This is a genomic window from Streptomyces sp. WI03-4A (genome assembly GCF_033792105.1).
Taxonomy (GTDB): domain Bacteria; phylum Actinomycetota; class Actinomycetes; order Streptomycetales; family Streptomycetaceae; genus Streptomyces; species Streptomyces collinus_A.
The window spans coordinates 1-57,100 of sequence record NZ_JARAUO010000005.1 but is presented as its reverse complement, the minus strand read 5'-3'; the positions used below and the strand labels follow the sequence as shown (position 1 = coordinate 57,100).

Sequence of the window (57,100 nt, the reverse complement as noted above, 5' to 3'; positions counted from 1 at the left end):
CGGAGGGTGGTGTCGAGGGTGACGTTCTGCGGCAGGTGGCCGATCTCGCCGGTCACCTTGACGGTGCCGTCGGCGGGCGTGAGTTCGCCCGCGATCAGCTTCAACAGGGTCGACTTCCCGGATCCGTTGACGCCGACGAGTCCCGTACGGCCGGGGCCGAAGGCGATGTCGAGGCCGTCGAGGACGGGGGTGCCGTCGGGCCAGGCGAAGGAGAGGGAGGTGCAGGTGAGGGATGATGACATACAGGCCTCGCGGTTGCTGGGTGCGGTCTGGCGAACGCGTGTCGAGACACCGCGAGGCGGAACCGAAGGGCCTGGGGCACGGGAGGGGCCGGGAGGGCCGGAGCGGCCATGAAAAAAGGGCCTGTGCCGAAGGACTGCTCGGACGCCGAGGTCGAACGCCACGCACACCTCACCGGTGTGAACGCGGTGTCTCAGGACCTCAGACGAGCAACGTCCTTCTCCAATCGGCGACAACAGGACCTCGTACAAGGTACGAGCGTCGCCGTGAGGGTGTCAACGCGATTGAGGGCGGGGCCGGGCGGGTCCGGCCGTACAGTCGGATTCCCGCCGGTGCCCGCCCTCCCGGGCTGGTTGGGTCGCCCCATGACGCTCACGTACCCGCTGCACGACCTCGCCCTGTCCTTCCGTGCCCTGCATGTGCCGGGCCGCCCCCTCGTCCTGCCCAACGCCTGGGACCCGGTGAGCGCGGCCGTCGTCGTGGAGGCGGGCGCCCCCGCCGTCGCGACCACCAGCGCCGGGCTCGCGTGGGCGCTCGGCGCCGCGGACGGCGACCGGCTCGACCGGGACCGCGCGCTCGCGGCCGTGGCCCGGATCGCCGAGGCCGTACGAGGGGTGGCGGTCAGCGCGGACATCGAGGGCGGCTACGCCGAGGACGCCGCCGGGGTCGCCGACACCGTGCGCGCGGCGGTCGTCGCGGGCGCGGTCGGCGTCAACATCGAGGACGGCCGCCACGGCGGGGGCGGGGAACCGCTGCGGCCGGTCGCCGAACAGGCGGAGCGGATCGCGGCCGCCCGCGCCGCCGCCGGCTCCGCGCGCGTGCCGCTGTTCGTCAACGCCCGGATCGACACGTTCCTGCGCGACGCCGGGGGAGTGGAGCCCACCCTGGAACGGGCCGCCGCCTACCTGGCCGCGGGCGCCGACGGGATCTTCGTCCCCGGGGCCGTCGACCCGGGGACGGTCAAGGCGCTCGTCGCGGGCATCGACGCACCGGTCAACGTGCTGGTGGGCCCCGGCGCGCCGGCGGTCGCCGAGTTCGCCGCGCTGGGCGTCGCCCGGATCAGCGGCGGGTCGAGCATCGCCGAGGCCGCGCACGCCCTGGTCCGCCGCGCCGCGCGGGAGCTGCTGCGGGAGGGGACCTACGGGGCGCTGGCCGGCGGGTTCGCCTACGGCGAGCTGAACGCGCTGCTCACGCGCGCGTAGTGCCGCGCGGGCGCCGCGGGCACACGGTCGGCCGGCGTGTCAGCAGGCGTCCCGCATCAGTTCGGCCAGGTCGTGGTCGAGGTCCAGCTGGAGGTGTTCGAGTCCGACGGGCACGAGGTTGCCGGTCGCCTCCAGGAAGCGGCGTATCTCGCCGGAGCGCACGTGCACGATCGCGGTGCCCTCGGGCGCGTGGAACTCCAGCACGGTGCGGTCGTAACCGTACGGCCGCACGCGCACGTCTCCGTAGCCCTCGGGGCCCCGCAGTCCGTCCGTGAGCAGCTCGCGGGAGAAGGTCCAGCAGACCTCGACGCCCTCCAGGGTGGCCGGGGCCGGGAAGGTCATGCGCACGGCGAACGGGTCGCGCCGGTCGTAGGACAGCGTCGCGGGAATGGTCGGCATGCGCGGGGCGGCGGCGACGAGGCGTGCCTCTACGGACTGCTCGATGGTGGACAACGCCTTGCTCCCTCGTGACGGCTGGACGTGTTCTCCGGGTGTGAGACCTGGCACTGGAAGAGACGACGGATTCGGCCGATCCGTGCACAGGGGGAACGAGTGACCTCGGTCACCGCGTTTCATGCACGCCGGGCACGGCTCGCGTGGGCACGCGCCCGGAGGTGCTCTGGACGGCGGGTGGCCGGTGGACTAGCTTCGCCCGCCATGAGGCGCTTGGGGAGCACGCGACGCGGGGGACGTTCGGGCCGGCTGGTGGCGGCGGGGGTGGCGTGCGCGGCGGCGCTGGCCGCGGTGGCCGTACCGGCCGCCGAGGCGGGACCGCTCGGGCACCGGGGCGTGCACTGGGAGGCCAAGGACAGCGGCACCCCTCAGGTGCGCTTCCGTGGCCTGTCCGCCGTGGACCGCGACACCGCCTGGCTGGCCGGCACCCAGGGCACCGTGCTGCGCACCACCGACGGCGGCACGAGCTGGCGGAACGTCTCTCCGCCCGGTGCGGGCGGCCTCCAGTTCCGGGACGTCGAGGCGTTCGACGCGCGGCACGCGGTGGTGCTGGCCATCGGCGAGGGCGAGGACTCCCGCGTCTACCGGACCGACGACGGCGGCGCCACCTGGACCGAGTCCTTCCGCAACACCGACCCGAGGGCCTTCTACGACTGCATGGCCTTCTTCGACCACCGGCACGGTCTGGCCATGAGCGACCCGGTGGACGGCAGGTTCCGCATCCTGTCCACCCGGGACGGCGGCCGCTCCTGGCGGGTGCTGCCCGCCGACGGCATGCCCGCCGCCCTCGACGGCGAGGCCGGCTTCGCGGCGAGCGGCCAGTGCCTGGTCACCTCCGGGCCGAAGGACGTGTGGCTGGCGACCGGCGGCGGCGCGCACGCGCGCGTGCTGCACTCCGCCGACCGCGGCCTGAACTGGACGGCCGCCGAGACCCCCGTCCCGGCGGGCGATCCGGCCAAGGGCGTCTTCGCGCTGGCCTTCCGCGACCGCACCCACGGCCTCGCGGTCGGCGGCGACTACCGCCCGGACCAGCCCTCGCCGCGGGCGGCCGCGGTCACCGCCGACGGCGGCCGCACCTGGCGCCCGGCCGCGACCCCGCCGCCCGCCTACCGCTCCGGCGCCGCCTGGCTCCCGTACAGCCGCGGCGCCGCGCTCGCCGTGGGGCCCGGCGGCACCGACCTGACCACCGACGGCGGCCGCACCTGGCGGACCGTCGACACCGGCTCGTACGACACCGTCGACTGCACCCCGGACCTGAGCTGCTGGGCGTCCGGCGAGCAAGGGCGGGTGGCCCGGCTGGAACGCTGACGTAACGGCGCGCGACCCGGGTACTCGTCCCCTGCCGCGGAGGATTCCGGTCATGACGGACTCCTGCCGCGAGGAGACGAGAGGAGCGATCATGCCAGCCGGTTCCAGCCCGAAGCGCGAACGCCAGTACGAGCACATCAAGAAGAGCGCACAGGACCGGGGCGAGAGCACCGGTCGCGCCGAGGAGATCGCCGCGCGGACCGTGAACAAGGAACGCGCCCGCGCGGGCGAGTCCAAGACCGCCAGCCGCAGCTCCACCGAGGACATGTCGTCCGGCAAGCGCGGCGGCCAGCGGTCCGGCAACCGGACCGGGCCCCAGGGCCCGACCCGCGACCAGCTCTACAACGAGGCCAAGCAGCGCGGCATCGAAGGCCGGTCGCACATGAACAAGGACGAGTTGCGGCGCGCGCTGGACTCGAAGAAGAGCTGACGGCGTCCCGGGGGCGGCCGGCGCCCCCGGGGGGTCAGCCCAGCGTCTGCCGGTGGGGTGCCAGCTCGGGGGCCGTCTTCGTGGCGATGAACTCCGTGACGCGGTACGCGCACACCCCGGCGACGACGAACGGGTCGCCCGCCACGACCTCCTCGATACGGGCGCGGTCCTCCGCGACGGCCAGGATCACGCCGCCCTCACGGGGGTTCTTGCGTCCGGAGGCCAGGAAGAAGCCCTTGTCGTACTGCTGGTCGAGCCAGGCGGAGTGCGCCGGCAGGACGGCGTCCACGGCGTCGAGCGGTGCGGTGTAGGACAGCTCCAGTACGAACATGATCGCGACCCTACCCCGGGGCCCGGCCGGGCGTCGGCGGACCGTACAGTCTTGGCCATCATGACGACCGTAGGCGTACCCGAGGGCTGGCCCGCCACCGAGGAGGAGGCGCGGGCCGTACAGGACGAACTGCGCGGACGGGTGGTGCTCGACGAGCCGGGCCCGCCGCCGGGGACGGGCACGGTCACGGGGGTCGACGTCGCCTACGACGACGACCTCGACCTCGTCGCCGCGGCGGCCGTGGTGCTGGACGCCGCCACGTGTGAGGTCGTCGCCGAGACGACGGCCGTCGGCCGGATCTCCTTCCCCTACGTGCCCGGGCTGCTCGCCTTCCGTGAGATCCCGACCGTGCGCGCCGCCCTGGACGCGCTGGAGCGTCCGCCGGGACTGGTCGTGTGCGACGGCTACGGCCTCGCCCACCCGCGCCGCTTCGGCCTCGCCAGCCACCTCGGCGTCCTCACCGGCCTGCCCACCATGGGCGTCGCCAAGAACCCCTTCACCTTCACCCACACCGACCCCGGGCCCACGCGGGGCTCCTCCGCCGCCCTCCTGGCCGGCACCGAGGAGGTCGGCCGCGCCCTGCGCACCCGGGACGGCGTCAAACCGGTCTACGTCTCCGTCGGCCACCGCGTCAGCCTGGACAACGCCCTGGCCCACACCCTCGCCCTGACCCCCGCCTACCGCCTCCCGGAGACCACACGCAGGGCGGACGCCCTGTGCCGACGGGCCCTGAAGGAGGCGACCCGGGTCCGGAACCCGCTCGCCGGGCGGGCGGCGGCCGACCCGGCCCGAGACTGGGGCCGCACCGTGTACGAGGGCCGGCGCGACCCGGTGGCCTGGGCCGGGCGGGTGCTCGCCGCGGCGGCCGGGCCGGGGCCCAGGCCGCCGGAGATCGAGGCCGCCCTGGAACTGGCCGCCGACCCCCTGAGGTGGAGCCGGGGCCGTGAGGTCTTCGGACTCGTCCGCCGCGGCACGCCGCTGCCCGACGAGCGCGCCCCCGAGACGCGGCTTCTGCTGTTCCGCCTCGCGGAACTCGTCGCCGAGGTCGCCCACAACGCGGCGGGCCCCGCACCCTTCTTCGACCACCACGCAGGCTGGGCCATCGGTCCCCTCGCCCACCGCCTCGCGCTCCTCACCGACGACGGCCCCACCCGCGACCGGATCGCGAACGCCGTGGGGGAGTGGCCGCCGCCCGCCTGAGTACCCGGTCTGAGTATCCCTACGGATGTGTGACCCCTGGGGTGGTCGGCATGGTGGGCCGCATGACGACACACCGTGCTGCCAAGCCGCTCGCCGACCCGGACAGGCCCGTCGAGCGGGCCGTGAACGCCGCGCTCCTGCCGGCCGTCCTCGCGGGGTTCGGCTGGATATGCGGGATGATCTACACCCTGGTGCGGTGGCCCCTGTAGAACGGCTGTCGACGCGGTCAGCGGATCGCCGCCACCCGGAAGGTGATGCCCGCCGCGCGCAGCCGCTCGGTGAGCGCGTCGCCCATGGCGACGGCCGTGGTGACCTGGCCCGCGGTCGGCGGCAGCGCGTCGAGGGCCAGGGCGAGGGCCGCCTCGGCGAACATCTTCGCCGTCTCGTCGTAGCCCGGGTCGCCGCCCGCGACCTCGGTGAAGACGCGCCGCCCGCCGCCCTCGCCGACGAAGCGCACCCGGAACCAGCTCTCCGCCCGCTTCTTCGCGTCGGGCCCGTCGCCGGGCCTGAGCCGGCCGGACAGCCAGCGCCGCACCGGCGGCAGTTGCGCGGCCACCGCGACCGCGCCCACGGCGGCGGCGCCCCCCGCGGCGACCGGCAGGTGCCGGACCGCCGCGTAGTGCCGGTAGCGGAAGTCGGGGCCGTACCGCTCCAGGGCCGTCGCGGAGCGGCGCACGATCTGCGGGTCGATGGTCGGCAGCGGCAGCGCCCAGGCGCCGACCTCCGGGGCGAACCGCGGCGCGCCCGCGGGCGCCGTCACCCGGCGCTCCAGCAGGCGCGGCTCGTGCCGGTGGCGTTCGCGGGCCGCCGCCACGAGCTGCCGGCCGCGCGCGAACTGGTTCAGCGCCGAGGCGAGCGTGCCCCCGGAGAAGGCCGCGTCGGCGGTCACGAACCCGTCCACGGTCAGCGGCACGCCCTCCGGCAGCTGCCGGACCGTGAAGTACACGCCCAGGTCGTGCGGCACGGAGTCGAAGCCGCAGGCGTGCACCAGGCGGGCGCCGGTCTCCCGCGCGCGTGCGTCGTGCCGGACGTACATCCGGTCCACGAACTCCGGCTCACCGGTCAGGTCGAGGTAGTCCGCCCCCGAGTCCGCACAGGCGGCGACGAGTTCCTCGCCGTAGCTGACGTAGGGCCCCACGGTCGTGGCCACCACGCGCGCGTGCTCGGCGAGCCGGCGCAGGGAGGCCGGGTCGCCGACCTCGGCCCGCAGCACCCCGATGCCGGAGCCGCCGGGCAGCCGCTCGCGCAGCCGCCGCAGCTTCATCTCGTCCCGGCCCGCGAGCGCCCAGCGCAGGCCCTCGGGGGCGTGGGCGGCGAGGTACTCCGCCGTGAGCGCGCCGACGAAGCCGGTGGCCCCGAAGAGCACGATGTCGTAGGGACGGTCCGTCCGATTCAGCCTGCTCATGACACCCCTTCGCCCGCAGCCCGCGCCGCTGTCGGTGGCTGAGGCTAGCGTGAGAAGTCCGGACCCGCGGACGCGGCCTCGGCGGTACCGGCCGGGCACTTGGCTAAGCGCTTGCTCGTTCAGGTCTTGTGCCGGGTGGAACGTGTTCTTAGCATCACTGGTGTTACAGCATCGGTGTCACACGCGCTTGGGGGCAGGACGGTATGACGACGGCAGGGACGCCGGCGACGCCGGGACAGGGTCCGCTCTCCGGCGTGCGCGTGGTGGAGCTGGCCGGCATCGGGCCCGGCCCGTTCGCCGCCATGCTCCTCGCCGACCTCGGCGCCGACGTGGTCCGGGTGGACCGCCCGGGCGGCCCGGGCCTCGGCATCGACCCCGCGTACGACGTGACCAACCGCAACAAGCGCTCGGTGATCGTCGACCTCAAGGCGCCCGACGGCCCCGCGCGCGTGCTGGACCTGGCCGCCCGTGCCGACGTCCTCGTCGAGGGCTACCGGCCCGGGGTGGCCGAGCGGCTCGGCGTCGGCCCCGCGGCCTGCCACGCCCGCAACCCCCGTCTGGTCTACGGCCGGATGACCGGCTGGGGCCAGGACGGCCCCCTCGCCGACCGCGCCGGGCACGACGTGGCCTACATCGCCCTCACCGGCACCCTCGGCATGATCGGCCGCCCCGGCGAGCCCCCGGCCGTCCCCGCCAACCTGCTCGGCGACTACGCCGGCGGCGCCCTCTACCTCGCCGTCGGCGTCCTCGCCGCCCTGCACCACGCGCGCGCCACCGGCACCGGCCAGGTCGTCGACGCGGCCATCGTGGACGGCACGGCGCACCTGTCGGCGATGATCCACGGCATGCTCGCCGCCGGCGGCTGGCAGGACCGGCGCGGCGCCAACCTGCTGGACGGCGGCTGCCCCTACTACGGCACCTACGAGACCGCCGACGGCGGCCACATGGCGGTCGGCGCCCTGGAGACCAGGTTCTACGAGGAGTTCCTGCGCCTGCTCGGCCTGGACGACCTGGCCCCGGCCCGCGGGGACCTGGCCCGCTGGGACGACCTGCGCGAGCAGGTCGCCGCCCGGTTCAAGTCCCGCACCCGCGAGGAGTGGACGGCCGTCTTCGAGGGCTCCGACGCCTGCGTGGCGCCCGTCCTCTCGCTGCGCGAGGCCCCGCACCACCCGCACCTGGCCGCCCGCGGCACCTTCACCGACCACGCCGGGATCACCCAGCCGGCGCCCGCCCCCCGTTTCTCCGCCACCCCGACCCGCGTCCGCAGCGGCCCGGCCCTGCCCGGCGCCGGCGCGGACACGGTGGCACGGGACTGGGGGATACCCGACCTCGCACCCGACCTCGCCCCCGGCGAGCCGGCCGCCGAGGGCGCCTGACCCGGCCCCCGGCCACCCGGCTCCCGACGATCCGGCCCGGCCTGCCGGCGCCGGACCCGCGGAGCCCCGGCCCCGGCCACCCGGCCCCCGACGACCCCCAGCCCTCCCTCAGCCCTCGGCGGCCGAACCCGCTCGGCCCACCCTCCCGAAAGGCACACCAGTGAGCACCGAAGCGTACGTGTACGACGCGATCCGCACCCCGCGCGGCCGCGGCAAGGCGAACGGCGCCCTGCACGGCACCAAGCCCATCGACCTGGTCGTCGGCCTCATCCACGAGATCCGCGACCGCTTCCCGGGCCTCGACCCGGCCGCGATCGACGACATCGTGCTGGGCGTCGTCGGCCCGGTCGGCGACCAGGGCTCCGACATCGCCCGGATCGCCGCGATCGCCGCCGGCCTGCCCGACACCGTCGCCGGCGTCCAGGAGAACCGCTTCTGTGCCTCCGGCCTGGAAGCCGTCAACATGGCCGCCATGAAGGTCCGCTCGGGCTGGGAGGACCTGGTGCTGGCCGGCGGCGTGGAGTCCATGTCGCGCGTACCCATGGCCTCCGACGGCGGCGCCTGGTTCAACGACCCGATGACCAACCTGTCGGTCAACTTCGTCCCGCAGGGCATCGGCGCCGACCTCATCGCCACCATCGAGGGCTTCACCCGCCGGGACGTCGACGAGTACGCGGCCCTGTCCCAGGAGCGCGCCGCCACCGCCTGGAAGGAGGGCCGCTTCGAGCGCTCGGTCGTCCCCGTGAAGGACCGCAGCGGCCTGGTCGTCCTGGACCACGACGAGCACATGCGCCCGGGCACCACCGCCGACTCCCTCGCCAAGCTCAAGCCGTCCTTCGCGGACATCGGCGAGCTGGGCGGCTTCGACGCCGTCGCGCTGCAGAAGTACCACTGGGTGGAGAAGATCGACCACGTCCACCACGCGGGCAACTCCTCCGGCATCGTCGACGGCGCCTCGCTCGTCGCGATCGGCTCCAAGGAGGTCGGTGAGCGCCACGGCCTCACCCCGCGCGCGCGGATCGTCTCCGCCGCCGTCTCCGGCTCCGAGCCGACCATCATGCTCACCGGCCCCGCCCCCGCCGCCCGCAAGGCCCTCGCCAAGGCCGGCCTGACCATCGACGACATCGACCTGGTCGAGATCAACGAGGCGTTCGCCGCGGTCGTGCTGCGCTTCGCCAAGGACATGGGCCTGTCCCTGGACAAGGTCAACGTCAACGGCGGCGCCATCGCGCTCGGCCACCCGCTCGGCGCGACCGGCGCGATGATCCTCGGCTCGCTCATCGACGAGCTGGAGCGCCAGGACAAGCGCTACGGCCTCGCCACCCTCTGCGTCGGCGGCGGCATGGGCATCGCCACCGTCGTCGAGCGCATCTGACCTCCCAGCGGACCCAAGAGACTTCAACGGAGACGACTGTCATGACCGAGAGCACCACCATCCGCTGGGAACAGGACGACACCGGGGTCGTCACCCTCGTCCTGGACGACCCGAACCAGTCCGCGAACACCATGAACCAGGCGTTCCGCGACTCCCTCGCCGCGATCACCGACCGGCTGGAGGCCGAGAAGGACTCGATCCGCGGCATCGTCTTCACCTCGGCGAAGAAGACCTTCTTCGCGGGCGGCGACCTGCGCGACCTGATCCGCGTCACACCCGAGACCGCCCAGGACCTGTTCGACGGCGGCCTCGCCATCAAGCGGAACCTGCGCCGCATCGAGACCCTCGGCAAGCCCGTCGTCGCCGCGATCAACGGCGCGGCCCTCGGCGGCGGCTTCGAACTGGCCCTCGCCTGCCACCACCGCGTCGCCCTCGACACCTCCGGCACGAAGATCGGCTGCCCCGAGGTCACCCTCGGCCTGCTCCCCGGCGGCGGCGGGGTCGTCCGCACGGTACGCCTGCTGGGCATCGCCGACGCCCTGCTCAAGGTGCTCCTCCAGGGCCAGCAGTACAACGCCCGCCGCGCCCAGGAGAACGGCCTCGTCCACGAGGTCGCCGGCACCCCGGAGGAACTGCTCGCCAAGGCCCGCGCCTTCATCGACGCCAACCCCGAGTCCCAGCAGCCCTGGGACAGGCCCGGCTACCGGATCCCGGGCGGCACCCCGGCCAACCCCAAGTTCGCCGCCAACCTGCCCGCCTTCCCGGCCACCCTGCGCAAGCAGACGGGCGGCGCGCCCTACCCGGCGCCGCGCAACATCCTGGCCGCCGCCGTCGAGGGCTCCCAGGTCGACTTCGAGACCGCCCAGGTCATCGAGGCCCGCTACTTCGTGGAGCTGGCCGCCGGGCAGACCTCGAAGAACATGATCCAGGCGTTCTTCTTCGACCTCCAGGCCGTCAACTCCGGCGCCAACCGCCCCCAGGGCGTCGAGCCCCGCCGGGTCCGCAAGGTCGCCGTCCTCGGCGCCGGCATGATGGGCGCCGGCATCGCCTACTCGTGCGCCCGCGCGGGCATCGAGGTCGTCCTCAAGGACGTCTCCCTGGAGGCGGCCCTCAAGGGCAAGGGCTACTCCGAGAAGCTGTGCGCGAAGGCCGTCTCCCGGGGCCGCACCAGCCAGGAGAAGGCCGACGCGCTCCTCGCCCGGATCACCCCGAGCGCCGACGCCGCCGACCTCGCGGGCTGCGACGCGGTGATCGAGGCCGTCTTCGAGGACACCGCGCTCAAGCACAAGGTGTTCCAGGAGATCGAGTCGGTCGTCGCGCCCGACGCGCTGCTGTGCTCCAACACCTCCACGCTGCCCATCACCGCGCTCGCCGAGGGCGTGGAGCGCCAGGCCGACTTCATCGGGCTGCACTTCTTCTCGCCCGTCGACAAGATGCCGCTGGTCGAGATCATCAAGGGCGAGCGGACCGGTGACGAGGCCCTCGCCCGGGCCTTCGACCTGGTCCGGCAGATCAACAAGACCCCGATCGTCGTCAACGACTCGCGCGGCTTCTTCACCTCCCGGGTGATCGGCCACTTCATCAACGAGGGCGTCGCCATGGTCGGCGAGGGCATCGAGCCCGCCTCGGTCGAGCAGGCCGCCGCCCAGGCCGGCTACCCGGCCAAGGTCCTCTCCCTGATGGACGAGCTGACCCTCACCCTCCCGCGCAAGATCCGCAACGAGTCGAGGCGGGCCGTGGAGGAGGCGGGCGGCACCTGGACCGCGCACCCGGCGGAGGCGGTCATCGACCGCCTGGTCGACGAGTTCGGCCGCACCGGCCGCAGCGGAGGCGCCGGCTTCTACGACTACGCGGAGGACGGCAGGCGCGGCGACCTGTGGCCCGGCCTGCGCGAGCACTTCACCAGGCCCGGGCACCGGATCCCGTTCCGCGACATGCAGGAGCGGATGCTCTTCGCCGAGGCGCTCGACACCGTACGCCTGCTGGAGGAGGGCGTGCTGACCTCCGTCGCCGACGCCAACATCGGCTCGATCCTCGGCATCGGCTTCCCCGGCTGGACCGGCGGCGTGCTCCAGTACATCAACGGCTACGAGGGCGGGGCCGCCGGCTTCGTCGCCCGCGCCCGCGAACTGGCCGAGACCTACGGCGACCGGTTCACGCCGCCCGCGCTGCTCGTCGAGAAGGCGGAGAAGGGGGAGCCGTTCGGCGACTCAGTCCGTCCGTGACCCGGTGAGCCACTCGCCCAGCTCTTCCCGCAGCGACCGCTGGAACGTGGTGAGCAGCGCCTGCACCACCAGCGGGTGCATGTGCGCCGACAGGGACTTCACGTCCCGGGTGTCACGCTCGGCCACCTCGCCGCGGAAGAGCTGGGACAGCTCGCGCGCCGCGGCGCGCGAGTGCTCGATGAGCACCTTGCGCGCCGCGAGGATGCTCTCCTGCGACAGCGGCACGTCGAGGAGCCGGACCCCGAGGCGGAGCAGCCCGGCGTCCACCCGGAACGTGCCGTCGTCCGCCGGTTCCACCGCGTTCATCGCCGCGAGGCGTTCCACGTCCTCCTCGCCCAGCGGCCGTCCGGCCCGCCGGTCGAGCTCCCCGCGGGACACCGTCTCGACGGCCTCCGGCGCCCAGGACGCGACCACCGCCCGGTGGATCGCCAGGTCGTCCGGGCTGAGGCCGGCCGGCAGCTGCCGCAGGTAGCGCTCGATCGCGGCCAGGGTCATGCCCTGCCGCCGCAGCTCCTCGATGAGGGCCAGCCGGGCCACGTGCCCCGGCCCGTAGTGGCCCACCCGGCGCGGCCCGATCACCGGCGGCTCGAGCAGGCCCTTGCTGCCGTAGAAGCGGACGGTGCGGACCGTGACGCCCGTCCGCGCGGCCAGCTCGTCGATCGTGAGGGTGGGCTCCCCGGCATCGGTCGTCATGTGCAGCAGTATCGCTGTCTCACCACTGCTGTGACACCCGGAGTGAAGCGTGTGCGGCGTGTGCGGGTCGTGTGAGAAGCGACGCTCTGTGACTCCGATTACCGCGTGACCTGGGAATTGTCTGGGAAGGTGCTGCCTTGGTCTGTGCCGCGCACACCAGAGGTGGTGCGGGCCGAGCCCTGCACGACCCCCGGGCCCACGAGGTCCGGGCGCACCAGGAAGTGGAACCACCCGTGAGCAACAAAGCCGTGGAATCGGCACAGGCCGCCGCTCATCCCCGGGCGGCCGGGACCCCCGCGGACGCGGGCGACGCCGGCTACAGCAAGGACCTCAAGGCCCGCCACGTCAACATGATCGCCATCGGCGGCGCCATCGGTACCGGACTCCTCCTGGGCGCCGGCGGCCGGCTGCACAACGCCGGCCCCGCCCTCGCCCTGGCGTACCTCGTCTGCGGCGTCTTCGCCTTCTTCGTGGTCCGCGCCCTCGGCGAGCTGGTCCTGTACCGCCCGTCCTCCGGGTCCTTCGTGTCCTACGCCCGAGAGTTCCTGGGCGAGAAGGGCGCCTACGTCGCCGGCTGGATGTACTTCCTGAACTGGTCGACCACCGGCATCGCCGACATCACCGCGATCGCGCTCTACACGCACTACTGGAGCATGTTCACCTCCATCCCGCAGTGGGTGCTGGCACTGATCGCCCTCGCGGTGGTGCTCACGGTGAACCTGATCTCGGTGAAGATCTTCGGCGAGATGGAGTTCTGGTTCGCGATCATCAAGGTCGCGACCATCGTCGGCTTCATGCTGATCAGCATTTTCCTGCTCGCCACCCAGCACAAGGTCGGCGGCCACACCCCCGGCATGAGCGTCATCACCGACCACGGCGGCGTCTTCCCGCACGGCGTGATGCCGGTCGTCCTGGTCATGCAGGGCGTGATCTTCGCCTACGCCGCCCTGGAGCTCGTCGGCGTGGCCGCCGGCGAGACCGCAGAGCCGGAGAAGGTCGTCCCGCGCGCGGTGAACTCGATCATGTGGCGGGTGGGCCTGTTCTACGTCGGCTCGGTCGTGCTGCTCGCGCTGCTGCTGCCCGGTTCGGTCTACTCCGCCGACCAGAGCCCGTTCGTGACGGTGCTGTCCAAGATCGGCGTCCCGGCGGCCGGTGACGTGATGAACCTGGTCGTGCTGACCGCCGCGATGTCCTCGCTGAACTCCGGCCTGTACTCCACCGGCCGCATCCTGCGCTCCATGGCCATGGCCGGTTCCGCGCCGAAGTTCACCGCCCGCATGAACCGCAGCCAGGTCCCCTACGGCGGCATCCTGCTGACCTGCGCGGTCTGCGTGCTCGGCGTCGGCCTGAACTACCTCGTGCCCAGCCAGGCCTTCGAGATCGTGCTGAACGTCGCCTCCCTCGGCATCATCAGCACCTGGGTGATCATCATGCTCTGCCACATGCTGTTCGTCCGCCGCGCCCGCGCGGGCCTGGTGACCCGGCCCGACTTCCGGCTGAAGTTCAGCCCGGTCACGGAGATCGCCACGATCGTGTTCCTGCTGGTCTGCCTCGGCATGATGTGGAACGACCCGGAGGTCGGCCGCAAGACCCTGCTCCTCATCCCGGTGCTCGCCGTCATGCTGGTCGCCGGCTGGTTCGCGGTACGCCGCCGCGTCTCCCAGAACGCCGACCAGGAACTGTCCCGGATGTCCCCGGACCCGAAGTAACCCCCCGGCGGCTGCCCGCCGCCGCGACCCGCCGCCACTGTCAGTGGCACCGCCTACGGTGGCGTCATGCCAGAGATCACGGAGATCGTGTACCTCCGGGGTGACGCCACCGCCCCGTTCGCCGAGGGGCCCAAGGTCATCGCCCATGTCTGCAACGACATCGGCGGCTGGGGCAAGGGCTTCGTCCTCGCGCTCTCCCGGCGCTGGCCGGAGCCCGAGGCCGCCTACCGCGCCTGGCACCGCGGCCGCGCGGGGAACGACTTCGGGCTGGGCGCCGTCCAGCTCGTCGAGGTCGGCCCGCGCCTGTGGGTCGCGAACATGATCGGCCAGCGCGGCGTCCGGACCGGCAGCAAGGGCGTCCCGGTCCGGTACGAGGCGATCGACGCCGCCCTCGGCCGGCTCGCCGGTGAAGCGGCGGAACGGGGCGCGTCCGTGCACATGCCCCGCATAGGCTGCGGTCTGGCGGGCGGCAGATGGTCCCGCGTCGAGCCGCTCGTCAGGGAGCGGCTGGTGGCGCGCGGTGTCGCGGTGACGGTCTACGACCACGGGGAGGGCGCGGGATGACCGCACGGGCAGGGGCCCACGACGTACTGGTGCTGGGCGGAGCAGGGGTCGACACCATCGTGTACGTCCCCGAGCTGCCGCTCCCGTACGCCGACAGCTACATGATCGACTCTGGGATCCGCGCCCGCGCGGGCCAGACCGGCGACTTCGTCTCGGTGGGCCTGGCCGCACTCGGCCTGCGCACCCACCACCTCGACCTGATCGGCGACGACCCGGAGGGCGACCTCGTCCGCGCCCTGCACCGGGAGCGGGGCGTCGGCCTGACCGCCCTGCCGCAGCCCGCGGGGACCAAGCGCGCGGTCAACCTCGTCGGCCCGGACGGCCGCCGGCTGTCCCTGTACGACACCAGCCGCTCCCACCCCGGCGACCGCTTCCCTGAGGAGCTGCTGCGCGGCCTGGCCCGGGCCGGCCGGCACGTGCACGTCACCATCACGCAGCCCTGCGCCGAGGCCCTGCCCGTGCTGGCCGGGACGGGCGTGCCTCTCTCGACCGACCTGCACGACTGGGACGGCGAGAACCCGTACCACGAGCCGTTCGCCCTCGCCGCGGACGTCGTCTTCCTGTCCGCCGCCGCGCTGCCCGACCCCGAGCGGACCATGCGCCGCATCGTCGAGCGCGGCCGGGCCGAGGTGGTCGTCGCCACCGCGGGCGCCGAGGGCGCCCACCTGCTGGCGGACGGCGAGCTGACCCGGATACCGGCCGTGCCGCCGCCCGCGCCGGTGGTCGACTCCAACGGCGCGGGCGACGCCTTCGCCGCCGCGTTCCTCTACGGCCGCCTCACCGGTGAGCCGCCCGCGCGGTGCGCCCGGTTCGGCGCGGTCGCCGGGGCGTACGCCTGCACCGTCCCGGCCACCCGGGCGGAGGCGGTGGGCCGGGACGAGCTGCTGGCGGGGGCGGCCCGGTCGGCGGTGTGAGCCGCCCGGGCGTCAGCGGCCGTGCACGTCGTCGGTCGCCGCGATCCGCTTCCACGACCGCGGCTGCGCCACCGCCGCGCCCGCCTTCGCGAGCGCGGCGGCGCGAGCCGCCGAGGCGGCCGGCCTGACCGGCTGGAACAGCCAGGTGTCGAACAGCGCGGTCAGCCTCTTGCCGGACACCCGCTCGGCGTACCTGCGGAAGTCGGCCACCGAGGCGTTGCCGTACGCGTGGTCGCGGGGCCAGCCCTTCAGAATGGCGAAGAACGCCCTGTCGCCGACCTTGTTGCGCAGGGCCTGGATGGCGAGCGCGCCCCGGTCGTAGACGGCGATGTCGAACTGGCCGTCCGGGCCCGGGTCGCCGGGCCGTACGGTCCAGAACGCGTCGCCGGCCGGGTGCGAGTCGTACACGTAGTCGGCGAGTTCCTGGGTGGTGCCCTCGCCCTCGTGCTCGGACCACAGCCACTGCGCGTACCTGGCGAAGCCCTCGTTGATCCAGATGTCCTTCCAGCGCTTGAGCGACACGTCGTCGCCGTACCACTGGTGGGCCAACTCGTGCACGACCACCGAGGTGTTGGAGCCGTTCGCGAACTGCTTCGGGCTGTAGTAGACGCGGGTCTGGGTCTCCAGCGCGTACCCGGTGGTGGTGTTCGGCACGTAACCGCCCGCGGAGGCGAACGGGTACGGCCCGAAGTAGCCGCTCAGCCAGTCGACGATCTCCCCGGTGCGCTCGACGCTCGCCCGCGCGGCCCCGTCGTTGTCGCCGAGGTCCTTGCTGTAGGCGTTGATCACCGGCACCCCGCCCTCGGAGGTGCCGGTGGTGATGTCGAACCTGCCCAGCGCGAGGGTGGCCAGATAGGTCGCCTGCGGCTTGTTCTGCCGCCAGGTGTAGCGGGTCCAGCCGAGCTTGGAGACGGTGGACTGCAGGGTGCCGTTGGAGATCGCCTGGGTGCCGTCCGGCACGGCCACCGACACGTCGTAGGTGGCCTTGTCGCTGGGGTGGTCGTTGCTCGGGAACCACCACCAGGCGGACTCGGGCTCGTCGGCGGCCACCGCGCCGTCCGGGGTGCGGTGCCAGGCCGTGAAGCCGTAGGCGCTCTTCGTCGACGGCACCCCGCTGTAGCGGACGACGACGGTGGCCGTGGTCCCCTCGGCCAGCGGCGTCTTCGGGGTGACGACCAGTTCGTGCTGCTGGGAGTGGGTGAACGCGGCCCTGACGCCGTTGACCCGGACCTCGCTCACGTCCAGCAGGAAGTCCAGGTCGAAGCTGGACAGGTCCTGCGTGGTCCGCGCCTGGATCGTCGCCGTGCCCTCCAGCTCGTCCGTCCTCGGCTGGTAGCGCAGCCGCAGGTCGTAGTGCGAGACGTCGTAGCCGCCGTTGCCGTAGTACGGGTAGTAGGGGTCGCCGATGCCCGGCGCGCCGGGGGAGGGGGTCGCGGCCGATGCCGGGATCGCCAGCAGCAGGGAGGCCGCCGCGAGTGCGCCCGGCGCGATGATTCTGCGGTGCACGTCAGCTCCAAGTCGTCAGGACAGGCAGTCTGTTCGGAGTCTGTTCGGAGCCTATTGAGTCGCTGTGGCCCCCGGCCTGTCCATGACCACCGCCGTCACACGATCGCCATTCAGCCGTCACGAGCAACGCGGGTGCCGTAAAGCCCTCTTCTGTACGGGAGTTGACCGGAGTACCGTCCGCGCATGCCGATACGCACGCCGATACGCACGCGCTTCACGATCTGGAGAGCGTTCGCGACCGCGGCCGTCACCGCCCTGCTGGCCGCCTTCCTCACCCCCGTCGCCGCACAGGCCGCGCCACCCCGTGAGAGCCGGCCCGTCTACTCCTACGCGCACGCCGTCCGCGAGTCGGTCTGGGTGGGCACCGGACTCGACGAGGACGGCGACGGCCACGAGGACCGCGTCGCCGCCGACATCGTCCGGCCCTCCGAACCGGCCCGCGAGTACCGCAAGGTACCGGTGATCATGGACGCCAGCCCGTACTACGCCTGCTGCGGGCGCGGCAACGAGAGCCAGGTCAAGACGTACGACACGCACGGTCACGTCGTCGGAATGCCGCTCTACTACGACAATTTCTTCGTACCCCGCGGCTACGCCTTCGTCGGTGTCGACCTCGCCGGCACCGACCGGTCCGACGGCTGCGTGGACGTGGGCGGCCGGTCCGACGTCCTCTCCGCCAAGGCCGTCGTCGACTGGCTGAACGGGCGCGCCAGGGCGTACACCACCCGGACCGGCACGAGGACCGTCAAGGCCACCTGGACCAACGGCCGGACCGGCATGATCGGCAAGAGCTGGGACGGCACCGTCGCCAACGGCGTCGCGGCCACCGGCGTCCGGGGCCTGAAGACCGTCGTCCCGGTCAGCGCCATCTCCTCCTGGTACGACTACTACTTCGCGCAAGGCGCCCCGCTGTACGACGGCGGCCCCGACGAACTGGCCGGCTACGTCGAGAGCGACACCGCCCGGGCGCACTGCGGGGCCGTGCGGAAGCGGCTCGCCGACGGCAGCCCGCGCAGCGGCGACTGGACCCCGCTGTGGACCGGGCGGAACTACGTCCCGGACGCCGCCAAGGTGCGGGCCAGCGTGTTCCTCGTGCACGGCATGCAGGACCTGAACGTGCGGACCAAGCACTTCGGGCAGTGGTGGGACGCCCTCGCGAAGCACGGCGTGAAGCGCAAGATCTGGCTCTCCCAGACCGGCCACGTCGACCCCTTCGACTACCGGCGCGGCGCCTGGGTCGACACCCTGCACCGCTGGTTCGACCACGAACTCCTCGGCTACGACAACGGCATCGACCGCGAGCCGATGGCCGACGTCGAACGCCACCCCGACCAGTGGGTCACCACCGGGGTCTGGCCGCCGCACGGCACCCGGGCCACCACCCTCCACCCGGCCCCCGGCACCACTCCCGGCGTCGGCAACCTGGGCCTCGGCCGGGCCACCGGCACCGAGACCCTCACCGACGACCCCGAGCTGAGCGAGACCGACTGGGCCGCCCGTCTCACCACGTCCACGCCCGAGAAGGCCGGCTTCGTCACCCCGCCCCTCACCCGCGCCCTGCGCCTGTCCGGCTCCTCGCGGGTGACCCTGACCGTCACCCCGACCACCTCCTCGGCCCACCTGTCCGCCGTGCTGGTGGACGTCGGCCCGGACACCGTCCGCGACTACGCCGACGGCGGCGAGGGCATCACCACGCTCACCGACCGCACCTGCTGGGGACGGAGCACGGCAGGGGACAGCGCCTGCTACAAGGAGACCCGGGCGAAGACGGTCCACGTCGACTACACCGTGTTCAGCCGCGGCTGGGCCGACCTCGGCCACCACGCCTCGCTGAGCAAGGGCGTCCCGCTCACCCCGGGCCGGGCCTACACCATGACCCTCGACCTCGCGGCCACCGACCACGTGGTCCCCGAGGGCCACCGGCTCGCGCTGATCGTCGCCGGCACGGACAAGGACCTGATCGACCCGCCGGCCACCCGCCCGACCCTCACCCTGGACCTCTCCCGCACGACGGCCCGCCTCCCGCTGGTCGGCGGAGCCCCGGCGTTCACGTCGGCGGTCCCGGGCGCCACCTCGGCCGCTCCCGCCCCGCGGCCGCTGGACGGCGTACGCGCGACGCCCTCCGGCCGCCGTCTTCCGGCGAGCTGAGTTCCGGAGCCTGCCGGGCGGGCGGCCCTCACCGGGCCGTCCGCCCCGCACGGGACCACTCGCTCAACCCCCGGCGGGCCCGGGGCGGCTCACCGTGTCGCCAGGGCCGCCGCCTCCCGGGCGCAGCCCCAGGCCACCGTGACTCCGGCGCCGCCGTGGCCGTAGTTGTGCACCAGGGTCCGGCCGTCCGGCAGGGGCCCGCGTTCCAGGCGTACCGCGTCGCGGGCGGGTCTGAGGCCGACCCGGTGTGCCAGGATCCGCGCCCCGGCGATCTCCGGCCGGACCGCCGCGCACCGCTCGACGATCGCGGCGGCGGTCGCCGGGTCCGGCTCCGGGGACCAGGCGTCCTCCTCCGCCGTACCGCCGAGGACCAGTCCGGCCGGCTGCGGGAAGAAGTAGGTCGAGGCGTCCGAGGCGTGGTCGACGGACGTGAACCAGGTCGTGATCCCCGGGTTCTCCACCAGGACCAGCTGCCCGCGCACCGGACGCACCGCCGGGTCCGGCACCAGTGAACGGGCCCCCAGACCGGTGCAGTTGACCACCGCACCGGCCGGGACGGCGGTCAGGTCCGTGACCTCCCGCTCCCGCACCGTGCCGCCCGCCTCGGCCAACCGCCCCCGCAGCCACGCCAGATGCGCCGGCATGTCGATCAATGGCAGCCGCGCCGCGAGCCCGTCGGTGACCGCGCGCAGCCCCGGCACCCGGCCCGCCCACGCACCCAGCTCGTCCAGCCGGGCTCCCCGGTGTACGCCCTCGACCAGGCGTACGCCCGTCTCCGCCGAGCGGTCCGCCAGTTCCTCGTACACCCGGAGGGTCTCCAGCGCCCACGCGCCGACCAGCGGCTCGGGCTCGATCCGGTACGGCCACCACAGCCCGCCGGCGACCGCCGAGGTGGTGCGCTCGGCGGGCTCCCGGGCCCACACCGACACCCGGCGGCCCGACTCGGCCAGCACCACGGCCGTGGTCAGCCCGGCGACCCCGCTCCCGACCACGATCACTTCGTCACTCGACTCGCGCTCCACGCGAGGACGCTAACGGAATATGTCATGCAGCGCTCACACCCGTCCCGGTGTGGGGATACTCACCACATGTCTGCCGCATACGCGACCTTCGGCCTGGCGCCGGCGACACGCGCCGGCGGTGTCCTCGCCGACGGTGGCTACCAGGTCCACCGTGACTTCGTGGACTTCGTCGTGGACGGGCGCCCGCTGCTCTTCCAGCTCTCCGACCTGGACGCCGTCTCTCCGCTCGCCTCCGACGTCCCGCCCGCCATCTTCACCGCCGAGGTGCGCGGCCTGCTGCTCGAGGCCGACGCGCCGCTCCCGGACGGCCGGTTCGTGATCTACGGCTGCCCCGAGTGCGCGGACCTCGGCTGCGGCGCGGTCACCGCCGTCATCGAGCGGGACGGCGACGACTACGTCTGGCGCGACTTCGCCTGGCAGACCGACGAGCACGTCGACCTGGAACGCAACGGCTACCACGGCATAGGGCCGTTCCGCTTCGACGGCCCCGGCTACCGCGCCGCCCTCGCCGCGCTGATCGAGGACGCCGGCGCCCCGCCCGCGCCCCGCCGCCGGGTGCTGCTGATCGGCGCCCGGGTGGCCGTCCTCGCCCGGCTCGCCGCCGCGTTGCGCGCCATCGGCGTGGGCGCCGACATCGTCCAGGACGCCCGCGGCGTCCCGGCTGAGGAGCTGCGCGGCTACGGCGCCGTGGCCTTCGGGCGCGCGGTCGGCGAGGCCGAACGGGCCGCCGTGTGCGCGGCGTTCGAGCGGGCCGGGGTGGAGGTCGCCCAGGTGGACGGCCTCGCCCCGATCGTCCCGCTGCTCGTCGCGCAGATCGAGCACGCCCTGGACCGCAGCCCGCTCGCGCGGCGCCGGCTGACCGGTCTGGTCACCGCGGGCGGCGTGGCCGGCGTGGACGTGACCTCGCCGTGCCGGGTCCGCGTCACGGCCTACCGCCTGGACCGCCTGTCACGCACCCACACCCACGAGGTCTTCGACGGCGTCCTGGAGCCGGGCCACCACCGCATCCCGCTGGACCCCCGGGCGGTGAAGGGGGAGTCGTACCTGGTGGCCCGGACGTCTGGCGGCGTGCTGGTGCGGCCCGTGGAGAGCCGATAGCGAGACGGGCCCGGGCACCCGCGGAGCGCCGCCCGCCCGGGACACTAGGATCGGCATCCTGATGACTGCCACCCTCGTCGCCAAGAACCTCGCCGCCGGGCACGGCGACCGCTCCCTCTTCTCCGGGCTCGACCTCGTCGTCGCGCCCGGCGACGTGATCGGGCTGGTCGGCGCCAACGGCGCGGGCAAGTCCACCCTGCTGCGCCTGCTCGCCGGACTGACCCGGCCCGAGCAGGGCGAACTGCGGCTGTCCCCGCCGACCGCGACCGTCGGCCACCTGCCGCAGGAGCCGGAGCGCCGGCCGGGCGAGACGATCCGGGAGTTCCTGGCCCGCCGCACCGGGGTCGCCGAGGCCCAGCGGGTGATGGACGAGGCCACCCAGGCGCTGGTCGACGGCGCCCCCGGCGCCGACGACGCCTACGCGACCGGCCTGGAGCGCTGGCTGGACCTCGGCGGCGCCGACCTGGAGGAGCGGTCCGGGGAGGTCGCCGACTCCCTCGGCCTGGCCGTCGACCTGGACCAGCCGATGACCTCGCTGTCCGGCGGCCAGGCGGCCCGCGCCGGCCTCGCCTCCCTTCTGCTCTCCCGCTACGACGTCTTCCTCCTGGACGAGCCCACCAACGACCTCGACCTGGACGGCCTGGAGCGCCTGGAGCGCTTCGTCACCGGACTGCGCGCGGGCACGGTGGTCGTCAGCCACGACCGCGAGTTCCTCACCCGCACGGTCACCAAGGTGCTCGAACTCGACCTCGCCCAGCGGCAGATCAACCTCTACGGCGGCGGCTACGCGGGCTACCTGGAGGAGCGCGAGGTCGCCCGCAGGCACGCCCGCGAGGATTTCGAGGAGTACGCCGACAAACGGGCCGCCCTCCAGGACCGTGCCCAGATGCAGCGGTCCTGGATGGACAAGGGCGTGAAGAACGCCCGGCGCAAAGCGGGCAACGACAACGACAAGATCGGCCGCAAGTTCCGCAGCGAGGCCAGCGAGAAGCAGGCCGCCAAGGCCCGGCAGACCCAGCGGATGATCGAGCGCCTCGACGTGGTCGAGGAGCCGCGCAAGGAGTGGGAACTGCGCATGGAGATCGCGGCCGCTCCCCGCTCGGGCGCGGTCGTGGCGACCCTCAGGGACGCCGAGGTCCGGCGCGAGGGCTTCACCCTGGGACCGGTGTCGCTGCAGCTCGACTGGGCCGACCGGGTCGCGGTCACCGGCGCCAACGGCGCGGGCAAGTCGACCCTGCTCGGCGCGCTGCTCGGCCGGGTCCCGCTCGACTCCGGGCACGCGGCGCTGGGTTCGGGCGTCCTGGTCGGCGAGGTCGACCAGGCCCGCGGGCTGTTCCACGGCCCGGAGGCGCTGCTCGACGCGTTCTGCGCCGCCGTCCCCGACACCGAGCCGGTCGAGGTCCGCACCCTGCTCGCCAAGTTCGGCCTGAAGCAGGACCACGTGCTGCGCCCGGCCGCGACCCTGTCACCGGGCGAGCGGACCCGCGCCGCCCTGGCACTGCTCCAGGGCCGGGGAGTGAACCTGCTGGTCCTCGACGAGCCCACCAACCACCTCGACCTGCCCGCCATCGAGCAGCTGGAGTCCGCCCTCGACGCCTACGAGGGCACCCTCCTGCTGGTCACCCACGACCGCCGCATGCTCGACGCGGTCCGCGTGACCCGCCGCTTCGACGTGACCGACGGCAAGGTGACGGAACGCTAGGCCCCGGCCGGTCCGCTGACCGCGGCCGGGCGGACGGCGCCCGCGCCGGCGCGGTCCCTGAGCGGGCCGGCGGGGACGTGCCCCGCCGGCCGCTCCGCTGCCGGTTCGCCTAGCGCCGGCCGTCCTTCGGGTTCAGCAGCCCCGCTCGGCGCAGCGCGTCCGCCATCGCGCTGTTGGCCGGTGCCGGGGCCTGGCGGCCGCCCCGGTCGCCGCCGCGTGCCTGCCGCTGGCCCTGGTCCTGGCCCTGCCGCCGGCCTTGCCCCTGGCCCTGCCGCTGGTTCTGGCCCTGGCGCTGCTGGGGCGGGCGGGCGGTGGTGCCGCGCTGCGGGCGGCCGCCGGTCTGGCCCTGGGGTGCGGCCTCGTCGTCCAGGCGCAGGGTCAGCGCGATCCGCTTGCGCGGGATGTCCACGTCGAGGACCTTCACCTTGACGATGTCGCCCGGCTTCGCCACGTCCCGCGGGTCCTTGACGAACGTCTTCGACATCGCCGAGACGTGCACCAGCCCGTCCTGGTGGACGCCGATGTCCACGAAGGCGCCGAAGGCCGCCACGTTCGTGACCACTCCCTCCAGGACCATCCCGGAGGACAGGTCGGAGATCTTCTCCACGCCCTCCTTGAAGGCGGCCGTCTTGAAGGCGGGGCGCGGGTCGCGGCCCGGCTTCTCCAGCTCCTTCAGGATGTCGGTGACGGTCGGCAGGCCGAAGGTGTCGTCCACGAAGTCGGCGGGCCTGAGCGAGCGCAGCGCCCCGGTGTTGCCGATCAGCGAGGCGACGTCCTGGCCCGCGGTCTTCACCATGCGGCGCACCACCGGATAGGCCTCCGGGTGCACGCTGGAGGCGTCCAGCGGGTCGTCGCCGCCGCGGATACGGAGGAAGCCCGCGCACTGCTCGTACGCCTTCGGGCCGAGCCGCGCCACCTTCTTCAGCGCCGAGCGGGACGTGAACGGGCCGTTGGCGTCCCGGTGGGCGACGATGTTCTCGGCGAGACCGGACGAGATGCCCGACACCCGGGAGAGCAGCGGCACGGACGCGGTGTTGACGTCCACGCCCACGCCGTTCACACAGTCCTCGACGACCGCGTCGAGCGAGCGGGACAGCTTCACCTCGGACAGGTCGTGCTGGTACTGGCCGACACCGATGGACTTCGGGTCGATCTTCACCAGTTCGGCCAGCGGGTCCTGGAGCCGGCGGGCGATGGAGACGGCGCCGCGCAGCGACACGTCCATGTCCGGCAGTTCCCGCGAGGCGTACTCCGAGGCCGAGTACACGGACGCGCCGGCCTCGGACACCATCACCTTGGTGAGCTTCAGCTCCGGGTGTTTGGCGATGAGTTCGGCGGCGAGCTTGTCCGTCTCGCGGGAGGCCGTGCCGTTGCCGATCGCGACCAGGTCGACCGCGTGCCGCTCGGCCAGCCGCGCCAGCTTGGCGAGCGCCTCGTCCCACCTGTTGGCCGGGACGTGGGGGTGGATGACGTCCGTGGCGACGACCTTGCCGGTCGCGTCGACCACGGCGACCTTCACGCCGGTACGGAAGCCGGGGTCGAGGCCGAGGGTCGCGCGGGTGCCGGCCGGAGCGGCCAGCAGCAGGTCGCGCAGGTTCGCGGCGAACACGTTCACCGCCTCGTCCTCGGCGGCCGTCCGCAGCCGCAGCCTGAGGTCGATGCCCAGGTGGACCAGGAGCCGGGTGCGCCAGGCCCAGCGGACCGTGTCCTTCAGCCACTTGTCGGCGGGGCGGCCCCGGTCGGCGATGCCGAACCTGGAGGCGACGATCCCCTCGTAGGAGGACGGGCCCTCGGTGGGCTCCTCCGGCTCCAGGACGAGGTCGAGGACCTCCTCCTTCTCACCGCGCAGCATCGCCAGGATCCGGTGCGAGGGCAGCTCGGTGAACGGCTCCGCGAAGTCGAAGTAGTCGGCGAACTTGGCGCCCGCCTCCTCCTTGCCCTCCCGCACCTTCGCCGCCAGCCGCCCGCGCACCCACATGCGCTCGCGCAGCTCGCCGATCAGGTCGGCGTCCTCCGAGAACCGCTCGGTGAGGATCGCCCGGGCGCCGTCCAGGGCGGCCTGCGGGTCGGCGACGCCCTTGCCGGCGTCCACGAACGCGGCGGCCGCGGCCGCCGGCTCGACGGACGGGTCGCCCAGCAGTCCGTCCGCCAGCGGCTCCAGGCCCGCCTCCCGGGCGATCTGCGCCTTGGTGCGCCGCTTGGGCTTGTACGGGAGGTAGATGTCCTCCAGGCGCGCCTTGGTCTCCGCGCCGCGGATCGCGGCCTCCAGCTCCTCGGTGAGCTTGCCCTGCTCGCGCACCGACTCAAGGACCGCGGTCCGCCGCTCCTCCAGCTCCCGCAGGTAGCGCAGCCGCTCCTCGATCGTGCGCAGCTGCGCGTCGTCGAGCATCTCGGTCGCTTCCTTGCGGTAGCGGGCGATGAAGGGCACGGTCGAACCGCCGTCGAGCAGTTCCACCGCGGCCTTCACCTGCCGCTCCCGTACGCCGAGTTCTCCGGCGATCCTGCCTTCGATGGATCCTGCTTCGACGGATCCGGGTGTCGTCACGATCGCGTACCGCCTTCTCCACTGAGGTTGCGCGGCAATTGTGGCAGGTGACACCGACGACCGGGGATCAGGGCGGCCACCGGCGGGGCGCCGGGCCCGCGGGGACGGGACCTGACGCATACCGCAGGCCGCGTACGGCAGGCCGCGTACGGCAGGCCGCGTACGGCATGCCGTACACCGCATCCCGCATCCCGCATGCCGTACACCGCATCCCGCATACCGCATACCGCATGGCAGAAAAGGTGGGGAACCCGTCATTGCGGCCATGCCGGAAGCGGCGAAGAATCGGGGACATGCCGCAGCGCACCCTCCTGTTCGTCCTCTTCGACGGCGTGCAGAGCCTCGACGTCACCGGCCCGCTGGAGGTGTTCGGCGGGGCCGAGCAGCACAGGCCGGGGACGTACCGGATCCACACCGCCTCTCCGGACGGCGGCCCGGTCCGCACCTCCAGCGGCCTGATGCTCGTACCGGACGGAGCGCTCGACGGGGCGCCCCGGCCGCACACCCTGCTGGTGCCCGGCGGCCGGGGCACCCGCGACCCCGACCCCCGGCTGACCGGCTGGCTGCGGACGCACGGCCCGGACGCGCCCCGTCTGGTCTCGGTGTGCACCGGCGCGATCCTGCTGGCCGCCGCCGGCCTGCTCGACGGCCGCCGGGCGACGACCCACTGGGCGTACTGCGACCGGCTCGCCCGCGACCACCCGGCCGTGACCGTGGACCCCGAGCCGATCTACGTCCGGGACGGGCACGTGGCCACCTCGGCGGGCGTCACCGCCGGTGTCGACCTCGCTCTCGCCCTGGTGGAGGAGGACCTGGACCGGGACGTCGCGCTCGCCGTCGCCCGGCACCTGGTGGTGTTCCTGCGCCGCCCCGGCAACCAGGCCCAGTTCAGCGCCCAGCTCGCCGCGCAGACCGCGCGGCGCGAACCCCTGCGCGAGATCCAGCGGTGGATCACCGAGCACCCGGCCGGCGACCTGTCGGTCGAGTCGCTCGCCGCCCGCGCCCGGCTCTCGCCCCGCCACTTCGCCCGGGCCTTCCGGGAGGAGACCGGCACGACCCCCGGCCGCTACGTCGACCGGGTCCGCCTGGAGCACGCCCGCCGGCTCCTGGAGGACACCGCGGACGGTGTCGGGGAGGTCTCCCGCGCCAGCGGCTACGGCACCCCCGAGGCCATGCGGCGCGCGTTCGTCAAGGCCCTGGGCACCGCGCCGGCCGAGTACCGGCGCCGGTTCCGTCCCGCCCCCACCCGCTGACCCGCCCCCACCCGCTGAAAGGACGTCCCATGCAGATCGCCGTCGTCGTCTACGACGGGTTCACCGCGCTCGACGCGGTCGGACCCTACGAGATGCTCGTCCGCGCCCCGGGCGCCGAGACCGTGTTCGTCGCCGAGCGCCCCGGCGCCGTCCGCACGGACACCGGTGCCCTCGGGATCGTCGCCGACCGGTCCCTGGCCGAGGTGACCCGCCCCGATGTCGTCGTCGTGCCGGGCGGCCCCGGCCAGAGCGCGCTGATGGAACACCGCCCGCTGCTCGACTGGCTGCGCGCCGCCGACGCCACGAGCACCTGGACGGCGTCGGTGTGCACGGGCTCGCTGCTGCTCGCCGCCGCCGGGCTGCTGGAGGGCCGCCGGGCCACCTCGCACTGGCTCGCCCTCGAGCAGCTCGAACGGTTCGGCGCCCGGCCGGCCGAGGAGCGCGTGGTCGTCGACGGCAAGTACGTCACCGCCGCGGGCGTCTCCGCCGGCATCGACATGGGCCTGACGCTGCTCGGCCGGATCGCGGGCGACGACGTGGCCCGGACCGTCCAGCTCGCCACCGAGTACGACCCGCAGCCGCCCTACGACGCCGGATCCCCGCGCAAGGCCCCCGCGCACCTCGTCGACGCGCTGCGGGCGCGCAGCCGCTTCGTCCTCACGCGGTCCAGCTGAACCGCGGCTGCCTGCGCTCCAGGAACGCGGCGACCCCCTCGGCGGTGTCGCCGCTGCCGCGCGCCTGCTCGCTCCAGTGGGCGTCCCGGTCGGTGCGGCCGTTCACGAACTCCTTCGCGGCCGCCTGGGTGAGCTGGGAGCGTGCCACGAGGACCCCGGTCAGCTCGGCGATCCGCCCGTCCAGCTCGTCCTCGGGCAGCACCTCGTCCACCAGTCCGGTGCGCAGCGCCCGTCCGGCGTCGATCAGCTCGGCGGTGAACAGCAGGTACTTGGCGGTGGCCGGTCCCACCAGGGAGACCAGCCGGCGGGTGGAGGACGCCGGGTAGACGATCCCGAGCCGCGCCGGGGTCACCCCGAACAGCGCGTCCTCGCGCGCGAGCCGCAGGTCGCAGGCGGCGGCGAGCTGCGCGCCACCGCCCACGCAGTGACCGCGCACGGCGGCGAGGGTCGGCTTGGGGAACGCGGCGAGGGCCTCCTCGGCGGCCACGGCCAGGGACTGCGCCTCGGCGGCGGAGCCGCGCAGCGAGGAGATGTCCGCCCCCGCGCAGAAGGTCCCGCCCTCGCCGGTCAGCACCAGTGCCCGCACCCGGGGATCGGCCGCCAGCTCCGCCAGCAGCGGCGGCAGGGACCGCCACATCGCCGCGGTCATGGCGTTGCGTTTGGCCGGATTCCGGATGACGACCGTGGCGACGGCGCCGGTGACCTGGTGCGACAGCTCGGGGTCCATGCGGCGGATGCTATCGGCCGGCGGGGCGGGCGGCCCGGACGGGGTCGGGGTGACCAGGGCCACACGCGTACAACCCGAAAAGTTCGCGAACCGGCGTCGAGAGGACAGGAACAGTCCCACAACTGACCGTGTCATACGCAGGCGGTCAGAACCGTTCGATACCCGCTGACTTGTGTTCAGTCATACGGAGGGGAGCCGATCGTTACCAACACTCGACGTGTGGTGACAATCGAGCGCGAGGGTGGCGACCGGACCATGGACAATCACGGGCGCGGGGAAGGCCCGCGCCCAGCGGGGGGCGCCGAACGGCCGCCGGATCCCTTGCCGTACGAGGGCGTGTGGCGGTTCACCGCGGCGGCGGTGGACGCCTCGGTCCCGCAGGCCCGGCACGCGGTACGGGACCTGCTGCTGCGTCAGGGCGTGCCCGTCTCCGACGACCTGGTGCACGGGCTGCTCCTGATCGTCTCGGAACTGGTCACGAACGCGGTCCGGCACGCGGCGCTGCTGTCGCCGATGCTGGCCGTGGAGGTGGCCGTCGGCGCCGAGTGGGTGCGGGTGTCGGTGGAGGACAACCACCCCTACCGCCCGACCGCCCTGGAGGCCGACCACGGGCAGACCGGCGGCCGGGGCCTGCTCCTGGTCCGCGAGGTGGCCAGGGAGGCGGGCGGGGTGGTCGACGTGGAGCACACGGCGAGCGGCGGCAAGGTGATCTGGGCCGCCCTGCCGCTCAAGCCCGCCGTGCTCCCGTAGCGTCCAGACACGCCGTGCCGCCGTAGCGCTCGAGCCCCACGGCCGCCGTAGCGCCTACCAGCCCGCGGACGGGCCCGTCAGCTCCCTGATCGCCGGACGGGCCGCGTCCAGCACCGTCATGAACCACGCCGAGAACGGGTCCTTGGCGTGCCGCTCCGCGAGCTCGGCCGCGGTCACGAACGCGGTCGCGCCGACCTCGTCCGCGTCCGGCACCAGCGGCGCCTGCACCAGGCCGACGAACAGGTGGTTGAACTCCTGCTCCACCAGGCCGGACTCCGGGTCCGGGTGGTTGTAGCGCACCGTGCCCGCCTCGGCCAGCAGCGACGGCGAGACGCCCAGCTCCTCGTAGGTCCGCCGGGCGGCGGCGGCGAACGGCGCCTCACCGGGGTAGGGGTGGCCGCAGCAGGTGTTGGACCACACACCGGGGGAGTGGTATTTGCCGAGCGCCCGCTGCTGGAGCAGCAGCCGGCCGTGCTCGTCGAAGAGGAACACGGAGAACGCCCGGTGCAGCTGTCCCGGCGGCTGGTGGGCGGAGAGCTTCTCCGCGGTGCCGATCGTCACGCCCTTCTCGTCGACCAGTTCCAGCAAAATCGCCTCTGCGGTGCCGTTCGACGAGCTGTGCGTCTCGGTGGCAGGTGTGATCGGCATACCCATCCTTCGCCTCGGTCTTCGCACCCCAAGTCTGCCGTACGAATCCGGCACTCCCGGCACTTCCCCGCACGTCCGCATGTCCCGCGCGGTGCGGCCGCCGAGTGGGATCCGGTAGGTCATCGTGCCCGGCGCCCGCCGCCCGGAACCGCCCGGGGATGCGTAGAACAGCAGTGCGCAGGGTCAGCGGCGGCCGGTGACGGAGGGGGCGGAGGGGCGGCGGGGATCAGTGGCAGAGCCGCGCCTCGTGCTCCGCGTGACCGCCGGGCTCCAGCTGGAAGGTGCAGTGCTCCATGTCGAAGTGGCCGCCCAGGCAGCCCTGCAGCTCGTGCAGCATCTTCTCGTGGCCGATGGCGTTCAGCACCTCGGAGCTGACCACCACGTGCGCGGAGACCACCGGCATGCCCGAGGTGATCGTCCAGGCGTGCAGGTCGTGCACGTCCTCCACGCCGTCCAGCGCCAGGATGTGCGCCCGCACCTCCGCCATGTCGACGTCCTTCGGCGCCGCCTCCAGCAGCACGTCCAGCGTCTCGCGCAGCAGCTTCAGGGTCCTCGGCACGATCATCAGCCCGATCGCGAGCGAGGCGATCGGGTCCGCCGCCTGCCAGCCCGTGGTGAGGATCACGGTCGCCGAGACCAGCACCGCCACCGAGCCGAGCGCGTCCGCGGCCACCTCCAGGAAGGCGCCGCGCACGTTCAGGCTCTCCTTCTGCCCGCGCATCAGCAGGACGAGCGAGACCGAGTTCCCGACGAGGCCCACCAGACCGAACACGATCATCAGTCCGCCCCGGGTGTCCGCGGGCGTGACGAACCGCTGCACCGCCTCGAACAGGACGTACCCGCCGACGCACAGCAGCAGCAGGCAGTTGGCCAGGGCGGCGAGGATCTCGGCGCGCGCGAAGCCGAAGGTCCGGTTGGTGGTCGGCGGGCGGTTCGCGAAGTGGATGGCCAGCAGCGCCATGCACAGCCCCACCGCGTCGGTCGCCATGTGGGCGGCGTCCGCGATCAGCGCCAGCGAGTCCGCGAGGAGACCGCCGACGATCTCCACCACCATGATCGTCAGCGTGATGCCCAGCGCCACGCGCAGCCGGCCGCGATAGGCGGCCGCGGCCGTACCGGTGGGCGGCGCGTGGGTGTGCGCGTGCCCGTGGTCGTGCCCTGCCCCCATGAGAAGACCGCCTTCCGTGTCACGCCCGGGGCTTCAGTGAACTACGGGCGGGGGGTACCGGGCAACGCGGCACTGAACACCGTTGTCATCTGCCTGACCTGCGGAAACGAACCGCTGGTCAGGGGCCCGGGGCGCTACAGGCCGTGGTGCAGCCGCCAGCCCTCCCAGGCCGACGCCACCATCTCCCGCACCCCGCGCCGGGCCCGCCAGCCCAGCGCCTCGGCGGCCCGCTCGGCCGACGCCACCGCGCGCGGCGCGTCCCCGGGACGGCGTGCCTCGACCAGGGGCGGCCGCCGGTCGCCGGTCACCTCGCCGATCACCGTGATCAGCTCGCGCACGGAGACGCCCTCGCCGCGCCCGATGTTCAGGGTGAGGTCCCCCGTGACGTCGCCGGCGTCGAGCCGCCGGGCCGCCGCGAGATGGGCCTCGGCCAGGTCGGCGACATGGATGTAGTCCCGGACACAGGTGCCGTCCGGGGTCGGGTAGTCGTCCCCGAAGATCCGCGGGGCCTCGCCCCGGGTGAGCCGGTCGAAGACCATCGGCACGATGTTGAACACCCCCGTGTCGGCCAGCTCCGGCGCGGCCGCGCCCGCCACGTTGAAGTAGCGCAGGCACACCGTGGAGATGCCGTGGGCCGCCCCCGCCGCCCGCACCAGCCACTCGCCGGCCAGCTTGGTCTCGCCGTAGGGGTTCACCGGCGCGCACGGGGTGTCCTCGGTGATCAGGACGGCGTCCGGGTTGCCGTACACGGCCGCCGACGAGGAGAACACCAGCCGGCGCACGCCCGCCCCGGCCACCGCGTCCAGGAGCGTGGCGAGACCGCCCACGTTCTCCCGGTAATAGCGGGTGGGCTCGGCCACGGACTCGGCGACCTGCTTGCGCGCCGCGAGATGGACCACACCGGTCACGCCGTGCTCCGCGACGACCCGCTCCAGCAGGTCACCGTCGAGCGTCGAGCCCCGGACCAGCGGGACGTCCGCCGGGAGCCGCGCGGGCACGGCGGCCGACAGGTCGTCCAGCGCCACGACGCTCTCCCCGGCGCCCGCCATGACCCGCGCCACGTGCGCCCCGATGTATCCGGCTCCGCCGGTGATCAGCCACGTCATGGTCGCCCACCCTATGCGGAGCCCTCCCGCTGTCCCGCATGCCCGGGGATGCCCGGGTCTGCGGGGGCGGTTCGCGCCCGCGGTTTGTCGGGCGGCCCGCGATCCCCGATGATGATCGCGGCAAAGGCCGGGACAGACCCCGGGGGCCGGGCCGTGAACGGCCGGTGAACACGGGCTTCCGGTCATCCGATACCCTTCGCCGACATGCCGCCCGGGTGCCGCAGGCAGGGCGCCCCACCACGCAGAAGATCCGGCGCCGCCGCGCCGGCACCCAGGGAGTGAGTTCGGTTGTCGACCGCCATCGTCACCGGTCAGCCGGTGCCCGGATCGTCGCTCGAGAACGATCTGCGGTCCCTCGGCTTCGACGTGCTGATGGCCGCCGACGCCGCCGAGGCCGGGTCGCGGCTCGCCGCCGTCCCGGCCGACCGGCGGGTGGCCCTGGTCGACGCCGGGTTCGTCGGTCACACGCACGCCCTGCGCCTCGGCCTGACCGACCCGCGCTTCCCGCTCGCCGCCGTCCCCGGCGCCGTCACCGCCCAGCCGGCCGCCCGGCAGGCGCTGACCCACGCCCTGGTCCGCGAGACCGCCGGCAGCGGCGCGGCCGGCGTCGACGGCGTCCCCGACCGGGTCGCCGGTGCCCTCGGCACCGACGGCGCCGAGATCCACCGGCCCGAGCTGGGCAGCCTGGTCGCCGTCGTCCCGGCCGACCCGCAGACCCGCAACGAGGCACGGCAGGCCGTCGCCGCCGTCGACGACGAGGCGGTACGCCTGAAGTCGGCCGTGAAGTCCCGCGACGGCTTCTTCACCACGTTCTGCATCAGCCCGTACTCGCGCTACCTCGCCCGCTGGTGCGCCCGCCGCGGCCTGACCCCCAACCAGGTCACCACGGCCTCGCTGCTCACCGCCCTGATAGCGGCCGGCTGCGCGGCCACGGGCACCCGCGCCGGCTTCGTCGCGGCCGGTGTGCTGCTCATCACCTCCTTCGTGCTCGACTGCACCGACGGCCAGCTCGCCCGCTACGCCCTGAAGTACTCCACGCTCGGCGCCTGGCTCGACGCCACCTTCGACCGGGCCAAGGAGTACGCCTACTACGCCGGCCTGGCCCTCGGCGCGGCCCGCGGCGGCGACGACGTGTGGGCCCTCGCCCTCGGCGCCATGGTCCTGCAGACCTGCCGGCACGTCGTGGACTTCTCCTTCAACGAGGCCAACCACGACGCCACCGCCAACACCAGCCCGACCGCCGCCCTCTCCGGCCGGCTCGACAGCGTCGGCTGGACGGTCTGGGTGCGCCGCATGATCGTGCTGCCCATCGGCGAGCGCTGGGCCATGATCGCCGTCCTGACGGCGGCCACCACGCCCCGCATCACCTTCTACGTGCTGCTCGCCGGCTGCGCCTTCGCGGCGACGTACACCACGGCGGGCCGCGTGCTGCGGTCCCTGACCCGCAAGGCCCGGCGCACCGACCGCGCGGCCCTCGCCCTCGCCGACCTGGCCGACACCGGCCCGCTCGCCGACGTGGCACGGCGCGTCCTCGGCGGCAGGGGCCTGCCCGGCCTCGCGATGCCCGCCGCGGCCCTGCTGGGCGGCGCCGCCGTCGTGGCCTGCTCGGCCCTGACCGGCTACGGCAGCGTGCTGCCGGTCGCCGGCGCCCTCGTCTACGTCCTCGCCTCGGCGCTCGCCGTCGCCCGCCCGCTCAAGGGCGCCCTCGACTGGCTCGTCCCGCCCTTCTTCCGGGCCGCCGAGTACGGCACGGTGCTCGCCCTCGCGGCGAAAGCCGGGGTGAACGGAGCCCTTCCCGCGGCTTTCGGGCTGGTGGCCGCCGTCGCCTACCATCACTACGACACGGTGTACCGCATCCGCGGGAACGCCGGAGCGCCCCCGGCCTGGCTGGTGCGCGCCATCGGGGGGCAGGAAGGACGGACGCTGCTCGTCACCGTCCTGGCAGCGCTGCTCACCGCCTCGCAGTTCAAGGTCGCGCTCACGGTCCTCGCCGTGGCCGTCGCCCTGGTGGTGCTCGCCGAGAGCATCCGCTTCTGGGTGTCCGCTGGGGCGCCCGCCGTACACGACGAAGGAGAAACCGCATGATCGGCCTCGTGCTGGCGGCCGGCGCCGGACGCCGTCTGCGCCCCTACACCGACACCCTGCCCAAGGCCCTGGTGCCGGTGGGCCCCGAGGGCGTGGAGGGCGAGCCGACCGTCCTGGACCTGACGCTCGGCAACTTCGCCGAGATCGGCCTGACCGAGGTCGCGGTCATCGTCGGCTACCGCAAGGAGGCCGTCTACGAGCGCAAGGCGGCCCTGGAGCAGAAGTACGGCCTGAAGCTCACCCTCATCGACAACGACAAGGCCGAGGAGTGGAACAACGCCTACTCCCTGTGGTGCGGCCGTGACGCCCTCAAGGACGGCGTGATCCTCGCCAACGGCGACACCGTGCACCCGGTCTCGGTCGAGAAGACCCTCCTCGCCGCCCGCGGCGAGGGCAAGCGGATCATCCTCGCGCTGGACACCGTGAAGTCCCTGGCCGACGAGGAGATGAAGGTCGTCGTGGACCCCGAGAAGGGCGTCCAGAAGATCACCAAGCTGATGGACCCGGCCGAGGCCACCGGCGAGTACATCGGGGTCACCCTGATCGAGGGCGACGCCGCCCCCGAGCTGGCCGACGCGCTGAAGACGGTCTTCGAGACCGACCCGCAGCAGTTCTACGAGCACGGCTACCAGGAGCTGGTGAACCGCGGCTTCAAGATCGACGTCGCGCCGATCGGCGATGTCCAGTGGGTCGAGATCGACAACCACGACGACCTCGCCCGGGGACGTGAGATCGCGTGCCAGTACTGACCCGGCTCATTCCCTCGCCGGTCGTCGTGGACATCCGCCCGGGTGCCCTCGACGACCTGGCGAGCGTCCTCGCCGACCAGCGCATCTCGCAGTCGGGCCGGCTCGCCGTCGCCGTCAGCGGCGGCTCCGGCGCCCGGCTGCGCGAGCGCCTGGCGCCCTCGCTGCCGGGTGCCACCTGGTACGAGGTCGGCGGCGGGACGCTCGACGACGCGATCCGGCTGGCCGGCGCCATGAAGGCCGACCACTACGACGCGGTGGTCGGCCTCGGCGGCGGGAAGATCATCGACTGCGCCAAGTTCGCCGCGGCGCGGGTCGGCCTGCCACTGGTCGCGGTCCCGACGAACCTCGCGCACGACGGCCTGTGCTCGCCGGTCGCCACGCTCGACAACGACGCGGGCCGCGGCTCCTACGGCGTGCCCAACCCGATCGCCGTCGTCATCGACCTGGACGTCATCCGGGAGGCGCCGGCGCGCTTCGTGCGGGCCGGCATCGGCGACGCGATCTCCAACATCAACGCCATCGCGGACTGGGAGCTGTCCCAGCGGACCACCGGCGAGAAGGTCGACGGCCTGGCCGCCGCCATGGCCCGGCAGGCCGGCGAGGCCGTGCTCAGGCACCCCGGCGGCATCGGGGACAACGACTTCCTCCAGGTGCTCGCCGAGGCCCTCGTCCTCACCGGCATCGCGATGTCGATCTCGGGCGACTCACGGCCCGCCTCGGGCTCCTGCCACGAGATCAACCACGCCTTCGACCTGCTCTTCCCCAAGCGGGCCGCCAGCCACGGCGAGCAGTGCGGCCTCGGCGCGGCCTTCGCGATGCACCTGCGCGGGGCGCACGAGGACGCGGCCTTCATGGCCGAGGTGCTGCGCCGGCACGGGCTTCCGGTGCTGCCGGAGGAGATCGGCTTCAGCGTGGACGAGTTCGTCCGCGCCGTGGAGTACGCCCCGAAGACCAGGCCCGGCCGGTACACGATCCTCGAACACCTCGACCTCAAGCCGAACCAGATCAAGGACACCTACGCCGACTATGTCAAGGCCATCGGTAGCTGAACTCCGGCCGGTCGTGCACCCCGCGGGGGTCAAGGACCGGCGCAGCGGTGAGCACTGGGGTGGACGCCTCTACATGCGTGAGGTGTCCCTGCGCGTCGACCGCTACCTGGTGAACACCGAGGTCACGCCCAACCAGCTCACGTACCTGATGACCGTGTGCGGTGTGCTCGCGGCTCCGGCCCTGCTGGTGCCCGGGATCGCGGGCGCCGTCCTCGGGGTGGTCGCCACCCAGCTGTACCTGCTGCTGGACTGCGTCGACGGCGAGATCGCGCGCTGGAAGAAGCAGTACTCGCTGAACGGGGTCTACCTGGACCGCGTGGGCGCCTACCTCACCGACGCGGCCGTGCTGGTCGGGCTCGGCCTGCGCGCCGCCGACCTGTGGGGCGGCGGCCGCATCGACTGGCTGTGGGCCTTCCTCGGCACCCTCGCCGCGCTCGGCGCGATCCTGATCAAGGCCGAGACCGACCTGGTCGGCGTGGCCCGTCACCAGACCGGCAAGCCGCCGGTCCAGGAGTCGGCCGCGGAGCCGCGGTCCTCGGGCATGGCGCTGGCCCGCCGGGCCGCCGCCGCCCTGAAGTTCCACCGGCTGATCCTCGGGATCGAGGCGTCGCTGCTGATCCTGCTCCTCGCGATCGCGGACCAGATCCACGGCGACCTGTTCTTCACCCGGCTCGGCACCGCCGTCCTCGCCGGCATCGCCATGCTGCAGACCCTGCTGCACCTGGTGTCCATCCTCGCCTCCAGCAGGCTGAGGTGAGCGGCATGCGGGTCGGCGCGGTCATCATCACCATGGGCAACCGGCCCGAGGAGCTGCGTGCCCTCCTCGACTCCGTCGCCAAGCAGGACGGCGACCCGGTCGAGGTGGTCGTGGTCGGCAACGGCTCCCCCGTCCCGGACGTCCCCGAGGGCGTGCGGACCGTCGAGCTGCCCGAGAACCTGGGCATCCCCGGCGGCCGCAACGTCGGCATAGCGGCCTTCGGCCCCAGCGGCCGCGACGTCGACATCCTGCTCTTCCTCGACGACGACGGCCTGCTCGCCCGCCACGACACCGCCGAGCTGTGCCGGCAGGCGTTCGAGGCCGACCCCGAGCTCGGCATCATCAGCTTCCGCATCGCCGACCCCGAGACCGGCGAGACCCAGCGCCGCCACGTGCCCCGGCTGCGCGCCTCCGACCCGATGCGCTCCTCCCGGGTCACCACCTTCCTCGGCGGCGCCAACGCCGTCCGCACCCGCGTCTTCGCCGACGCCGGCGTCCTGCCGGACGAGTTCTTCTACGCCCACGAGGAGACCGACCTCGCGTGGCGGGCCCTCGACGCCGGCTGGATGATCGACTACCGGTCCGACATGGTGCTGTACCACCCGACGACCGCGCCCTCGCGGCACGCGGTGTACCACCGCATGGTCGCCCGCAACCGGGTCTGGCTGGCCCGCCGCAACCTCCCCGCCCCGCTGGTCCCCGTCTACCTCGGGGTCTGGCTGCTGCTCACCCTGCTGCGGCGCCCCTCGGGACCGGCCCTGAAGGCCTGGCTCGGCGGCTTCCAGGAGGGCTGGACCAGCCCGTGCGGTCCCCGCCGTCCCATGCGGTGGCGTACGGTGTGGCGGCTGACCCGACTGGGCCGGCCCCCGGTCATCTGACAAGCTCGACGTGCGGGGCGGCGCACCACCGCGCCCCGGGGGACGGATCCGCCGCACGCGGACGGGGCACCCGCACCCGCGAACCCGCACACTCGAACACGACCCACACGAGCCATTCGAACTCGACGCACTAGAAGACGAAAGCTTCCACCTGTGAGTGAGACAACGCACGACGGCGGTGTCGCGGTGACCGCGGCCCCGTCGCCCGACGAGGGACTGACGGCGGCGCAGCTCGCCGACAAGTACGGGCTCGCCGTGAGCGGTGCCCGGCCCACCCTCGTCGAGTACGTCCGTCAGCTGTGGGGGCGGCGCCACTTCATCCTCGCCTTCTCCCAGGCGAAGCTGACCGCGCAGTACAGCCAGGCCAAGCTCGGCCAGCTGTGGCAGGTGGCGACGCCGCTGCTGAACGCGGCGGTGTACTACTTCATCTTCGGCGTCATCCTGCACGCCAGCCGCGGCATGTCCAAGGACGTGTACATCCCGTTCCTGGTCACCGGCGTGTTCGTCTTCACGTTCACCCAGAGCTCGGTCATGTCGGGCGTCCGCGCGATCGCCGGCAACCTGGGCCTGGTGCGCGCCCTGCACTTCCCGCGCGCCTCGCTGCCCGTCTCCTTCTCGCTGCAGCAGCTCCAGCAGCTGCTCTTCTCGATGATCGTGATGTTCATCGTGGCGATCGGCTTCGGCAGCTACCCGGGCCTGTCCTGGCTGCTGATCGTGCCGGTGCTGTGCCTGCAGTTCCTGTTCAACACCGGGCTGGCGCTGATCGTGGCCCGCATGGGCGCCAAGACGCCCGACCTCGCCCAGCTCATGCCGTTCGTGCTGCGCACCTGGATGTACGCCTCGGGCGTCATGTTCTCCATCAGCAAGATGATGGAGGGCCGTCCGGAGTGGGTGGTCCGCCTGCTCCAGGTCAACCCCGCGGCGGTGTACATGGACCTGATGCGGTTCGCGCTGATCGACGGGTACGGCGCCGGCAACCTGCCGCCGCACGTGTGGGGCATCGCCCTGTTCTGGGCCGTGGTCGTCTTCGCCGGCGGCTTCGTGTACTTCTGGAAGGCGGAGGAGAGGTACGGCCGTGGCTGAGCAGAACACCGGGGACCCGCGCCCCACCGTCATCGCGGACGAGCTGCACATCGTCTACCGCGTCAACGGCGCGAAGACCGGCAAGGGCAGCGCCACGGCGGCGCTCAGCCGCATCCTGAAGCGCGGCGAGGAGCGGGGCGTGCGCAAGGTGCACGCCGTGCGCGGGGTGTCCTTCGTCGCCTACCGCGGCGAGGCCATCGGCCTGATCGGCTCCAACGGCTCGGGCAAGTCCACCCTGCTGCGGGCCATCGCCGGGCTGCTGCCCGCCGAGAAGGGCAAGGTGTACACCGACGGCCAGCCCTCGCTGCTCGGTGTCAACGCGGCCCTGATGAACGACCTGACCGGCGAGCGCAACGTCATCCTCGGCGGTCTCGCCATGGGCATGTCCCGGGAGCAGGTCAAGGAGCGGTATCAGGACATCGTCGACTTCTCCGGGATCAACGAGAAGGGCGACTTCATCACCCTGCCGATGCGGACGTACTCCTCCGGCATGGCGGCCCGGCTGCGGTTCTCCATCGCGGCCGCCAAGGACCACGACGTCCTCATGATCGACGAGGCGCTGGCCACCGGTGACCGCAAGTTCCAGAAGCGCTCCGAGGAACGCATCCGGGAACTGCGCAAGGAGGCCGGCACGGTGTTTCTGGTCAGCCACAACAACAAGTCCATCCGGGACACCTGCAACCGGGTCCTGTGGCTGGAGCGCGGTGAGCTGCGCATGGACGGCCCGACGGACGAGGTCCTGAAGGAATACGAGAAGTTCACGGGCAAGTAGCCCGATTTCGGCCAGGGCCCCGCCGGCAACCGTCCGGCGGGGCCCTGCGTCTGCAAAGGAAGCGTCAACTCCTTTGCGGCTTAGGAATCTTGACGCCAATCGGTGTGTTGTTGTGATGTGCAGGACACCCCGACGGACCAGGCCGCGTTGTACAACGTAAGCTGTACCGGTGCCGGAAAGCGGCAACTGGGGCGATAATGCGCGGCATCCTGCGCCGGGCCGTCCCGCGGACGGCCGGATGGCGTGTCCGAAATAGTGTGTATTGGGTCGGCAGTGTAGAACGGGAGATGTGACGGCAATGGCTACGGAAACTCCCCAGCTCAGCGGAGCGTGTGCCGTCCCCGCCCCGGGCAGCGCGCGGTGACGGGAAGCGACACGGCGCACGGTCTGGAGCGCGCCACCCTGGACAAGGCCGCGAGTGAGAACTTCCCCGTGGCCCCCTTCTTTCTGCCCCGGGCCTGGCGCGACGACCTCATGGCCGTCTACGGCTTCGCCCGCCTCGTGGACGACATCGGCGACGGCGACCTCGCCCCCGGCGGCGCCGACGCGCGCGTGCTCGGCGTTTCGGCCACGGACGCCGAGGACCGCCTGGTCCTGCTCGACGCCTTCGAGGAGGACCTGCGGCGGGTCTTCGACGGCACCCCGCGCCACCCGCTGCTGCGCCGCCTGCAGCCCACGGTCCGCCACCGCGGGCTCACCCCCGAGCCCTTCCTCGGCCTGATCGCCGCCAACCGCCAGGACCAGCTCGTCGCCCGGTACGAGACCTACGACGACCTCCTCGCCTACTGCGAGCTGTCGGCCAACCCGGTCGGCCGCCTCGTCCTCGCCGTCACCGGCACCTCGACCCCCGAACGGGTCCGGCTCTCCGACGCGATCTGCACGGCGCTGCAGATCGTGGAGCACCTCCAGGACGTCGCCGAGGACCTCGGCCGCGACCGGATCTACCTGCCCGCGGCGGACATGAAGCGCTTTCACGTGCGGGAAACGGATCTCTCCCGGAAAACCGCGGGCGCATCGGTGCGCGCCCTGGTTGCATACGAGGCGCAACGCGCCCGCGATCTGCTGAATGAAGGCGCCCCCCTGGTGGGTAGCGTCCACGGCAGGTTGAAGCTGCTGCTCGCGGGGTTCGTGGCGGGGGGAAGGGCGGCGATCAGGGCGATCGCCGCCGCTGAATACGACGTACTTCCCGGCCCGCCCAAGCCCGGCAAGGTCCAGTTGCTGCGTGAGGTGGGCGTGACCCTGCGAGGAGAGAGGTGATCCGGACCGTGGACTCCGAGCACGTCTCGGCACCGGTACTCGCCGCCTACAGCTACTGCGAGGCCGTCACCGGGCAGCAGGCCCGCAACTTCGCCTACGGCATCCGGTTGCTTCCGACGCCCAAGCGCCGCGCCATGTCGGCGCTGTACGCGCTTTCCCGGCGCGTCGACGACATCGGCGACGGCGAGCTGCCGGGCGAGGCCAAGGTGGCCCGACTCGAGGACACCAGGGCGCTGCTCGCCCGGGTCCGCGAGGGCGCCGTCGAGGAGGACGACACCGACCCGGTGGCCGTCGCCCTCGCCCATGCCTCGCGCGCCTTCCCGATCCCGCTCGGCGGCCTGGACGAGCTGATCGACGGCGTCCAGATGGACGTGCGCGGGGAGACCTACGAGACCTGGGACGACCTCAAGGTCTACTGCCGCTGCGTGGCCGGCGCCATCGGGCGGCTCTCGCTCGGCGTGTTCGGCACCGAACCGGGGGCGCGCGGCGCCGAGCGCGCACCGGAGTACGCCGACACGCTCGGACTCGCGCTGCAGCTCACCAACATCCTCCGGGACGTCCGCGAGGACGCCCTGGGCGGCCGCACCTACCTGCCCGCCGACGACCTGGCCAAGTTCGGCTGCTCGGCCGGGTTCGGCGGGCCGACGCCTCCCGAGGGCTCCGACTTCGCGGGCCTGGTGCACTTCGAGGTGCGGCGGGCCCGCGCCCTCTTCGCCGAGGGCTACCGGCTGCTGCCCATGCTCGACCGGCGCAGCGGCGCCTGCGTGGCCGCCATGGCCGGCATCTACCGCCGGCTCCTCGACCGCATCGAGCGCGACCCGGAGGCCGTGCTGCGCGGCCGGGTCTCGCTGCCCGGCCGGGAGAAGGCCTACGTCGCCGTACGCGGACTGTCCGGACTCGACACCCGGCACGTGTCCCGGCGCACCGTCAGGAGGCGCGCCTGATGGTTTCTGCGGGGCTGGTGCCCGCCGGGGCGCCGGCCGGATCCGGCGAGCGGACGCGGCGGGCAACCCTCCGCTGCGGCGTGGCGTCCCTGAGTGCGACGGCCGACCGTGCACCGTTCATCCAGCACGCCCGGCACGCAGGGAAGGACGCACGATGAGCGAGGGCTCACGCCAGACGGAGGCGCAGGCCGACACCCCGGCTCCCGCGGGGCGCCGTGCCGTCGTCGTCGGCGGCGGTCTCGCCGGGATCACCGCGGCGCTCGCGCTCGCCGACGCGGGTCTGCGGGTCACCCTGCTCGAAGGCCGGCCCCGGCTGGGCGGCCTCGCCTTCTCCTTCCGCCGCGGCGAGCTGACCGTCGACAACGGCCAGCACGTCTACCTGCGCTGCTGCACCGCCTACCGCTGGTTCCTCGACCGGATCGAGGGCGCGGCGCTGGCACCGCTGCAGAACCGCCTGGACGTGCCCGTCGTCGACGTCGCCAAGCCCGAGGGGCGGCGGCTCGGCCGGCTGCGGCGCGACCCGCTGCCGGTCCCGCTCCACCTGGGGCGCAGTCTGGCCGCCTATCCGCACCTCTCGCTCGCCGAGCGTGCCGCGGTCGGGCGGGCCGCGCTCGCGCTCAACGCGCTCGACCCCACCGATCCGGCCCTGGACGACCAGGACTTCGGCGGCTGGCTGACCGCGCACGGCCAGTCGGCGCGCGCCGTCGAGGCCCTGTGGGACCTGGTCGGGGTCGCCACCCTCAACGCGGTCGCGGGCGACGCCTCGCTGGGGCTCGCCGCGATGGTGTTCAAGACCGGTCTGCTGTCCGACCCGGGCGCGGCCGACATCGGCTGGGCCCACGTCCCGCTGGGCGAACTGCACGACCGCCTGGCCCGCAAGGCGCTCGACTCCGCTGGTGTCCGTACCGAGGTCCGTTCACGCGTCACCTCCGTCTCCTCTAACGGGAACGGGACCTGGAGCGTTCAGGTTCCCGGCGAAACGCTGCACGCCGACGCCGTCGTGCTCGCCGTTCCCCAGCGCGAGACGTACGACCTGCTGCCGCACGGCGCGCTGGACGCCCCCGGGCGGTTGCTGGACATCGGCACCGCGCCGATCCTCAACCTGCACGTCGTCTACGACCGCAAGGTGCTCGCCCGGCCCTTCTTCGCCGCCCTCGGCACCCCCGTGCAGTGGGTCTTCGACCGGACCGGCGCCTCCGGGCTCGGCGCGGGGCAGTACCTGGCGCTGTCCCAGTCCGCCGCGCAGGACGACATCGACGCACCCGTCGCCGACCTCCGCGCGCGCTACCTGCCCGAGCTGGAACGGCTGATCCCGGGCACCCGCGGCGCGGTGGTGCAGGACTTCTTCGTGACCCGGGAGCGCACGGCCACGTTCGCCCCCACCCCCGGCGTCGGGCGGCTGCGGCCCGGCGCCCGTACCAAGTCCCCCGGCCTGTACCTGGCCGGAGCGTGGACCGCCACCGGGTGGCCCGCGACCATGGAAAGTGCGGTCCGCAGTGGAGTGAGCGCGGCCGACGCCGCGCTGAGCGCCCTGGGCCGGCCCCGCCCGAGCCGTCTCTTCGCGTTCGAGGAGGCGGCCTGATGGCCCATCAGAGCACGGCGGGCCCCCGCACCCCCGGTACCGCAACAAGAGGAGAGACTGTGCCCACTGTGCCCCCGGCCTCGACACCCGCTCGGAGGACCGCGGTGGACGTGACCGCGCTTCTGGAGCGCGGACGGACCCTGGCCACCCCGGTCCTGCGTGCGGCCGTCGACCGCCTGGCGCCTCCGATGGACACCGTCGCCGCCTACCACTTCGGCTGGATCGACGCCGCCGGCAACCCCGCCGACGGCGACGGCGGCAAGGCCGTGCGGCCTGCCCTCGCCGTCCTCTCCGCCGAGGTCACCGGCGCCGCCCCCGAGGTGGGCGTACCCGGGGCCGTCGCCGTCGAGCTCGTCCACAACTTCTCGCTGCTGCACGACGACCTGATGGACGGCGACGAGCAGCGCCGGCACCGCGACACGGTCTGGAAGGTGCACGGCCCCGCCCAGGCCATCCTGGTCGGCGACGCCCTGTTCGCCCTGGCCAACGAGGTGCTGCTGGAGCTCGGCACCGTCGAGGCCGGCCGCGCCACCCGCCGTCTGACCACCGCCACCCGCGCCCTGATCGACGGTCAGGCGCAGGACATCTCCTACGAGCACCGCGACCGGGTCAGCGTCGAGGAGTGCCTGGAGATGGAGGGCAACAAGACCGGCGCCCTGCTCGCCGCCTCCAGCTCCATCGGCGCGGTCCTCGGCGGCGCCGACGACCGCACCGCCGACTCCCTGGAGAAGTACGGCTACCACCTCGGCCTCGCCTTCCAGGCCGTCGACGACCTCCTCGGCATCTGGGGCGACCCGGAGGCCACCGGCAAGCAGACCTGGAGCGACCTGCGCCAGCGCAAGAAGTCCCTGCCGGTGGTGGCCGCGCTCGCGGCGGCCGGCCCCGCCTCCGAGCGGCTCGGCGAGATCCTCGCCGCCGACGCCAAGAGCAGCGACTTCGAGAACTTCTCCGAGGAGGAGTTCGCCGCCCGCGCCGCCCTCATCGAGCAGGCCGGCGGCCGGGAGTGGACGGCCGAGGAGGCACGCCGGCAGCACACCATCGCCCTCGAGGCGCTCGACGCGGTGGACATGCCCGACCGGGTGCGGGCCGCCTTCACGGCGCTCGCCGACTTCGTCGTCGTACGAAAGAGATGATCCCTATCGGTCGAACAGTCCTCGCATAGTCGCCGGCCGGTGTCGAGGGACGACGGACACCGGCCGACGGCGGACCCACAGCAGCACGACTCGCACGACTGCACGAAGGGGAAGCCATGACAGCGACGACCGACGGAAGCACCGGGGCGACCCTGCCGCCCCGGGCTGCCGCGGCCAGCCACACCGACCTCACCACCCCCGCGGCGGCCGGGGTGCAAGAAGCCGCCGAACGCGCCGCGAGGCGCGCCACCGACTTCCTGCTGGCCCGCCAGGACGCGCAGGGCTGGTGGAAGGGCGACCTCGAGACGAACGTCACGATGGACGCCGAGGACCTGCTGCTCCGTCAGTTCCTGGGCATCCAGGAGGAGGCGACGACGCAGGCCGCCGCCAAGTTCATCCGGGGCGAGCAGCGCGCGGACGGCACCTGGGCCACCTTCTACGGCGGCCCCGGCGAACTGTCCACCACCGTCGAGGCGTACGTCGCCCTCCGCCTGGCCGGCGACGCGCCCGACGCCCCGCACATGGCGAGGGCCTCCGCCTGGGTCCGCGAGCGCGGCGGCATCGCCTCCGCCCGGGTCTTCACCCGGATCTGGCTCGCCCTGTTCGGCTGGTGGAAGTGGGAGGACCTGCCCGAACTCCCGCCCGAGCTGATCTGGTTCCCGACCTGGATGCCGCTCAACATCTACGACTTCGGCTGCTGGGCCCGCCAGACCATCGTGCCGCTCACCGTCGTCTCGGCCAAGCGCCCGGTACGCCCGGCGCCGTTCGGGCTGGACGAGCTGCACACCGACCCGGCCGACCCCAACCCGCACCGGCCGCTCGCCCCGGTGGCCAGCTGGGACGGCGCCTTCCAGCGCCTGGACAAGGCGCTGCACCAGCTCCGCAAGGTCGTCCCGCGCCGGCTGCGCCGGGCCGCGATGAACTCCGCCGCCCGCTGGATCGTCGAACGGCAGGAGAACGACGGCTGCTGGGGCGGTATCCAGCCCCCGGCCGTGTACTCGGTCATCGCCCTGCACCTGCTCGGCTACGACCTGCAGCATCCGGTGATGCGCGAGGGCCTGGCGTCGCTGGACCGTTTCGCCGTCTGGCGCGAGGACGGCGCCCGGATGATCGAGGCCTGCCAGTCCCCGGTCTGGGACACCTGCCTGGCCACCATCGCCCTGGTCGACGCCGGCCTGCCCGTCGACCACCCGCAACTGGTCAGAGCGGCCGACTGGATGCTCGGCGAGGAGATCGTCCGGCCCGGCGACTGGGCCGTCAAGCGTCCCCAACTGCCGCCCGGCGGCTGGGCGTTCGAGTTCCACAACGACAACTATCCGGACATCGACGACACCGCCGAGGTCGCGCTCGCGCTGCGCCGGGTCCGCCACCACGACCCCGAGCGCGTGGACCACGCCATCGGGCGGGCCGTGCGCTGGAACCTCGGGATGCAGTCCCGCAACGGCGCCTGGGGCGCCTTCGACGTCGACAACACCAGCCCGTTCCCCAACCGGCTGCCGTTCTGCGACTTCGGCGAGGTCATCGACCCGCCGTCCGCCGACGTCACCGCGCACGTGGTCGAGATGCTCGCCGCCGAGGGCCTCACCCACGACCCGCGCACCCGGCGAGGCATCGACTGGCTGCTGGCCGAACAGGAGCCGGACGGCTCGTGGTTCGGCCGCTGGGGCGTCAACTACCTCTACGGCACCGGCTCGGTGGTGCCCGCCCTCACCGCGGCCGGGCTGCCCGGCTCCCACCCCGCGATCCGGCGCGCGGTGACCTGGCTGGAGGGCGTCCAGAACGACGACGGCGGCTGGGGCGAGGACCTGCGCTCCTACAAGTACGCCAAGGAGTGGAGCGGCCGCGGCGCCTCCACCGCCTCCCAGACGGGCTGGGCGCTGATGGCGCTCCTCGCGGCGGGGGAGCGGGACTCCAAGGCCGTCGAGCGCGGTGTGCGGTGGCTGGCGGAGACCCAGCGCGAGGACGGCACCTGGGACGAGCCGTACTTCACCGGCACCGGCTTCCCCTGGGACTTCTCCATCAACTACCACCTCTACCGGCAGGTGTTCCCGCTCACCGCGCTCGGCCGGTACCTGCACGGCGACCCTTTCGAGCGGGCGCCGCTCGCCACGGCCAGGAAGCACCTGCCCGAGGTGCGCCGCCCGGTGACCGAGGCCGCACCGTCCCGCTCCGAGGCCAAGGGGAGCTGAATGAACGCCCAGCCCGCCCCGGCCCCGCTGCTGATCGCCTGCGCGCTCGGCATCGAGCACCTCGCCCTGCGCACCGGCGACCGCGGCGGTGCGGGCGGGCCGGTCACCTTCCTCCGCACGGGCATGGGGCCCAGGGCGGCGGAACGGTCCGTCACCGGCCGGCTGGCCGGCCCCGCGGTCACCGGGGCCGCTGTGGTGGCCACCGGCTTCTGCGCCGGACTCGCCCCCGGCATGCACCCCGGCGACCTGGTCGTCGCCGAGGAGACCCGGGACCCGCGCGGGACCGTCCCGTGCGTACGAACCGATCTGCTGGTGAAGGAACTCGCGCGCCTGCTGCCCGGGCGCACGGTCCACACCGGCCCGCTCACCGGCTCCGACCACGTGGTCCGTGGTCCGGAGCGGTCCGACCTGCTGGCGACCGGCGCGATCGCGGTCGACATGGAGTCGGCGGCCACGCTGCTCAGCGCCGTCCGCACGGGCGAACGCCCGGTCGCGGCCGTCCGGGTGGTCGTGGACGCTCCGGAACACGAACTCGTCCGGATCGGCACGGTGCGCGGTGGGATCATCGCTTTCCGCGTTCTCCGTTCCATCCTTCCCGCGTTTTTCGAATGGCACCGTTCTTTGCCGCTCCCCCGGAGGTGAGCCAGATGGCCATGCCGTTGCGTCAGTCCATCAAGGTCGCTACGTACCTGGCTGAACAGAGGATCCGCAGGCGCGACAAGTTCCCGCTCATCGTCGAGCTGGAACCGCTCTTCGCCTGCAACCTGAAGTGCGAGGGCTGCGGCAAGATCCAGCATCCGGCCGGTGTGCTCAAGCAGCGCATGCCGGTGGCCCAGGCCGTGGGCGCGGTGCTGGAGTCCGGCGCGCCGATGGTGTCCATCGCCGGTGGAGAACCGTTGATGCACCCGCAGATCGACGAGATCGTGCGGCAGCTGGTGGCCCGGAAGAAGTACGTCTTCCTGTGCACCAACGCCCTGCTGATGCGCAAGAAGATGGACAAGTTCACGCCGTCGCCGTACTTCGCCTTCGCGGTGCACATCGACGGGCTGCGCGAGCGGCACGACGAGTCCGTCGCGAAGGAGGGCGTGTTCGACGAGGCGGTGGAGGCCATCAAGGAGGCCAAGCGGCGCGGCTTCCGGGTGACCACCAACTCGACCTTCTTCAACACCGACACCCCGCAGACCGTCATCGAGGTGCTCAACTTCCTCAACGACGACCTCCAGGTCGACGAGATGATGATCTCTCCCGCCTACGCCTACGAGAAGGCGCCCGACCAGGAGCACTTCCTCGGCGTCGAGCAGACCCGCGAGCTGTTCCGGAAGGCGTTCGCGGGCGGCAACCGCCGCAAGTGGCGGCTCAACCACTCCCCGCTCTTCCTGGACTTCCTGGAGGGCAAGGTCGACTTCCCGTGCACGGCGTGGGCGATCCCGAACTACTCGCTCTTCGGCTGGCAGCGCCCCTGCTACCTGATGAGCGACGGGTACGTGCCGACGTACCGCGAACTCATCGAGGACACCGACTGGGACAAGTACGGCCGGGGCAAGGACCCGCGCTGCGCCAACTGCATGGCGCACTGCGGCTACGAGCCGACGGCCGTGCTCGCCACCATGGGCTCCCTGAAGGAGTCGCTGCGGGCCATGCGCGAGACCGTCTCCGGGAACCGGGAGTGACGCCGTGACCGCCGTCCCCCTGGGCGTTCCCGAGGTACCGGCCCGTCCGGTGGCGCCGCGGCGCGCGTCGCGGCGGATCCAGGTCGGGCCGGTGGCGGTCGGCGGCGGTGCCCCGGTGTCCGTGCAGTCGATGACGACGACCCGGACCTCCGACATCGGTGCCACCCTCCAGCAGATCGCCGAACTCACCGCGTCCGGCTGCCAGATCGTCCGCGTCGCCTGCCCCACGCAGGACGACGCGGACGCCCTGGCGACCATCGCCCGCAAGTCGCAGATCCCGGTGATCGCGGACATCCACTTCCAGCCGAAGTACGTGTTCGCGGCCATCGAGGCGGGCTGTGCGGCGGTCCGGGTGAACCCGGGCAACATCAAGAGGTTCGACGACCAGGTCAAGGAGATCGCGCGGGCCGCGAAGGAGCACGGCACGCCGGTCCGGATCGGGGTCAACGCCGGTTCCCTGGACCGGCGTCTGCTCCAGAAGTACGGCAAGGCCACCCCCGAGGCGCTGGTGGAGTCGGCCCTGTGGGAGGCGTCCCTCTTCGAGGAGCACGACTTCCGGGACATCAAGATCTCGGTCAAGCACAACGACCCGGTCGTGATGATCGAGGCGTACCGCCAGCTCGCGGAGAGGTGCGACTACCCCCTGCACCTCGGGGTGACCGAGGCCGGCCCGGCCTTCCAGGGCACCATCAAGTCGGCGGTCGCCTTCGGCGCCCTGCTCTCCCAGGGCATCGGGGACACCATCCGGGTGTCGCTGTCGGCCCCGCCGGCCGAGGAGGTCAAGGTCGGCCTCCAGATCCTGGAGTCGCTGAACCTCAGGCAGCGCGGTCTGGAGATCGTCTCCTGCCCGTCCTGCGGCCGCGCCCAGGTCGACGTCTACAAGCTGGCGGAGGAGGTCACCGCCGGTCTGGACGGCCTGGACATGCCGCTGCGGGTGGCGGTGATGGGCTGTGTGGTCAACGGACCGGGGGAGGCCCGGGAGGCCGATCTCGGCGTGGCCTCCGGCAACGGCAAGGGGCAGATCTTCGTCAAGGGCGAGGTCGTCAAGACGGTCCCCGAGTCCAGGATCGTGGAGACCCTCATCGAGGAGGCCATGAAGCTCGCCGAGCAGGCGAAGTGAGTTGAGGTCACAGCACGGTACGGACCGAGAGGGGGCCCAGCGTGACGATTCTGGAGACCATCCGGGGACCACGAGACCTGAAGGCGCTGTCCGAGGCGAAACTCGGTGAACTGTCGGAAGAGATACGTGAGTTCCTGGTGCAGGCGGTGTCGAGGACCGGTGGCCATCTGGGGCCGAACCTGGGCGTGGTGGAACTCACCGTCGCGCTCCACCGGGTCTTCGAGTCGCCGGCCGACCGCATCCTGTGGGACACCGGCCACCAGAGCTATGTGCACAAGTTGCTGACCGGACGTCAGGACTTCTCCAAGCTGCGCGGCAAGGGCGGCCTGTCCGGCTATCCCTCGCGCGAGGAGTCCGAGCACGACGTCATCGAGAACTCCCACGCCTCCACCGCGCTGGGCTGGGCCGACGGCCTGGCCAAGGCCACCCAGGTGCGGGGGGACGAGGGCCACGTCGTCGCGGTCATCGGCGACGGCGCGCTGACCGGCGGCATGGCCTGGGAGGCGCTGAACAACATCGCGGCCGCCAAGGACCGGCCGCTGATCATCGTCGTCAACGACAACGAGCGGTCCTACGCCCCGACCATCGGCGGCCTGGCCAGCCATCTGGCCACCCTGCGCACCACCGACGGCTACGAGAAGGTCCTCGCCTGGGGCAAGGACGTGCTGCTGCGCACGCCGGTCGTCGGCCACACCGTCTACGAGTCCCTGCACGGCGCCAAGAAGGGCTTCAAGGACGCCTTCGCCCCGCAGGGCATGTTCGAGGACCTGGGCCTGAAGTACGAGGGCCCGATCGACGGCCACGACATCGGTGCCGTCGAGGCGGCGCTGCGCCGGGCGAAACGCTTCCACGGGCCGGTCCTGGTCCACTGCCTCACCGAGAAGGGCCGCGGCTACGAACCCGCCCTCGCGCACGAGGAGGACCACTTCCACACCGTCGGCGTGATGGACCCGCTGACCTGCGCCCCGCTCACCCCGTCCGCCGGGCCCTCCTGGACCTCGGTGTTCGGCGACGAGATCGTCCGGATCGGGGAGGAGCGGGAGGACGTCGTGGCGATCACGGCCGCCATGCTGCACCCGGTCGGCCTCGGCCGGTTCGCCGAGCGCTTCCCCGACCGGGTGTGGGACGTGGGCATCGCCGAGCAGCACGCGGCCGTCTCCGCGGCCGGCCTCGCCACCGGCGGGCTGCACCCGGTCGTGGCCGTCTACGCCACCTTCCTCAACCGCGCCTTCGACCAGGTGCTGATGGACGTGGCCCTGCACCGCTGCGGAGTGACGTTCGTGCTGGACCGGGCCGGCGTCACCGGGGTCGACGGGGCGTCGCACAACGGCATGTGGGACATGTCCGTCCTGCAGGTCGTACCGGGCCTCAGGATCGCCGCCCCGCGCGACGCCGAGCAGTTGCGCGTCCAGTTGCGCGAGGCCGTCGCCGTGGACGACGCGCCCACCCTGGTGCGCTTCCCGAAGGAGTCCGTCGGACCGGAGATCCCGGCGGTCGACCGGGTCGGCGGCATGGACGTGCTGCACCGGGCGGAGCGCCCCGACGTGCTGCTGGTGGCCGTCGGGGTGATGGCCCCGGTGTGTCTCCAGGCCGCGGAGCTGCTCCAGGCCCGGGGCATCGGGTGCACGGTGGTCGACCCGCGGTGGGTCAAACCCGTGGACCCGGCACTGCCGGGCCTGGCCGCCGGACACCGTCTGGTGGCCGTCGTCGAGGACAACAGCCGTGCGGCGGGAGTCGGTTCGGCCGTGGCGCTGGCCCTCGGGGACGCCGACGTGGACGTGCCGGTACGGCGGTTCGGCATCCCGGAGCAGTTCCTCGCGCACGCCAAACGCGGCGAGGTGCTGGCCGACATCGGCCTCACGCCCGTCGAGATCGCCGGCCGGATCGGTGCGAGCCCGGCCGTCAGGGACGTGGGGGGCACAGTCAAGGAGAGAGCTGAATGACCACCGAGTTCGATCTCGGCGCCCTCCTCGCCGAGCGCGGGGCCGAGCGCTACGAGCTGCACGCGAAGTACCTGAACCCGCAGCTCCCGCGCATGCTGCACACCATCGGCTTCGACAAGGTCTACGAACGCGCCGAAGGGGCCCACTTCTTCGACGCGGACGGCAACGACCACCTGGACATGCTGGCCGGGTTCGGGGTGATGGGCCTCGGCCGGCACCACCCGGTCGTCCGCAAGGCGCTGCACGACGTCCTCGACGCGGGCCTCGCCGACCTCACCCGCTTCGACTGCCAGCCGCTGCCCGGGCTGCTCGCCGAGCGGCTGCTCGCGCACAGCCCGCACCTGGACCGGGTGTTCTTCGGCAACAGCGGCACGGAGGCGGTCGAGACCGCGCTGAAGTTCGCCCGCTACGCCACCGGAAGGCCGCGGATCCTCTACTGCGACCACGCCTTCCACGGCCTGACCACCGGCTCCCTGTCGGTCAACGGCGAGGACGGCTTCCGCGACGGCTTCGCCCCGCTGCTGCCCGACACCGCCGTACCCCTCGGCGATCTCGACGCCCTGGCGCGGGAACTGAGGAAGGGCGACGTCGCCGGGCTCATCGTGGAGCCGATCCAGGGCAAGGGCGTGCACGAGGCGCCGCCCGGCTACCTGCGCGCCGCCCAGGAGCTGCTGCACCGGCACAAGGCGCTGCTCATCGCCGACGAGGTGCAGACCGGTCTCGGCCGCACCGGCGACTTCTACGCCTACCAGCACGAGGACGGCGTCGAGCCGGACCTGGTGTGCGTGGCGAAGGCGCTGTCCGGCGGCTACGTCCCGGTCGGCGCCACCCTCGGCCGGGACTGGATCTTCCGGAAGGTCTACTCGTCCATGGACCGCGTGCTGGTGCACTCGGCGAGCTTCGGGTCCAACGCGCAGGCGATGGCCGCCGGGCTCGCCGTGCTGTCGGTCATGGAGAACGAGCAGATCGTCGCCGGGGTGCGGCGCACGGGCGACCTGCTGAAGTCCAGGCTCACCGCGCTGGTCGACCGCTACGAACTCCTCGCCGACGTGCGCGGCCGCGGCCTGATGATCGGCATCGAGTTCGGCAGGCCCTCGTCGCTGAAGCTGCGGGGCCGCTGGACCATGCTGCAGGCCGCGCGCAAGGGCCTGTTCGCGCAGATGGTCGTCGTACCGCTGCTGCAGCGGCACCGGATCCTCACCCAGGTCTCCGGCGACCACCTGGAGGTGATCAAGCTCATCCCGCCACTGGTCGTCGACGAGGCCGACGTGGACCGGTTCGTGACGGCGTTCACGGCGGTGATGGACGACGCGCACAGTGGCGGCGGCCTGATGTGGGACTTCGGCAAGACCCTGATCAAGCAGGCGGTGGCCAACCGCTGACGTGCCGGTCCCGAGGCTCTTGCCTCTGAGGCAAAAAATTTGTCGCAGAGGCAAGAGTCGGGCTCAATGGAGACATGAACGCTCCCGAGCCGGGGCCCGGGGACGAGCTGCCCGCCGTCGCCCCACAGCTCCGCGCCCTGCGCAGGCGCGCCGGCCTCACCCTGGAGGCCGCCGCCCGGTCGGCCGGGCTCTCGCCCGCCCATCTGTCCCGCCTGGAGACGGGGCAGCGCCAGCCCTCGCTGCCGATGCTGCTCGCGCTCGCCCGCATCTACGGTACGACGGTGTCGGACCTGCTCGGCGAGACGGTCGCCGAACGCGACTCGATCGTACGCGCCTCCGACATGGAACCGACCCACGCGGGCGGCTGGACCTACTTCCAGGCCGGCTCCTCCGGGCGCGGCATGCAGGCGCTGCGCGTCCGGGTGCCGTACGGCACCCAGGGCGACATCGTGCGCGTCCACCCCGGCGAGGAGTGGCTGTACGTCCTCAAGGGGCGGCTCAGGCTGCGGCTGGGCGACACCGCGCACCTGCTCGCGCCGGGTGACAGCGCGCACTTCGACTCGCTCACCCCGCACCGGCTCGCCGCCGAGGACCACGACGGCGTCGAGCTGCTGTTCGTCCACACCCTGCTGCAGAGCCCCACGGCCACGCTGTGCCTGGGCCACCCGACTGGAGAGCTGCCATGAGCGACTTCGAGGAGAAGTTCCCCCGCTCGCTGTGGGTCCGGCTGATCATCTACATCGCCGTCGGCCACCTCTTCGCCGCGTTCCTCTACCTGCTGTTCGCGCTCGGCGCCAAGAGCTGAGCGGGCCTCAGTCCACGAGGCGCTCGCGCAGCCGCTCCCGGGCCGCGGGGGTGAGCCGCAGCCCCTGCTCGAAGTAGGTGTCGAGGTCGCCCCAGGTCTCCTCGATGGACTCGAAGGCCGCCGACAGGTACTCGGCGCGCGCGTCGAAGAGGGGGCTGAGCAGCTCCATCACCTCGGGCGTGTACGCGGTGTCCGGGTCGCCGGCGCGGCGCACCTTGTAGCGGCGGTGCTTGGCGTTGGACTCCAGGTAGTCCGCGATCACCGCCTCGCGCTCCACACCGACGGCCAGGAGCGTGACGGCTATGGAGATGCCCGCGCGGTCCTTGCCGGCCGCGCAGTGCATCAGCGCCGGCACGCTGTCCTCGGCCAGCGCGTGCAGCACCCGGGAGTGCTCGGCGGTGCGCTGGGTGACGATCGCGCGGTACGAGGCGACCATCCGGGCCGCCCCCTTGCCGTCCGCGAGGATCGAGCGGAGCTGGTCGAGGTCGCCGCCCCGGACCATCTTCCAGAACTCGGCGCCGTCCGCCGGGTCGCTCAGCGGCAGGTTCACGTTGCGCACGCCGGGCAGCTCGACGTCCGGGCCCTCCAGCTTCTGGTCGGCGGCGTTGCGGAAGTCGAAGATCGTGTGCAGGCCCAGGGAACCGAGGAAGGCCGCGTCCTCGGCGGTGGCGTGCGCGAGGTGGCCGCTGCGGAACAGCACGCCGTGCCGCACCCGCCGCCCGTCCACGGTCGGCAGTCCGCCCACGTCACGGAAGTTGCGTACGGCGGCCAGCTCCGGCTCGGTCGACGGCACCTGCTGCGTCACGGGGGCTCCTCACGCCTCGCTCCCGCCGGCGCGGCTCGGCGACGGGCACTGCGTCGACGATACGACATCGATTTCCTCGGGCAATGAGTTGTCCACAGGCGTTGCCAGCGGGGGCCGGTCGGCCTAATGATGTTCGCACTTGAGCGGATCTGTTGACACCTGTGAGGTCTCGATGGTGGACATCGCCGAAGACGGTCGTACGTGGCTCCTCTCGGGGCCCACCAGCAGCTATGCCCTGCACCTCACCGAGGCGGACGAGTTGCTGCACCTGCACTGGGGGCCGCGAATCGCGCTCGCGGACGCCGAGGGGCTGGCGGAGCGCCCGCTGCCCGGCTACTGGCCCTTCGAGTCCCCGCTCGACGGCCGCGAGGAGTACCCCGTCGAGGGCGGCCCCCGCTTCGTCCGCCCCGCCCTGTCCGTGCGCACCGGGGAACGGCGCGGCACCGAATGGCGCTTCGTGTCGTGCGAGACCGGGTCCGGCACCGGCGGTCCTACCGGCACCGGCACCGACGCGGACGAGCTGCGGCTGCGCTTCGACGACGACGGCGTGGCGATCACCCTGCACCACCGGATGCGCGGGGACGTGGTGGAGCGCTGGGTGACCGTGGCCAACGGCGGCGACACACGCGTGGAGCTGCTGCGGGCCGACGCCGCCACCTGGACCCTGCCGGAGCGCGAGGGCTGGCGGCTGTCCCAGCTGCACGGCCGCTGGGCCGCCGAGTCCCTGCTCACCACCGCCCCCCTCACCTACGGCGAGAAGGTCATCGGCAGCCGCCGCGGCCACACCGGCCACCAGCACCTGCCCTGGGTCGCGCTGGACACCGACGCGACCGAGGAGCGCGGCGAGGTCTACGGCTGCGCGCTCGGCTGGTCCGGGTCCTGGCGGATCGCCGTGGCCCAACTCCCCGACGCGCGTGTGCAGATCACCGGCGGCGCCGGCTGGGACGAATCGGGGCTGCTGCTCCTGGAGCCGGGGGAGTCGTACACCACACCCGTCTTCGCGGGCCTGTGGAGCGACGGCGGCTTCGGCGGGGCCAGCCGCACCTGGCACGCCTACCAGCGCGACCACGTGATCCCGGACGCGGAGCGGGACCGGCCGGTGCTGTTCAACTCCTGGGAGGCGACCGGCTTCGGCATCTCCGAGGACCAGCAGACCGCCCTCGCCCGGCACGCCGCCGACATCGGCGTCGAGCTGTTCGTCGTGGACGACGGCTGGTTCGGTGCCCGCACCGGCGACCGGGCCGGGCTCGGCGACTGGACGCCCAACCCCGACCGCTTCCCGCACGGCCTGAAGCCCCTGGCGGACCGGGTGCACGGGCTCGGCATGCAGTTCGGCATCTGGGTCGAGCCCGAGATGGTGAACGCCGACAGCGACCTCTACCGGGCCCACCCCGACTGGGTGCAGTACCAGGCGGGGCGCAGACAGACGGAGCTGCGCAACCAGCTCGTGCTCAACCTCGCCCGCGAGGACGTCCAGGAGTACCTGTGGGGACAGCTGGACGCCCTGCTGTCCAGCGCCCCGATCGACTACGTGAAGTGGGACTTCAACCGCTGCTTCACCGACGCCGGCTGGCCCGGCGAGCCGTACCCGCAACGCCTGTGGATCGACCACGTCCGCGCCTTCTACGCGCTGCTGGACCGGTTGCGCGCCGCCCACCCCGGGGTCGCCTTCGAATCCTGCTCGGGCGGCGGCGGCCGGATCGACCTCGGCGTGCTCGGCCGCACCGACCAGGTGTGGACCTCCGACAACACCGACCCGCTCGACCGGCTCGCCATCCAGCACGGCTTCAGCCAGATCCATCCCGCGCGGGTGATGGCGGCCTGGGTCACCGACAGCCCGAACACCCAGCTCAACGGCCGGGTCAGCTCGCTGCGGTTCCGCTTCGTCAGTGCGATGGCCGGGGTGCTCGGCGTCGGCGGCGACCTCACCGCATGGACCGGGGAGGAGCTGGCCGAGGCCCGCCGGTGGGTGGAGCTCTACAAGGAGATACGCCCGGTCGTCCAGCGGGGCGAGCAGTACCGGCTGCGGCCCCCGGCGGGCGGGCAGAGCGCCGTCCAGTACGTCCTCGGGGACGAGTCGGTGGTCCTCGCCTGCCTCCAGGCGCAGCGGTTCGGCGAACCGGTGCCGGCGCTGCGGCTGCGCGGACTCGACCCGAACGCATCGTACGAATGCCGCGAAACGGGCGAAGTGCACCGGGGTGCGGTCCTGTTGCACCACGGCCTGCGCACCGGCCTCAAGGGTGACCTGGACGCCACGGTCCTCCGGCTGCGCCGCGCCTAGCCCGTCTGTCCGAATCGCGGTATTACATCCAACTCGGTGCGGATTGGCGGAGGGTGGGTGCCGGGCGCGTGAGGAGCGTCATAGCCGTGACCGAGGGTGGCGCGTCATGTGCACGTAATTCCGGCGCCGACGAGGGGATTCGACCGGACTCACCGATCGAGGATTCACGGAGTGTGACCGTGTATTCCCGAATTGGATCATCCGAGGCGCTCTAGCCGGGAACCTGTTGCTTGTCCGGGTGCGTCTCGCTCGCTTACGTTCGCCACCAATCCGGACGGAACGCCGAATCCTGCCGCCGCCCGGAGTCCCCACACATGACCCGTGTTCGGCAGGAGCGGGGGATTCGGGCGGTTCCAGCCCGAACCCGACAGCTCACCTCGCAGGCGCCGGAGAGGAACGCGCCATGCCCGCGAAGGGTAAGCACCGACGCCCCAGGAACCGGCGTCTCGGCCGTGCCGTCGCCGCCGCCGGAACCGGCGGTGCCGCACTGGCCCTGCCGCTCATCGGGGCCGCCGGAGCGCACGCCGCCACGCCGGGGGCCGTCTCCGGGACAACCGCCCAGTCCCTTCCGGCCGTGCAGAAGGCGGCTGCCGGGAAGGCCGCCGCGCGGTCGGACCAGGCGGCGCGCAGCTACACGGTGAAGACCGGTGACTGCCTGGCGAGGATCGCCGACGAGCAGCACGTCAGCGGCGGCTGGCAGCGCCTCTACGAGGACAACCGGCAGGCCGTGGGCGCGGACCCGTCGTTGATCCACCCCGGCCTCGAGCTGTCCCTCGGCGCGAAGGCGGCGGCGCACACGGAGCCCTCCGCGGCCTCGCGGACGGCGCAGCGGCCGAAGCCGGCC

General features: G+C 73.0%; 50 protein-coding genes and 2 pseudogenes (1 of these 52 cut by a window edge). 39 read left to right on the top strand and 13 right to left on the bottom strand.

Annotation, left to right across the window (positions count from 1 at the left end):
* A protein-coding gene (locus PV343_RS08000; RefSeq protein ID WP_319146085.1) for an ABC-F family ATP-binding cassette domain-containing protein crosses the window boundary here: on the bottom strand, positions 1–242 show its 5' end (the start). Its footprint begins 1,384 nt before the window's first position; the window shows 242 of its 1,626 coding nt (coding positions 1–242); its start codon is at positions 240–242; the stop codon falls past the left edge of the window.
* A 363-nt stretch (positions 243–605) separates the two neighbouring features.
* On the opposite strand from PV343_RS08000, the gene PV343_RS07995 reads away from it, so the two are divergent.
* Positions 606–1,442: an isocitrate lyase/phosphoenolpyruvate mutase family protein gene (locus PV343_RS07995; protein ID WP_319146084.1), complete on the top strand. Its 837-nt coding sequence runs from the start codon at positions 606–608 to the stop codon at positions 1,440–1,442.
* A gap of 39 nt (positions 1,443–1,481) precedes the next feature.
* On the opposite strand, the gene PV343_RS07990 is transcribed toward PV343_RS07995, so the two are convergent.
* Positions 1,482–1,895, bottom strand: coding sequence for an SsgA family sporulation/cell division regulator (locus PV343_RS07990; protein WP_319146083.1), 414 nt, complete (start codon positions 1,893–1,895; stop codon positions 1,482–1,484).
* 204 nt (positions 1,896–2,099) lie between these two features.
* Between PV343_RS07990 and PV343_RS07985 the strand changes: the two genes are divergently transcribed.
* On the top strand, positions 2,100–3,203 hold the full coding sequence (locus PV343_RS07985) for an oxidoreductase (RefSeq protein WP_319146082.1): 1,104 nt from the start codon (positions 2,100–2,102) through the stop codon (positions 3,201–3,203).
* Between the two features lie 91 nt (positions 3,204–3,294).
* Positions 3,295–3,633 carry a plasmid stabilization protein gene (locus PV343_RS07980; protein WP_133918945.1) on the top strand — a complete coding sequence of 113 codons (339 nt, stop codon included), beginning with the start codon at positions 3,295–3,297 and terminating at the stop codon, positions 3,631–3,633.
* Between the two features lie 34 nt (positions 3,634–3,667).
* Here the strand turns inward: PV343_RS07980 and PV343_RS07975 are convergent, their stop codons facing one another.
* A complete protein-coding gene (locus PV343_RS07975; RefSeq protein WP_319146080.1) occupies positions 3,668–3,964 on the bottom strand; it encodes a YciI family protein in 297 nt (98 codons plus the stop codon).
* Between the two features lie 60 nt (positions 3,965–4,024).
* Here PV343_RS07975 and PV343_RS07970 point away from each other — a divergent pair.
* Together PV343_RS07970 and mmpA are read left to right on the top strand one after the other, a co-directional pair.
* A pseudogene (locus PV343_RS07970) lies at positions 4,025–4,708 on the top strand (endonuclease V); the annotation flags it as partial.
* Positions 4,709–5,226: 518 nt separating this feature from the next.
* The gene (gene mmpA, locus PV343_RS07965) at positions 5,227–5,373 is read left to right on the top strand and encodes a morphogenic membrane protein MmpA (protein WP_319146079.1); all 147 of its coding nucleotides are present in this window, start codon (positions 5,227–5,229) and stop codon (positions 5,371–5,373) included.
* Between the two features lie 17 nt (positions 5,374–5,390).
* On the opposite strand, the gene PV343_RS07960 is transcribed toward mmpA, so the two are convergent.
* Positions 5,391–6,569: a saccharopine dehydrogenase family protein gene (locus PV343_RS07960; protein ID WP_319146078.1), complete on the bottom strand. Its 1,179-nt coding sequence runs from the start codon at positions 6,567–6,569 to the stop codon at positions 5,391–5,393.
* 203 nt (positions 6,570–6,772) lie between these two features.
* Here PV343_RS07960 and PV343_RS07955 point away from each other — a divergent pair, with 203 nt between their 5' ends.
* From PV343_RS07955 to PV343_RS07945, 3 genes are all read left to right on the top strand, one after another.
* Entirely contained in the window at positions 6,773–7,945 is a 1,173-nt protein-coding gene (locus PV343_RS07955; protein ID WP_319146077.1) for a CaiB/BaiF CoA transferase family protein, read from the top strand.
* A gap of 160 nt (positions 7,946–8,105) precedes the next feature.
* Positions 8,106–9,320, top strand: coding sequence for an acetyl-CoA C-acetyltransferase (locus PV343_RS07950; protein WP_319146076.1), 1,215 nt, complete (start codon positions 8,106–8,108; stop codon positions 9,318–9,320).
* Between the two features lie 41 nt (positions 9,321–9,361).
* Entirely contained in the window at positions 9,362–11,545 is a 2,184-nt protein-coding gene (locus PV343_RS07945) for a 3-hydroxyacyl-CoA dehydrogenase NAD-binding domain-containing protein (protein ID WP_319146075.1), read from the top strand.
* On the opposite strand, the gene PV343_RS07940 is transcribed toward PV343_RS07945, so the two are convergent.
* The gene (locus PV343_RS07940) at positions 11,531–12,238 is read right to left on the bottom strand and encodes a MerR family transcriptional regulator (RefSeq protein WP_319146074.1); all 708 of its coding nucleotides are present in this window, start codon (positions 12,236–12,238) and stop codon (positions 11,531–11,533) included. The two genes, PV343_RS07945 and PV343_RS07940, sit on opposite strands and share 15 nt — an antisense overlap.
* A gap of 233 nt (positions 12,239–12,471) precedes the next feature.
* Here PV343_RS07940 and PV343_RS07935 point away from each other — a divergent pair, with 233 nt between their 5' ends.
* The 3 genes from PV343_RS07935 to PV343_RS07925 all read left to right on the top strand — a co-directional run bounded on the left by PV343_RS07935 (position 12,472) and on the right by PV343_RS07925 (position 15,425).
* Positions 12,472–13,947: an amino acid permease gene (locus PV343_RS07935; RefSeq protein ID WP_319146073.1), complete on the top strand. Its 1,476-nt coding sequence runs from the start codon at positions 12,472–12,474 to the stop codon at positions 13,945–13,947.
* Between the two features lie 75 nt (positions 13,948–14,022).
* Positions 14,023–14,511: a macro domain-containing protein gene (locus PV343_RS07930; RefSeq protein ID WP_319146281.1), complete on the top strand. Its 489-nt coding sequence runs from the start codon at positions 14,023–14,025 to the stop codon at positions 14,509–14,511.
* Complete coding sequence (locus PV343_RS07925) at positions 14,508–15,425, top strand: PfkB family carbohydrate kinase (RefSeq protein WP_319146072.1); 918 nt, start codon at positions 14,508–14,510, stop codon at positions 15,423–15,425. Before PV343_RS07930 ends, PV343_RS07925 begins: the two co-directional genes overlap by 4 nt.
* 12 nt (positions 15,426–15,437) lie before the next feature.
* Here PV343_RS07925 and PV343_RS07920 read toward each other — a convergent pair whose 3' ends face one another.
* On the bottom strand, positions 15,438–16,931 hold the full coding sequence (locus PV343_RS07920) for a M1 family metallopeptidase (RefSeq protein ID WP_319146071.1): 1,494 nt from the start codon (positions 16,929–16,931) through the stop codon (positions 15,438–15,440).
* A gap of 183 nt (positions 16,932–17,114) precedes the next feature.
* Here PV343_RS07920 and PV343_RS07915 point away from each other — a divergent pair, with 183 nt between their 5' ends.
* Complete coding sequence (locus tag PV343_RS07915) at positions 17,115–19,079, top strand: Xaa-Pro dipeptidyl-peptidase (protein WP_319146070.1); 1,965 nt, start codon at positions 17,115–17,117, stop codon at positions 19,077–19,079.
* An 89-nt stretch (positions 19,080–19,168) separates the two neighbouring features.
* Here the strand turns inward: PV343_RS07915 and PV343_RS07910 are convergent, their stop codons facing one another.
* Complete coding sequence (locus tag PV343_RS07910) at positions 19,169–20,077, bottom strand: FAD-dependent oxidoreductase (protein ID WP_415923470.1); 909 nt, start codon at positions 20,075–20,077, stop codon at positions 19,169–19,171.
* 90 nt (positions 20,078–20,167) lie between these two features.
* Between PV343_RS07910 and PV343_RS07905 the strand changes: the two genes are divergently transcribed.
* Positions 20,168–21,199: an oxidoreductase gene (locus tag PV343_RS07905; protein ID WP_319146068.1), complete on the top strand. Its 1,032-nt coding sequence runs from the start codon at positions 20,168–20,170 to the stop codon at positions 21,197–21,199.
* Positions 21,200–21,260: 61 nt separating this feature from the next.
* Positions 21,261–22,901: an ABC-F family ATP-binding cassette domain-containing protein gene (locus PV343_RS07900; protein ID WP_319146067.1), complete on the top strand. Its 1,641-nt coding sequence runs from the start codon at positions 21,261–21,263 to the stop codon at positions 22,899–22,901.
* Positions 22,902–23,010: 109 nt separating this feature from the next.
* Here PV343_RS07900 and PV343_RS07895 read toward each other — a convergent pair whose 3' ends face one another.
* Complete coding sequence (locus PV343_RS07895; RefSeq protein ID WP_319146066.1) at positions 23,011–25,446, bottom strand: Tex family protein; 2,436 nt, start codon at positions 25,444–25,446, stop codon at positions 23,011–23,013.
* Positions 25,447–25,739: 293 nt separating this feature from the next.
* Between PV343_RS07895 and PV343_RS07890 the strand changes: the two genes are divergently transcribed.
* Positions 25,740–26,699 carry a GlxA family transcriptional regulator gene (locus tag PV343_RS07890; RefSeq protein WP_319146065.1) on the top strand — a complete coding sequence of 320 codons (960 nt, stop codon included), beginning with the start codon at positions 25,740–25,742 and terminating at the stop codon, positions 26,697–26,699.
* A 29-nt stretch (positions 26,700–26,728) separates the two neighbouring features.
* Positions 26,729–27,373, top strand: a complete 645-nt coding sequence (locus PV343_RS07885) for a DJ-1/PfpI family protein (RefSeq protein WP_319146064.1) — start codon at positions 26,729–26,731, stop codon at positions 27,371–27,373.
* Here the strand turns inward: PV343_RS07885 and PV343_RS07880 are convergent.
* Complete coding sequence (locus PV343_RS07880; RefSeq protein ID WP_319146063.1) at positions 27,357–28,100, bottom strand: enoyl-CoA hydratase/isomerase family protein; 744 nt, start codon at positions 28,098–28,100, stop codon at positions 27,357–27,359. The genes PV343_RS07885 and PV343_RS07880 overlap by 17 nt on opposite strands.
* 255 nt (positions 28,101–28,355) lie before the next feature.
* On the opposite strand from PV343_RS07880, the gene PV343_RS07875 reads away from it, so the two are divergent.
* Entirely contained in the window at positions 28,356–28,850 is a 495-nt protein-coding gene (locus PV343_RS07875) for an ATP-binding protein (protein WP_319146280.1), read from the top strand.
* A 54-nt stretch (positions 28,851–28,904) separates the two neighbouring features.
* Here PV343_RS07875 and idi read toward each other — a convergent pair whose 3' ends face one another.
* The 3 genes from idi to galE form a co-directional block, all read right to left on the bottom strand.
* The gene (idi, locus tag PV343_RS07870) at positions 28,905–29,498 is read right to left on the bottom strand and encodes an isopentenyl-diphosphate Delta-isomerase (protein WP_317446476.1); all 594 of its coding nucleotides are present in this window, start codon (positions 29,496–29,498) and stop codon (positions 28,905–28,907) included.
* A 226-nt stretch (positions 29,499–29,724) separates the two neighbouring features.
* Positions 29,725–30,666, bottom strand: coding sequence for a cation diffusion facilitator family transporter (locus PV343_RS07865; RefSeq protein ID WP_319146062.1), 942 nt, complete (start codon positions 30,664–30,666; stop codon positions 29,725–29,727).
* Between the two features lie 134 nt (positions 30,667–30,800).
* Positions 30,801–31,772 (bottom strand): UDP-glucose 4-epimerase GalE, encoded by a 972-nt coding sequence (galE, locus tag PV343_RS07860; protein WP_319146061.1) that lies wholly within the window; start codon positions 31,770–31,772, stop codon positions 30,801–30,803.
* Between the two features lie 288 nt (positions 31,773–32,060).
* On the opposite strand from galE, the gene PV343_RS07855 reads away from it, so the two are divergent.
* The 20 genes from PV343_RS07855 (at position 32,061) to PV343_RS07765 (ending at position 53,170) form a co-directional block, all read left to right on the top strand.
* Positions 32,061–33,857 carry a DUF5941 domain-containing protein gene (locus tag PV343_RS07855; protein ID WP_319146060.1) on the top strand — a complete coding sequence of 599 codons (1,797 nt, stop codon included), beginning with the start codon at positions 32,061–32,063 and terminating at the stop codon, positions 33,855–33,857.
* Complete coding sequence (locus tag PV343_RS07850; RefSeq protein WP_319146059.1) at positions 33,854–34,606, top strand: phosphocholine cytidylyltransferase family protein; 753 nt, start codon at positions 33,854–33,856, stop codon at positions 34,604–34,606. The genes PV343_RS07855 and PV343_RS07850 overlap by 4 nt, the downstream gene beginning before the upstream one ends.
* Complete coding sequence (locus PV343_RS07845) at positions 34,594–35,655, top strand: iron-containing alcohol dehydrogenase family protein (RefSeq protein ID WP_319146058.1); 1,062 nt, start codon at positions 34,594–34,596, stop codon at positions 35,653–35,655. Before PV343_RS07850 ends, PV343_RS07845 begins: the two co-directional genes overlap by 13 nt.
* The gene (locus PV343_RS07840; protein WP_319146057.1) at positions 35,633–36,412 is read left to right on the top strand and encodes a CDP-alcohol phosphatidyltransferase family protein; all 780 of its coding nucleotides are present in this window, start codon (positions 35,633–35,635) and stop codon (positions 36,410–36,412) included. The genes PV343_RS07845 and PV343_RS07840 overlap by 23 nt, the downstream gene beginning before the upstream one ends.
* Positions 36,413–36,417: 5 nt before the next feature.
* Positions 36,418–37,290 carry a glycosyltransferase family 2 protein gene (locus PV343_RS07835; protein WP_319146056.1) on the top strand — a complete coding sequence of 291 codons (873 nt, stop codon included), beginning with the start codon at positions 36,418–36,420 and terminating at the stop codon, positions 37,288–37,290.
* Between the two features lie 153 nt (positions 37,291–37,443).
* Positions 37,444–38,373, top strand: a complete 930-nt coding sequence (locus PV343_RS07830; protein WP_319146055.1) for an ABC transporter permease — start codon at positions 37,444–37,446, stop codon at positions 38,371–38,373.
* Positions 38,366–39,145, top strand: a complete 780-nt coding sequence (locus PV343_RS07825; RefSeq protein ID WP_319146054.1) for an ABC transporter ATP-binding protein — start codon at positions 38,366–38,368, stop codon at positions 39,143–39,145. The genes PV343_RS07830 and PV343_RS07825 overlap by 8 nt, the downstream gene beginning before the upstream one ends.
* Positions 39,146–39,505: 360 nt before the next feature.
* On the top strand, positions 39,506–40,402 hold the full coding sequence (hpnC, locus tag PV343_RS07820) for a squalene synthase HpnC (RefSeq protein WP_319146053.1): 897 nt from the start codon (positions 39,506–39,508) through the stop codon (positions 40,400–40,402).
* Positions 40,399–41,346, top strand: coding sequence for a presqualene diphosphate synthase HpnD (hpnD, locus tag PV343_RS07815; protein WP_319146052.1), 948 nt, complete (start codon positions 40,399–40,401; stop codon positions 41,344–41,346). The genes hpnC and hpnD overlap by 4 nt, the downstream gene beginning before the upstream one ends.
* The gene (locus PV343_RS40360; RefSeq protein ID WP_365014754.1) at positions 41,346–41,504 is read left to right on the top strand and encodes a DUF6380 family protein; all 159 of its coding nucleotides are present in this window, start codon (positions 41,346–41,348) and stop codon (positions 41,502–41,504) included. Before hpnD ends, PV343_RS40360 begins: the two co-directional genes overlap by 1 nt.
* The gene (hpnE, locus tag PV343_RS07810) at positions 41,501–42,928 is read left to right on the top strand and encodes a hydroxysqualene dehydroxylase HpnE (RefSeq protein ID WP_319146051.1); all 1,428 of its coding nucleotides are present in this window, start codon (positions 41,501–41,503) and stop codon (positions 42,926–42,928) included. Before PV343_RS40360 ends, hpnE begins: the two co-directional genes overlap by 4 nt.
* A gap of 68 nt (positions 42,929–42,996) precedes the next feature.
* Positions 42,997–44,061 carry a polyprenyl synthetase family protein gene (locus tag PV343_RS07805; protein WP_319146279.1) on the top strand — a complete coding sequence of 355 codons (1,065 nt, stop codon included), beginning with the start codon at positions 42,997–42,999 and terminating at the stop codon, positions 44,059–44,061.
* A gap of 116 nt (positions 44,062–44,177) precedes the next feature.
* Positions 44,178–46,250 (top strand): squalene--hopene cyclase, encoded by a 2,073-nt coding sequence (gene shc / locus PV343_RS07800; RefSeq protein WP_319146050.1) that lies wholly within the window; start codon positions 44,178–44,180, stop codon positions 46,248–46,250.
* Positions 46,251–46,892, top strand: a complete 642-nt coding sequence (locus PV343_RS07795) for a 1-hydroxy-2-methyl-2-butenyl 4-diphosphate reductase (protein ID WP_319146049.1) — start codon at positions 46,251–46,253, stop codon at positions 46,890–46,892.
* A 5-nt stretch (positions 46,893–46,897) separates the two neighbouring features.
* Positions 46,898–47,920 (top strand): adenosyl-hopene transferase HpnH, encoded by a 1,023-nt coding sequence (gene hpnH / locus PV343_RS07790; protein ID WP_319146048.1) that lies wholly within the window; start codon positions 46,898–46,900, stop codon positions 47,918–47,920.
* Between the two features lie 4 nt (positions 47,921–47,924).
* The gene (gene ispG / locus PV343_RS07785; RefSeq protein WP_319146047.1) at positions 47,925–49,040 is read left to right on the top strand and encodes a flavodoxin-dependent (E)-4-hydroxy-3-methylbut-2-enyl-diphosphate synthase; all 1,116 of its coding nucleotides are present in this window, start codon (positions 47,925–47,927) and stop codon (positions 49,038–49,040) included.
* 41 nt (positions 49,041–49,081) lie between these two features.
* Positions 49,082–50,983, top strand: a complete 1,902-nt coding sequence (dxs, locus tag PV343_RS07780) for a 1-deoxy-D-xylulose-5-phosphate synthase (RefSeq protein WP_319146046.1) — start codon at positions 49,082–49,084, stop codon at positions 50,981–50,983.
* Entirely contained in the window at positions 50,980–52,365 is a 1,386-nt protein-coding gene (locus tag PV343_RS07775) for an aspartate aminotransferase family protein (protein ID WP_319146045.1), read from the top strand. The genes dxs and PV343_RS07775 overlap by 4 nt, the downstream gene beginning before the upstream one ends.
* Positions 52,366–52,439: 74 nt before the next feature.
* On the top strand, positions 52,440–53,051 hold the full coding sequence (locus PV343_RS07770; RefSeq protein WP_319146044.1) for a helix-turn-helix domain-containing protein: 612 nt from the start codon (positions 52,440–52,442) through the stop codon (positions 53,049–53,051).
* Complete coding sequence (locus PV343_RS07765) at positions 53,048–53,170, top strand: DUF6126 family protein (protein WP_020943391.1); 123 nt, start codon at positions 53,048–53,050, stop codon at positions 53,168–53,170. Before PV343_RS07770 ends, PV343_RS07765 begins: the two co-directional genes overlap by 4 nt.
* Positions 53,171–53,177: 7 nt before the next feature.
* On the opposite strand, the gene PV343_RS07760 is transcribed toward PV343_RS07765, so the two are convergent.
* Positions 53,178–53,975: a tyrosine-protein phosphatase gene (locus PV343_RS07760; RefSeq protein WP_319146043.1), complete on the bottom strand. Its 798-nt coding sequence runs from the start codon at positions 53,973–53,975 to the stop codon at positions 53,178–53,180.
* 172 nt (positions 53,976–54,147) lie between these two features.
* On the opposite strand from PV343_RS07760, the gene PV343_RS07755 reads away from it, so the two are divergent.
* Together PV343_RS07755 and PV343_RS07750 are read left to right on the top strand one after the other, a co-directional pair.
* Complete coding sequence (locus tag PV343_RS07755) at positions 54,148–56,256, top strand: alpha-galactosidase (protein WP_319146278.1); 2,109 nt, start codon at positions 54,148–54,150, stop codon at positions 56,254–56,256.
* A gap of 403 nt (positions 56,257–56,659) precedes the next feature.
* A pseudogene (locus PV343_RS07750) lies at positions 56,660–57,100 on the top strand (LysM peptidoglycan-binding domain-containing protein); the annotation flags it as partial.

Bases quoted from the DNA above. Each gene is read 5' to 3' on its own strand.
- PV343_RS07995 (WP_319146084.1), top strand. From the start codon at position 606: ATGACGCTCACGTACCCGCTGCACGACCTCGCCCTGTCCTTCCGTGCC.
- PV343_RS07985 (WP_319146082.1), top strand. From the start codon at position 2,100: ATGAGGCGCTTGGGGAGCACGCGACGCGGGGGACGTTCGGGCCGGCTG.
- PV343_RS07980 (WP_133918945.1), top strand. From the start codon at position 3,295: ATGCCAGCCGGTTCCAGCCCGAAGCGCGAACGCCAGTACGAGCACATC.
- PV343_RS07975 (WP_319146080.1), bottom strand. From the start codon at position 3,964: ATGTTCGTACTGGAGCTGTCCTACACCGCACCGCTCGACGCCGTGGAC.
- mmpA (WP_319146079.1), top strand. From the start codon at position 5,227: ATGACGACACACCGTGCTGCCAAGCCGCTCGCCGACCCGGACAGGCCC.
- PV343_RS07960 (WP_319146078.1), bottom strand. From the start codon at position 6,569: ATGAGCAGGCTGAATCGGACGGACCGTCCCTACGACATCGTGCTCTTC.
- PV343_RS07955 (WP_319146077.1), top strand. From the start codon at position 6,773: ATGACGACGGCAGGGACGCCGGCGACGCCGGGACAGGGTCCGCTCTCC.
- PV343_RS07945 (WP_319146075.1), top strand. From the start codon at position 9,362: ATGACCGAGAGCACCACCATCCGCTGGGAACAGGACGACACCGGGGTC.
- PV343_RS07940 (WP_319146074.1), bottom strand. From the start codon at position 12,238: ATGACGACCGATGCCGGGGAGCCCACCCTCACGATCGACGAGCTGGCC.
- PV343_RS07925 (WP_319146072.1), top strand. From the start codon at position 14,508: ATGACCGCACGGGCAGGGGCCCACGACGTACTGGTGCTGGGCGGAGCA.
- PV343_RS07915 (WP_319146070.1), top strand. From the start codon at position 17,115: ATGCCGATACGCACGCCGATACGCACGCGCTTCACGATCTGGAGAGCG.
- PV343_RS07905 (WP_319146068.1), top strand. From the start codon at position 20,168: ATGTCTGCCGCATACGCGACCTTCGGCCTGGCGCCGGCGACACGCGCC.
- PV343_RS07900 (WP_319146067.1), top strand. From the start codon at position 21,261: ATGACTGCCACCCTCGTCGCCAAGAACCTCGCCGCCGGGCACGGCGAC.
- PV343_RS07890 (WP_319146065.1), top strand. From the start codon at position 25,740: ATGCCGCAGCGCACCCTCCTGTTCGTCCTCTTCGACGGCGTGCAGAGC.
- PV343_RS07885 (WP_319146064.1), top strand. From the start codon at position 26,729: ATGCAGATCGCCGTCGTCGTCTACGACGGGTTCACCGCGCTCGACGCG.
- PV343_RS07880 (WP_319146063.1), bottom strand. From the start codon at position 28,100: ATGGACCCCGAGCTGTCGCACCAGGTCACCGGCGCCGTCGCCACGGTC.
- PV343_RS07875 (WP_319146280.1), top strand. From the start codon at position 28,356: ATGGACAATCACGGGCGCGGGGAAGGCCCGCGCCCAGCGGGGGGCGCC.
- idi (WP_317446476.1), bottom strand. From the start codon at position 29,498: ATGCCGATCACACCTGCCACCGAGACGCACAGCTCGTCGAACGGCACC.
- PV343_RS07865 (WP_319146062.1), bottom strand. From the start codon at position 30,666: ATGGGGGCAGGGCACGACCACGGGCACGCGCACACCCACGCGCCGCCC.
- galE (WP_319146061.1), bottom strand. From the start codon at position 31,772: ATGACGTGGCTGATCACCGGCGGAGCCGGATACATCGGGGCGCACGTG.
- PV343_RS07850 (WP_319146059.1), top strand. From the start codon at position 33,854: ATGATCGGCCTCGTGCTGGCGGCCGGCGCCGGACGCCGTCTGCGCCCC.
- PV343_RS07840 (WP_319146057.1), top strand. From the start codon at position 35,633: ATGTCAAGGCCATCGGTAGCTGAACTCCGGCCGGTCGTGCACCCCGCG.
- PV343_RS07835 (WP_319146056.1), top strand. From the start codon at position 36,418: ATGCGGGTCGGCGCGGTCATCATCACCATGGGCAACCGGCCCGAGGAG.
- PV343_RS40360 (WP_365014754.1), top strand. From the start codon at position 41,346: ATGGTTTCTGCGGGGCTGGTGCCCGCCGGGGCGCCGGCCGGATCCGGC.
- hpnE (WP_319146051.1), top strand. From the start codon at position 41,501: ATGAGCGAGGGCTCACGCCAGACGGAGGCGCAGGCCGACACCCCGGCT.
- shc (WP_319146050.1), top strand. From the start codon at position 44,178: ATGACAGCGACGACCGACGGAAGCACCGGGGCGACCCTGCCGCCCCGG.
- PV343_RS07795 (WP_319146049.1), top strand. From the start codon at position 46,251: ATGAACGCCCAGCCCGCCCCGGCCCCGCTGCTGATCGCCTGCGCGCTC.
- hpnH (WP_319146048.1), top strand. From the start codon at position 46,898: ATGGCCATGCCGTTGCGTCAGTCCATCAAGGTCGCTACGTACCTGGCT.
- PV343_RS07775 (WP_319146045.1), top strand. From the start codon at position 50,980: ATGACCACCGAGTTCGATCTCGGCGCCCTCCTCGCCGAGCGCGGGGCC.
- PV343_RS07770 (WP_319146044.1), top strand. From the start codon at position 52,440: ATGAACGCTCCCGAGCCGGGGCCCGGGGACGAGCTGCCCGCCGTCGCC.
- PV343_RS07765 (WP_020943391.1), top strand. From the start codon at position 53,048: ATGAGCGACTTCGAGGAGAAGTTCCCCCGCTCGCTGTGGGTCCGGCTG.
- PV343_RS07755 (WP_319146278.1), top strand. From the start codon at position 54,148: ATGGTGGACATCGCCGAAGACGGTCGTACGTGGCTCCTCTCGGGGCCC.